At 37.6% G+C, this 40,882-nt stretch carries 35 protein-coding genes, 1 tRNA gene and 6 pseudogenes; 14 read left to right on the top strand and 28 right to left on the bottom strand.

Going from position 1 to position 40,882, the window contains the following annotated elements; genetic code table 11:
* The first annotated feature begins 103 nt into the window (after positions 1–103).
* The 3 genes from CICURV3402_RS05950 to fumC all read left to right on the top strand — a co-directional run bounded on the left by CICURV3402_RS05950 (position 104) and on the right by fumC (position 4,440).
* Positions 104–176, top strand: a tRNA-Trp gene (locus tag CICURV3402_RS05950).
* A gap of 1,781 nt (positions 177–1,957) precedes the next feature.
* Positions 1,958–3,019 carry a quinolinate synthase NadA gene (gene nadA / locus CICURV3402_RS05955; protein ID WP_158380235.1) on the top strand — a complete coding sequence of 354 codons (1,062 nt, stop codon included), beginning with the start codon at positions 1,958–1,960 and terminating at the stop codon, positions 3,017–3,019.
* A 23-nt stretch (positions 3,020–3,042) separates the two neighbouring features.
* On the top strand, positions 3,043–4,440 hold the full coding sequence (fumC, locus tag CICURV3402_RS05960; RefSeq protein WP_158380236.1) for a class II fumarate hydratase: 1,398 nt from the start codon (positions 3,043–3,045) through the stop codon (positions 4,438–4,440).
* 86 nt (positions 4,441–4,526) lie between these two features.
* Here the strand turns inward: fumC and CICURV3402_RS05965 are convergent, their stop codons facing one another.
* Positions 4,527–5,318 (bottom strand): inositol monophosphatase family protein, encoded by a 792-nt coding sequence (locus CICURV3402_RS05965; protein ID WP_158380237.1) that lies wholly within the window; start codon positions 5,316–5,318, stop codon positions 4,527–4,529.
* A 163-nt stretch (positions 5,319–5,481) separates the two neighbouring features.
* Between CICURV3402_RS05965 and trmJ the strand changes: the two genes are divergently transcribed.
* Positions 5,482–6,213 carry a tRNA (cytosine(32)/uridine(32)-2'-O)-methyltransferase TrmJ gene (gene trmJ, locus CICURV3402_RS05970; protein ID WP_187306996.1) on the top strand — a complete coding sequence of 244 codons (732 nt, stop codon included), beginning with the start codon at positions 5,482–5,484 and terminating at the stop codon, positions 6,211–6,213.
* A gap of 154 nt (positions 6,214–6,367) precedes the next feature.
* On the opposite strand, the gene gyrB is transcribed toward trmJ, so the two are convergent.
* The 4 genes from gyrB to dnaA form a co-directional block, all read right to left on the bottom strand.
* Complete coding sequence (gene gyrB / locus CICURV3402_RS05975) at positions 6,368–8,782, bottom strand: DNA topoisomerase (ATP-hydrolyzing) subunit B (RefSeq protein WP_158380239.1); 2,415 nt, start codon at positions 8,780–8,782, stop codon at positions 6,368–6,370.
* A gap of 18 nt (positions 8,783–8,800) precedes the next feature.
* Complete coding sequence (locus tag CICURV3402_RS07280; RefSeq protein ID WP_268904322.1) at positions 8,801–8,929, bottom strand: hypothetical protein; 129 nt, start codon at positions 8,927–8,929, stop codon at positions 8,801–8,803.
* A 950-nt stretch (positions 8,930–9,879) separates the two neighbouring features.
* Complete coding sequence (gene dnaN / locus CICURV3402_RS05980; protein ID WP_158380240.1) at positions 9,880–10,986, bottom strand: DNA polymerase III subunit beta; 1,107 nt, start codon at positions 10,984–10,986, stop codon at positions 9,880–9,882.
* Positions 10,987–11,002: 16 nt separating this feature from the next.
* Entirely contained in the window at positions 11,003–12,355 is a 1,353-nt protein-coding gene (gene dnaA / locus CICURV3402_RS05985) for a chromosomal replication initiator protein DnaA (RefSeq protein ID WP_158380261.1), read from the bottom strand.
* A 308-nt stretch (positions 12,356–12,663) separates the two neighbouring features.
* Between dnaA and coaA the strand changes: the two genes are divergently transcribed.
* Positions 12,664–13,614: a type I pantothenate kinase gene (coaA, locus tag CICURV3402_RS05990; RefSeq protein ID WP_158380241.1), complete on the top strand. Its 951-nt coding sequence runs from the start codon at positions 12,664–12,666 to the stop codon at positions 13,612–13,614.
* A 7-nt stretch (positions 13,615–13,621) separates the two neighbouring features.
* On the opposite strand, the pseudogene tatC reads toward coaA, so the two are convergent.
* From tatC to def, 19 genes and pseudogenes are all read right to left on the bottom strand, one after another.
* Positions 13,622–14,157: pseudogene (tatC, locus tag CICURV3402_RS07015) on the bottom strand (twin-arginine translocase subunit TatC); the annotation flags it as partial.
* A gap of 4 nt (positions 14,158–14,161) precedes the next feature.
* A pseudogene (locus tag CICURV3402_RS07400) lies at positions 14,162–14,251 on the bottom strand (twin-arginine translocase TatA/TatE family subunit); the annotation flags it as partial.
* Positions 14,252–14,274: 23 nt separating this feature from the next.
* Positions 14,275–15,906, bottom strand: a complete 1,632-nt coding sequence (gene ubiB, locus CICURV3402_RS05995; RefSeq protein ID WP_158380242.1) for a ubiquinone biosynthesis regulatory protein kinase UbiB — start codon at positions 15,904–15,906, stop codon at positions 14,275–14,277.
* Positions 15,903–16,511: a ubiquinone biosynthesis accessory factor UbiJ gene (locus CICURV3402_RS06000; protein ID WP_158380243.1), complete on the bottom strand. Its 609-nt coding sequence runs from the start codon at positions 16,509–16,511 to the stop codon at positions 15,903–15,905. Before CICURV3402_RS06000 ends, ubiB begins: the two co-directional genes overlap by 4 nt.
* A 52-nt stretch (positions 16,512–16,563) precedes the next feature.
* Positions 16,564–17,325: a bifunctional demethylmenaquinone methyltransferase/2-methoxy-6-polyprenyl-1,4-benzoquinol methylase UbiE gene (ubiE, locus tag CICURV3402_RS06005; protein WP_158380244.1), complete on the bottom strand. Its 762-nt coding sequence runs from the start codon at positions 17,323–17,325 to the stop codon at positions 16,564–16,566.
* A 15-nt stretch (positions 17,326–17,340) separates the two neighbouring features.
* On the bottom strand, positions 17,341–17,856 hold the full coding sequence (locus tag CICURV3402_RS06010; RefSeq protein ID WP_158380245.1) for a DedA family protein: 516 nt from the start codon (positions 17,854–17,856) through the stop codon (positions 17,341–17,343).
* 101 nt (positions 17,857–17,957) lie between these two features.
* Positions 17,958–19,403, bottom strand: coding sequence for a metalloprotease TldD (gene tldD, locus CICURV3402_RS06015; RefSeq protein ID WP_158380246.1), 1,446 nt, complete (start codon positions 19,401–19,403; stop codon positions 17,958–17,960).
* An 85-nt stretch (positions 19,404–19,488) separates the two neighbouring features.
* The gene (gene rng / locus CICURV3402_RS06020) at positions 19,489–20,976 is read right to left on the bottom strand and encodes a ribonuclease G (protein ID WP_158380247.1); all 1,488 of its coding nucleotides are present in this window, start codon (positions 20,974–20,976) and stop codon (positions 19,489–19,491) included.
* A gap of 33 nt (positions 20,977–21,009) precedes the next feature.
* Entirely contained in the window at positions 21,010–21,498 is a 489-nt protein-coding gene (gene mreD, locus CICURV3402_RS06025) for a rod shape-determining protein MreD (RefSeq protein WP_158380248.1), read from the bottom strand.
* A 124-nt stretch (positions 21,499–21,622) separates the two neighbouring features.
* On the bottom strand, positions 21,623–22,489 hold the full coding sequence (gene mreC / locus CICURV3402_RS06030; protein WP_158380249.1) for a rod shape-determining protein MreC: 867 nt from the start codon (positions 22,487–22,489) through the stop codon (positions 21,623–21,625).
* Positions 22,490–22,498: 9 nt separating this feature from the next.
* Complete coding sequence (locus CICURV3402_RS06035; protein ID WP_158380250.1) at positions 22,499–23,542, bottom strand: rod shape-determining protein; 1,044 nt, start codon at positions 23,540–23,542, stop codon at positions 22,499–22,501.
* 346 nt (positions 23,543–23,888) lie between these two features.
* Positions 23,889–25,088 (bottom strand): annotated as a pseudogene (locus CICURV3402_RS06040) (glutamate-1-semialdehyde 2,1-aminomutase).
* A gap of 133 nt (positions 25,089–25,221) precedes the next feature.
* A pseudogene (locus tag CICURV3402_RS06045) lies at positions 25,222–26,488 on the bottom strand (helix-hairpin-helix domain-containing protein); the annotation flags it as partial.
* A 67-nt stretch (positions 26,489–26,555) separates the two neighbouring features.
* Positions 26,556–26,714: pseudogene (locus tag CICURV3402_RS07850) on the bottom strand (hypothetical protein).
* Between the two features lie 267 nt (positions 26,715–26,981).
* A complete protein-coding gene (locus CICURV3402_RS07775) occupies positions 26,982–27,152 on the bottom strand; it encodes a hypothetical protein (RefSeq protein WP_407079087.1) in 171 nt (56 codons plus the stop codon).
* Positions 27,153–27,218: 66 nt separating this feature from the next.
* The gene (trkA, locus tag CICURV3402_RS06050; protein WP_158380251.1) at positions 27,219–28,595 is read right to left on the bottom strand and encodes a Trk system potassium transporter TrkA; all 1,377 of its coding nucleotides are present in this window, start codon (positions 28,593–28,595) and stop codon (positions 27,219–27,221) included.
* A 17-nt stretch (positions 28,596–28,612) separates the two neighbouring features.
* Entirely contained in the window at positions 28,613–29,902 is a 1,290-nt protein-coding gene (rsmB, locus tag CICURV3402_RS06055) for a 16S rRNA (cytosine(967)-C(5))-methyltransferase RsmB (RefSeq protein ID WP_158380252.1), read from the bottom strand.
* Entirely contained in the window at positions 29,902–30,861 is a 960-nt protein-coding gene (gene fmt / locus CICURV3402_RS06060) for a methionyl-tRNA formyltransferase (RefSeq protein ID WP_158380253.1), read from the bottom strand. The genes rsmB and fmt overlap by 1 nt, the downstream gene beginning before the upstream one ends.
* Positions 30,862–30,870: 9 nt before the next feature.
* Positions 30,871–31,449, bottom strand: a complete 579-nt coding sequence (def, locus tag CICURV3402_RS06065; protein WP_235667713.1) for a peptide deformylase — start codon at positions 31,447–31,449, stop codon at positions 30,871–30,873.
* 536 nt (positions 31,450–31,985) lie between these two features.
* Here def and CICURV3402_RS07285 point away from each other — a divergent pair.
* From CICURV3402_RS07285 to tsaC, 4 genes are all read left to right on the top strand, one after another.
* Complete coding sequence (locus CICURV3402_RS07285; protein WP_268904323.1) at positions 31,986–32,207, top strand: DNA-processing protein DprA; 222 nt, start codon at positions 31,986–31,988, stop codon at positions 32,205–32,207.
* 68 nt (positions 32,208–32,275) lie between these two features.
* Complete coding sequence (locus CICURV3402_RS07290; RefSeq protein WP_268904324.1) at positions 32,276–32,365, top strand: hypothetical protein; 90 nt, start codon at positions 32,276–32,278, stop codon at positions 32,363–32,365.
* 64 nt (positions 32,366–32,429) lie between these two features.
* A complete protein-coding gene (locus CICURV3402_RS07025; protein ID WP_235667714.1) occupies positions 32,430–32,600 on the top strand; it encodes a hypothetical protein in 171 nt (56 codons plus the stop codon).
* Positions 32,601–32,679: 79 nt separating this feature from the next.
* Complete coding sequence (gene tsaC / locus CICURV3402_RS06075) at positions 32,680–33,252, top strand: L-threonylcarbamoyladenylate synthase type 1 TsaC (protein ID WP_158380254.1); 573 nt, start codon at positions 32,680–32,682, stop codon at positions 33,250–33,252.
* A 10-nt stretch (positions 33,253–33,262) separates the two neighbouring features.
* On the opposite strand, the gene queD is transcribed toward tsaC, so the two are convergent.
* On the bottom strand, positions 33,263–33,643 hold the full coding sequence (gene queD, locus CICURV3402_RS06080) for a 6-carboxytetrahydropterin synthase QueD (protein WP_158380255.1): 381 nt from the start codon (positions 33,641–33,643) through the stop codon (positions 33,263–33,265).
* Between the two features lie 127 nt (positions 33,644–33,770).
* On the opposite strand from queD, the gene ftsB reads away from it, so the two are divergent.
* The 5 genes and pseudogenes from ftsB to rpoS all read left to right on the top strand — a co-directional run bounded on the left by ftsB (position 33,771) and on the right by rpoS (position 37,240).
* Positions 33,771–34,079: a cell division protein FtsB gene (gene ftsB, locus CICURV3402_RS06085; RefSeq protein WP_158380256.1), complete on the top strand. Its 309-nt coding sequence runs from the start codon at positions 33,771–33,773 to the stop codon at positions 34,077–34,079.
* A gap of 8 nt (positions 34,080–34,087) precedes the next feature.
* A complete protein-coding gene (gene ispD, locus CICURV3402_RS06090; protein WP_158380257.1) occupies positions 34,088–34,813 on the top strand; it encodes a 2-C-methyl-D-erythritol 4-phosphate cytidylyltransferase in 726 nt (241 codons plus the stop codon).
* Positions 34,814–34,833: 20 nt separating this feature from the next.
* Entirely contained in the window at positions 34,834–35,313 is a 480-nt protein-coding gene (ispF, locus tag CICURV3402_RS06095; protein ID WP_187306997.1) for a 2-C-methyl-D-erythritol 2,4-cyclodiphosphate synthase, read from the top strand.
* A gap of 4 nt (positions 35,314–35,317) precedes the next feature.
* Positions 35,318–36,277: a murein hydrolase activator NlpD gene (gene nlpD, locus CICURV3402_RS06100; protein WP_158380259.1), complete on the top strand. Its 960-nt coding sequence runs from the start codon at positions 35,318–35,320 to the stop codon at positions 36,275–36,277.
* Positions 36,278–37,240: pseudogene (gene rpoS / locus CICURV3402_RS06105) on the top strand (RNA polymerase sigma factor RpoS). It abuts the gene before it with no gap.
* A 914-nt stretch (positions 37,241–38,154) separates the two neighbouring features.
* Here rpoS and CICURV3402_RS06110 read toward each other — a convergent pair.
* The 3 genes from CICURV3402_RS06110 to CICURV3402_RS06115 form a co-directional block, all read right to left on the bottom strand.
* Positions 38,155–38,370 carry a hypothetical protein gene (locus CICURV3402_RS06110; RefSeq protein ID WP_158380260.1) on the bottom strand — a complete coding sequence of 72 codons (216 nt, stop codon included), beginning with the start codon at positions 38,368–38,370 and terminating at the stop codon, positions 38,155–38,157.
* Positions 38,371–38,791: 421 nt separating this feature from the next.
* Positions 38,792–38,917 (bottom strand): hypothetical protein, encoded by a 126-nt coding sequence (locus CICURV3402_RS07295; protein ID WP_268904325.1) that lies wholly within the window; start codon positions 38,915–38,917, stop codon positions 38,792–38,794.
* 1,817 nt (positions 38,918–40,734) lie between these two features.
* Positions 40,735–40,872: a phage baseplate assembly protein domain-containing protein gene (locus tag CICURV3402_RS06115; protein ID WP_407079089.1), complete on the bottom strand. Its 138-nt coding sequence runs from the start codon at positions 40,870–40,872 to the stop codon at positions 40,735–40,737.
* Positions 40,873–40,882: the final 10 nt, after the last annotated feature.

Consider the following 40,882-nt stretch of genomic DNA (forward strand, 5'->3'; position numbering starts at 1 on the left):
TCCCCATGTGAGACTAGGACACCGCCAGGCTCCTTATATAAGCATCTAAAATGTTTAGATGCAAGCCCTTCTGTTGAGGATATACTTACCGAAAAGATATTTTAGGGGTGTAGTTCAATTGGTAGAGTACCGGTCTCCAAAACCGGGAGTTGGGAGTTCGAATCTCCCCATCACTGCTATCATTAATACAAAATTTTAAATTTCATCTCATATCTTCAACTATTTACAACAGTGTTGACCCATGATTACGATGGGTGCTCCTTTTAAGATAATTAAAATCATTCAAAAATCGTTGAAATATCTTCGGACTTCGTCTTCTGACTTCAATAACATTGAGCACACATATACCCACGATAAAGCTTGACGTATTAATATGTTCAAGTGCTTCCTGTATAAAAGAAACTGAATCTGAAAGCACTATGATTCAAGGAAATAGAAAGAGAGGGTATTTCAAAAATAAATTTATGAAATCTGATGAATAATCAAACTAACTGCATGCTTTTATAAAATAGAAACTTTCGAGTATTTTAAAAATAGAAAATGATTTTCATAACATTATTTATCGTAAGTTTTCGCGCGGTTGGCTCTTAAACCACTAGGTAGAGGAAAACACTTCATCATCAAGGTTTTCTTGCGAAAATCAGGGCTAAGGTTAAACATTCTTTTTGGGTATTACAGTGCCTCTCATGCGCCCTTGATACTAAAAATGCGCTAGAGGGCACTATACCGTTAAAAGAAAACGTATTAATCTACTTTATTATTAGATTGTTTTTAGGTTTTCAATGATTCTATAAACGTTATAAATAAAAATAATTTTCTTTTTTTACATTTTATATTTTTCAGCATATTTTATATCAAAAAAATTATTTTTATTAATTAAATAATATATTTTTCTATGCTCTCTTGAAAAATTTTATAGGAACAGATTAATTTTGATCATCTTATAGATGAAAGACCGCGTTTTTTGTAAAAATTTATTAAATACTTCAATTAAAATATTCAAATATAATTTATATATTTTAATTGAGTGGTTATGCATATAAAAATTCTGTTTTTCTACAAATAGAAAATATGTTTTTGAGATACCATCAAAAAAATACTTTTTAAATAAGGTGAAAAATTATTTCAAAAAAATAAAAAATTTAAATAACAATATTCAATTAAATAATTTTTTAAATTTTAAAAATAGATGTACGTCCTCAAGGAGAAATTTTTCTAAATTATTCAAGAAAATCAAATGCATAAATTTTAAAACAGTGATCCAGTATCGAAATAAATACAATGCGCTTTAAAATGGGCGCATACAAATAAAAAAGAAAAAGTAACTGGAATAGCGATAGCCTTCGTTTTATTTGAAAATATTAAATCTGAATTAGATAATTTTCTAGGAATTTCAAAAATCAAAAATATATGTGAAGAGAATGGGAAAGATCATGGTTTTAATAATAAAATTCTACAGATGATTTGCTAAAACAGATTTTAAGGTCTTGTAGATCAAGCTGCTTTTTACATACTTCAACAGGAACTTTTCGGAAAAACTAATTTGACATATGTTAATATAGCAAGTATTTGTAAAAACAATAATTACAAGATAGATCGATATTATCATTATTTATTTAAATGACATGGTCTTTCAACATATAACGATTAAGAGATCAAAAGTTTTTTAAACTCATTAAAAGCAGATAAAAAACTGCATGCCTGAGTCGTTAGAGAAATTTTATAATAAGATTTTTTAGTCAAACATGAAATTTGTTGATTGGTCTTTAAAGATAAGATTCGCATTCATAAATATTCGAATTACTTTGTCATACATTCCTCTTTAAAAACATTGACTTTGCACAACAATCAATAAATTGAATACATGAGTACCTTTTGATTATTGAAAATTTGATTCAACAAGTGCAATCTGTATGGCATTTAATGCAAAAATTGAACGATGTATAAGCGATGACCTATGTTAGATCTAAATTCAACTGATTATCTGTTCCCTACTGCTCCCGTTTCATTAAGCCATGATGAAACCGTATTTTATCGTGAAAAAATCACAGGATTGTTAAAAAAATGGAAGGCAGTATTGATCGCGCACTATTACACCAGCCCAGATATTCAATCTTTGGCAGAAGAAACAGGGGGCTGTGTTGCCGACTCATTAGAAATGGCGCGTTTTGGTTTCCATCATCCTACATCGACTTTACTGGTTGCCGGCGTTCGGTTTATGGGGGAAACAGCTAAAATTTTGAGCCCAGAAAAAACGGTATTGATGCCGACGTTAAAAGCGGAATGCTCTTTGGATTTAGGTTGCCCTGCCGATGCATTTAGCGCTTTTTGTGATGCTTATTCTGATCGTACCGTGGTAGTCTACGCTAACACCTCGGCTGCAGTCAAAGCAAGAGCAGATTGGGTTGTCACCTCGAGTATTGCGGTGGAATTGATAGAACATCTGGACGATTTAGGGAAAAAAATCATTTGGGCGCCAGATAAACATTTAGGACATTATATTCAAAAAAAAACGGGAGCTGATATCCTTTGTTGGCAAGGGGCTTGTATTGTTCATGATGAATTTAAAACACAGGCCTTATTTCAAATGAAGGCACTGTATCCTGACGCGGCGGTGTTAGTGCACCCAGAATCTCCTCAAACGGTAATCGAGTTGGCAGATGCCGTAGGATCAACCAGCCAACTGATCCAAGCAGCCAAAAGCTTACCTAATCAAACATTAATCCTTGCAACAGACCGAGGCATTTTTTATAAAATGCAGCAAATATGTCCTGATAAAACGCTACTGGCCGCCCCTACAGCCGGTGAAGGCGCAACATGTAAAAGTTGTGCTCATTGCCCTTGGATGGCAATGAATGATTTACAAGCCATGGCCGAGGCACTAGAAGTACAGGGCCGCCCTTATGAAATTTTTGTTGAAAAAGGATTGATTGAAAAAGCATTGATTCCTTTAAATCGCATGTTAGAATTTACCAATTCATTAAAATCCTCTTTTAAGAGCCCCTTAAAAAGGATTTAATCCTAATATCAACCGGAGTCTTTATGCTCATAAAACGTATTGAAAAAGATGCCATGGGTTCTATAGAAGTACCGGATAGACAATTATGGGGGGCTCAAACTCAGCGTTCATTGCAGCATTTTTCTATTTCTACTGAAAAAATACCAGTTTTATTAATTGAAGCGCTCGCTATCGTAAAATATGCCACCGCTAAAGTGAATATCGATTTGGGATGTTTAGAAAAAACAAAGGGCGAGGCCATTATGAAAGCCGCTCAAGAAATTATAGAAAAAAAACATATTGACGAATTCCCTCTATCTGTTTGGCAAACAGGATCTGGCACACAAACCAATATGAATATCAATGAAGTTCTCGCCAATAGAGCCAGTGAACTTTTAGGCGGGAAAAGAGGCATGGCGTGTTTGGTCCATCCTAATGACGATGTGAATAAAAGCCAAAGTTCTAATGATGTTTTTCCAACTGCCATGCACATATCTGTGGTGTGTGCGCTTAAGAAAAATTTATTATTGCAATTAAAAATATTACAAAAAACTTTTCAAGAACAATCAGCTGAGTTCAATTCTATTGTGAAAATCGGCCGTACGCATTTGCAAGATGCCACGCCGCTCAGTTTAGGCCAAGAAATATCAGGTTGGGCCGCGATGTTATCTCATAGCATCGATCATATCCAAGACACTTTACCGCATCTTTATGAGATAGCATTAGGCGGGACAGCCGTAGGCACTGGGTTAAATACACATCCAGAATATGCTGAACGTGTCGCGCAAAAAATCGCAGAGATGACAAAAGAGCCCTTTGTCAGTGCGACAAATAAATTTGAAGCGTTGGCGACCTGTGATGCATTAGTGCATGGACATGGTGCCATAAAAGGTCTGTCCGCGTCATTAATGAAAATTGCCAATGATATCAGATGGCTTGCATCTGGCCCTCGTTCGGGGATTGGCGAAATCATCATTCCTGAAAATGAGCCTGGCAGCTCGATCATGCCAGGTAAAGTCAATCCTACCCAATGTGAAGCCATGACCATGTTATGTGCCCAGGTGATGGGAAATGATGTCGCGATTAACATTGGAGGTGCTTCAGGTAATTTTGAATTGAATGTATTCCGCCCCATGATTATTTATAATTATCTGCAATCTATAGCATTATTATCAGATGGCATACATGGGTTTAACCAATATTGTGCAAAAGATATTCAACCTAACAGAACACGTATCACACAGTTATTAAATAATTCACTGATGTTAGTGACGGCGCTAAATACGCATATTGGTTATGACAAAGCGGCGGATATTGCGACGTTAGCACATAAAAAAGGTCTTACGCTTAAAGCGTCGGCGTTAACATTAGGCTATCTGACGGAGGAACAGTTTGAAAAGTGGGTGTGTCCAGAAGATATGGTCGGAAACAAAAAAATATAGTTTTTATTAGATTTGATAGGGCCCCTCCTTGTTTTTTATATAGGGGGCGCTAAAATAGTTTAAAAAAGACATACAGTTTTATTTTTCTATTCTTTGTCCATTTTTATTTCAGCTATAGCTTTCAGTAACGCTTTGATCATTATGGGGTGAGCCGCAATGATATTTTCAGAGATCTCATAATCATGGCCCCCTGCAAGGTCGGTGACAAGCCCACCTGCCTCACTCACCAACATTTCCCCTCCCCAAAAATCTTGTTTTTTAATGGAGATAGCAAAAAAACTATCCAAACGGCCTGCGGCGACATAGGCAAAATCGAGGGCAGATGAGCCAGAACAATGAAAATTTATTTTTTTGTTGATAAGCAACATGATCAATTGGCTCAGCTCATGTGGTGCGTGCTTTTTTTGCTCGATAGAGAAAAGAGTACTGATTGTACTGCCTGTGAGATCCTTCTTTTTATTATTAATGCGGAGACGATAACCATTAAGTTGAGCACCTTGTCCTCGAGTGGTAGTAAATAATTCATTACGAATAGGATCATACACGATGGCTATTTCTGTCCGTCTTTTGACACGTAAAGCAATAGAAATAGAAAAATGAGGGAGGCGTTTCAGGAAATTATTTATACCGTTTATTGGATCCACTATCCAATGAATATCAGACTCTTTCTCTGGTACCGCATCGTTATATTTTATAGTCACAATGTGAGTAGGATAGGATTGATGAATTGTTTCAATAATCCTCTGCGCTGCTTTTTGTTGCACAAAAGAGACAAACTCATTATTTTCTTCATTATAAGAGGGAGTTTCATAACATTTAGCAATAAAATTCCCTGCTTTTCGGGTCGCGCGTATGGCGATATTGAGTATCGGGTGCATTGATTGGTATCCATAAACAGATGTTAAAGAGCAAGAGGTCTATAAATCAAGAACCCATAGCCAAAAGCGGGCGAGTATACACATTTTAATAAAATCATGAAAGAGGGGCAAACTTCATCATGCGATAAGATTTGCTTTTTAACTGAGTATTTTTATGGTTCGTATATTGCATAATATTCGTATTGTTTTGGTTGAAACCTCTCACCCCGGCAATATAGGCTCTGTCGCAAGAGCAATGAAAACCATGGGATTGAGTAATCTCTATTTAGTTAATCTATCTAAAAAACCGGACGCAAAAACCATAGCATTAGCGGCCGGGGCCGCTGATTTGATCGAGCGGGCTACTCTGGTAGCCAATCTGGATACTGCCTTGGCTGAATGTAATCTGGTGATAGGTGCCAGCGCACGTTCACGAACTTTATCTTGGCCGGAAATAGATCCTAAACAATGCGCACTATATAGTCTTCATCAGGCTGAGAGTGGCCCTGTTGCATTAGTGTTTGGTTGTGAGCGGACAGGTTTGAGCAATCTCGAATTGCAAAAATGCCACTATCATGTGTTCATCCCAACTAACCCAGAATACAGCTCGCTGAATTTAGCAATGGCAGTCCAAATTTTGTGTTATGAAATTAGACGTGCTTATTTAAAAAGCGCCTCTGAATCTCAGATATCAAAAATACCCAATTACCCTTTAGTCAAAGGGTTAGAATGTTTTTATCAACATTTAGAAGAAGTTTTGCTGCACGTTGGTTTTATTCATCCGGCTCGTCCAAGACAAATAATGCATCAGTTACGACGATTATTTACACGTGCTCGACTAGAGAATAAGGAGCTCAATATTCTACGCGGTATATTAACCTGTATTAAAAAATCTCAAATAAATTCAAAAAAATAATGTATTTTATCAACAAGACGCACATTTAGCTTAAAATATTAATCGACTATGTCGATTATATGCGATTTGGTATGCCGGCGTTGTGCCATCTATCTATTTTTTCCATTCATTCATTCGAATACGCTCGTACTATTAGGGAAGCCTGAAATTAACTTTAAATATCAATATTAGTTGCTTTTAAAGCGTTCTCTTCGATAAAATTTCGTCTAGGTTCTACCGCATCTCCCATTAATGTTGTAAACAATTGATCTGCGGCGATCGCATCGTTTATCCTGACCTGTAGCATACGGCGCGTTTTGGGATCCATGGTGGTTTCCCAGAGCTGGCTCGGATTCATTTCTCCCAATCCTTTGTAGCGCTGAATGGCTAAGCCACGACGAGATTCTTTCATCAGCAAATCTATGGCCTCTTCAAAACTGTTGATACAGATCTTTTTTTCTCCTCGTTGAAGGAAAGCACCAGGTTCTAACAGATCTCGTAATTGATCGCCCCAGTAACAAATTTTTTGATATTCGCCACTTTGAATAAAATGCAGATCGAGCAGATAGTCCGTATCAACACCATGGGTACGAATCCTCAATACAGGGTCATATATTTTCTTCTCTATATTTTTATTTAACACAAAAATATAATGACTGCATTGCGTTTCTTTTTCGTTTAATTTATCCACTAGAAGCGTCATCCAAGCTTGAAGTTTTTCAGGATCTTTGAGATCGTTTTCATGTAAGGTTGGTTGATAGATCATCTGATTTAAAAGCGCCCGAGGATATCGACGTTCCATTCGATTAAGCGTTTTTTGCACACTATAGTGTTGATGCAAAAATTTTTCGAGCGAGGAACTAGAAAACGCAGGTGCCTGTGGATGAGTATGAAATTCGACGCCTTCCAAAGCTAAAGACATCTGGTAGTTTTCCATGGCATCATCATCTTTGATGTATTTTTCTTGCTTGCCTTTTTTTACTTTGTATAAAGGAGGTTGTGCAATAAAAATATGTCCTCGTTCAATCAATTCAGGCATTTGTCGGTAAAAAAAAGTCAACAATAAAGTACGGATATGTGAGCCATCGATATCCGCATCCGTCATAATAATAATGCTGTGGTAACGTAATTTGTCTGGATTATATTCGTCTCTGCCTATCCCACAACCTAAGGCCGTGATGAGCGTAGCGACTTCTTCAGAAGCTAGCATTTTGTCAAAACGCGCTTTCTCTACGTTCAAGATTTTTCCCTTTAAAGGCAAAATGGCTTGATTTTTACGGTTTCGGCCCTGTTTTGCAGATCCGCCTGCTGAGTCGCCTTCTACCAGATAAATTTCAGATAAAGCCGGATTACGCTCTTGGCAATCCGCCAATTTCCCAGGCAAACCGGCGAGGTCTAAGGTACCTTTCCGTCTTGTCATTTCACGAGCTTTACGAGCCGCTTCACGGGCACGCGCCGCATCGATAATTTTATTGACAATTGTTTTTGCATCAGAGGGATTTTCAAGAAGATACTCGACCAGTTTTTCATTCATCAAGGTTTCAACCGCTGTTTTGACCTCAGAAGATACCAGCTTGTCTTTTGTTTGAGAGGAAAATTTGGGATCCGGCACTTTGACTGAAATGACTGCGATTAAACCTTCACGCGCATCGTCTCCAGTCGCATTGATTTTTGATTTTTTGCTGAAACCTTCTTTTTCAATATAACTGTTCATAGTGCGGGTCATCGCGGCTCGGAAACCGACCAAATGGGTTCCGCCATCTCTCTGTGGGATGTTATTGGTAAAGCAGTAAATGTTTTCCTGAAAGCCATCATTCCACTGCAGAGCGACTTCTACACCAATGTCATCTTTAACCGTCGAAAAATAAAATACCTTTGGGTGAATGGGGGTTTTATTTTTGTTTAAATATGTCACAAAAGCTTGAATACCACCGTCATAGTGAAAATGCTTTTCTTGATCGTTACGTTTGTCTTGAAGGCAAATGAAAACACCAGAATTGAGAAAAGACAGCTCACGTAGACGTTTTGCCAAAATATCGTATTGAAATTCCGTTTGGTTGGTAAAGGTTTTCATGCTCGGCCAAAAACGGACCTTAGTTCCTGTTAATTCCGTTTTACCCATCACTTTTAAAGGCGATTTCGGCTCACCCATGACATAAGTTTGTTGGTGTATCGAGCCTTCACGAGAAATAGTTAGCTCTAATTTTTCAGATAAGGCGTTCACCACTGAAACCCCTACACCATGCAATCCGCCTGACACTTTATAGGAGTTGTCATCAAATTTACCGCCAGCATGTAAGACAGTCATGATAACCTCGGCTGCCGAAACTCCTTCTTCCTCGTGCATACCGGTCGGAATGCCTCGACCATCATCTTCTACTGACACAGAATTATCATCATGAATAAGGACCGTGATTTTTTTACAATATCCAGCAAGGGATTCGTCGATCGCATTATCCACAACCTCAAACACCATATGGTGTAAACCAGTTCCATCATCTGTATCACCAATATACATCCCTGGACGTTTACGAACGGCATCCAGCCCTTTTAATACCTTGATATTTGATGAATCATAAGTATTTGACATTCAGTTTCTCTCTTAATTTTAACTGTATGATTGAAGCGCTATTTTGCCGTCTTCGACAAGAAATATTTTTGCGGTGTCATTGACCATGTCAACGATAGCTTCGTTGTTGATGGTATTGATAAAAAATTGCGCTTGAGTTGATTTCAAACATTCGATTCATAATTGTCCTCTAGTCGCATCTAATTCAGAAGGAAAATCATCAAACAAATAAAAAATTTAGCCCAGGTTGCTGGGTCAATAATTTTCCCTATGTTAATCTAAGTGCGCAGATCAATAATTTTATCTGGCCTCTTAATAATACATTTTATACCGTTTTGCCCTCTGTTCTGACACGAAAATCTGTTTTATGAGAGCCATAGCTTGCTGTAAGCTAGTATTTTATTGCGTTCAAACTGCTTTTTTAATAACTCGTCATATGCCAGATTCAGATCCCATCCCCGTTGCAAAGAGAAGTTCCGTGACAGCTTCAGCAGTAATATCGGGTACAAGCATTTCAATGTATTTTTTCGCCATTCTCTGACATCTGTAGATAGAGGAATCAGTTCTTTATCCCAAAGATAGATATGATCATAACAGTTTATGCTCTGTAATAAGGTGTTACGTTGTCTGAGTGATTTTTGAAAATTTGCCTATATATTAAAAAACTCGGATTTATGATGGAAATAGTCTAAATCCAGAAAAGCTTGCCGAAACTTAGGGCCGCTAAAGAGTAAAGAAAAACCTTCAGGTGTCATGAATTATATCGGAAGCATTGTCGCTAAATTATCGCACGTATGTCTGCTCGATTCATCGATACGTACTTGTGTTTCGCCTTGACGATTTTTGCTTAACCTGATGACCGCGGTTGCATGAGCTTTTTAGCCTCGCATGCGGCATAAAATCATGAGTATCATGACGAATAAGATATCCCGTTGGTGAAGTGCGCAATATATTACCATGATACAAAGTATAAATAGCTTCTAGTAAGTTGGTTTTACCTGAGTCATTCCTGCCGATAAAAAATTAAATTTTATTCCCAAAAATAGGCCTGCGTAAGCGATTTTACGAAAAATACGAATTAGTAATCGTGTTCATGTCATTGAATACTCATATCAACATTAAAGCCGCATCGGCATGAGAATATAGCTCACCATCTGACTTACATGATCTTCAATTTGCAGGCTACTGGCCGCATTAATCAACAGAAAACGGACTTTGTCACATTTCAAAATGTTGAGAATATCGAGTATATAACTTACGTTTAAACCAATTTCGAGTGCTTCTCCCTCGTATTCAATATCTACAATTTCTTCTGCTTCTTCTTGTTCCGGATTATTAGCCGTTATTTTTAGTTGATTATGGCTTAGATAAAGTCGTACACCCCGAAATTTTTCGTTCGATAAAATAGCCACTCTGGAAAAAGCTTGCTTGAGAAGGTCACATTTTGCTTCAAGTATTTTATTCGGATTTTTTGGAAGAACCCGACGATAATCAGGGAAACGCGCATCGATTAATTTACAGGTGAAGGTCAAATTATCCAGATGAGCTCGAATGTTATGCTCACCGATATGCAACTTTATAGGATGAACGCTAGTCTCTAATAAACGTCCTAATTCTATCACTCCTTTACGAGGAACTATGACTGAATAGGAAGGTAAAGTCTCATTTATAGACATAGAACACACTGCCAAACGATGTCCGTCCGTTGCAACGGTACGTAACTCTTTATTTTCTGTTTCGAAGAACATTCCGTTGAGATAATAACGGACATCTTGATGTGCCATAGAAAACTGAGTGAGATCAATTAATTTTTTTAATGTTTCTTGGGGTAACGAAAATGCGACCTGAGTTTTCCAATCCCCTAAATTAGGGAAACCAGATGAGGGTAAAGTAGAAAGCGAAAATCGACTTCGCCCTGAATAGACAAGTAAGCGATCACCATCTAAGGTTACGGTGATGGTCGATCCTTCTAACAATCCTCTCCAAATATCAAAAAACTTGCGAGCGGGAACGGTGGTAGAACCTGACTCATGCAAATCAGAATGAGATAAAACCACTCGAACGACCATCTCCATTTGTAGATCAGTAGCTGTCAAAAACAACATATTCTCATTGACCTGTAATAGTAAGTTTCCAAGAATAGGCATCGCTGGACGCGCGGATAAAGGGCTGATAACCTGTTGTAATGGTTTTAATAGATGTTCACGCTCAATAATAAATTTCATGTCATCGTTTTATATACTAGGAGGATAATGTTCGAATTAGATTAGAAAAATCTTCTTTCATGTTATGACTTTCTTCACACAATTGTTCTATTTTTCGGCAAGCGTGCAGTACAGTGGTGTGATCGCGTCCCCCAAACGCATTGCCAATTTCAGGAAGACTATGATTGGTGAGTTCTTTAGCTAAAGCCATCGCCATTTGACGTGGTCGGGCGATGAAACGTGAACGCCTTTTGGAAAGTAAATCAGCGACCTTAATTTTATAATACGCGGCAACTGTTCTTTGAACATTATCAATGGTGACCAACTTTTCCTGCAGGGCTAATAAATCCCGTAAAGCGTCTCGTACAAAATCGATAGTAATCGCCTTGCCTGTGAAATTTGCGTTCGCCATCACCCTGTTCAAAGCACCTTCAAGTTCACGTACATTAGATCGTAAACGTTTAGCGATGAAAAAAGATACTTCTCCTGGTAACCGAATATTATTTTCATCCGCCTTTTTCATTAAAATCTCTACGCGTGTTTCAAGTTCTGGGGGGGCAATTGCCACGGTTAATCCCCAACCAAAACGAGATTTAAGCCGATCTTCGACTCCATTAATCTCTTTAGGATAACGATCAGACGTCAAAATAATTTGCTGCTTGCCTTCTAATAAGGCATTAAAAGTGTGAAAGAACTCTTCTTGAGAACGTGCTTTATTGGCAAAAAATTGAATGTCATCTATTAACAAGGCATCGACAGAACGATAATAGCGTTTAAATTCTTCGATCGCATTATTTTGTAACGCTTTAACCATGTCTTGCACAAAGCGTTCAGAGTGCATATATACTACTTTTGCTTTAGTTTTATGCGCAATAATGCCATTGCCTACAGCGTGCAATAAATGTGTTTTTCCAAGACCTGTGTCGCCATATAAAAAAAGAGGATTATAAGCACCTCCTGGGTTACCAGAGACCTGTATTGCGGCAGCTCGAGCTAACTGATTGGATTTACCCTCTACGAAAGTATCAAAGGTGTTTTTAAGATTGACATTAGATCGATAAACATACCCAGATTTAATAGGGGAAGGCTCCCAACTTGATTTTAAAGAAGTTGGTCGGTTCGTTGCAGAGTCGATTGGGGGGGATGATTTATTCCCTACTTCAAAGCGAAGAGACGGCATTTCATGAGGAGAAAAATCATTTAATAAATGATAAATATGATGAATATATTTATCCCGAACCCAATCCAAAACAAAACGATTAGGTGCATAAAACGTTAAAGTATTGTCGATCAATTCCACCTGTATAGGGCGTATCCACATACTAAATTCTGTGGCAGGTAATTCGTCTTGTAATCTGGCAAGACATTGCTGCCAAAGCGAAAGTGACACGGCAAACTCCATTCAAACAAAACTCATTAAAAGATTTTCTGTCATTGTACCACATTGATCACAGGCTACCTTGACGATGCTCTTCTGCTACAGTGCGACAAACACTTTGAGCTTCATGCCGAGGGATATAGAATATAGCGTTTTATACAAGACAAGATCATACCTGAAACTCAAAAATAGATCTTCTTCCATGAAGATAAAACAGATGGCTAAAATTTTTTATTAAGGTATAGATTTCTTCGTAATAGGATTGATGAGATGTACTATAGATGTCATTTAGAAATCCTGACAATGAGTAAAGTCAATTGATGAATCCAAAAAACGCCCATTTGGCAACGCATTACTTACAGTTTGATCGAGCTCAATGGGCTTCATTGCGTGATTCTGTTCCATTAATATTCACAGAAGAAGAAATTATCAGGTTAAGGGGGATTAATGAAAATCTTTCGTTAGAAGAAGTGGCTGCTATTTATTTACCTCTGTCCAGATTATTAAATTTTTATATTAGTTCAAATTTACGGCAGAAGGAGATTCTAGAAGAATTTTTAGGTACTCACAAGCAAAACGTGCCCTACGTTATTGGTATTGCCGGCAGTGTTGCTGTTGGTAAAAGTACAACAGCACGTTTATTACAGGCTTTACTCAGTTGTTGGCCAGAACATCGACGTGTTGAGTTGGTGACAACCGATGGTTTTTTGCATTCAAATAAAGTTTTAACCGAACGAGGGTTAATGAAAAAAAAGGGATTCCCAGAGTCGTACGATATGAAAAATTTGGTTAAGTTTATTTCTAAGATCAAATCTGGCACACCGAAAGTAGAGGCACCTGTTTATTCTCATCTGAGATACGACATTATTCCTCATCAAAAAAAAATAGTTCAACAGCCGGATATTTTGATCTTAGAGGGGTTAAATGTATTACAAAGTGGGATGGATTATCCGCATGATCCTCATCATGTTTTTGTGTCTGATTTTGTAGACTTTTCTATTTATGTCGATGCTTCTTATGATTTATTAGCGCATTGGTATATTAACCGATTTCTTCAATTTCGTCGTGGGGCTTTCTCTAATCCCAATTCTTACTTTCATCATTATGCTCAAATTTGTGAAAAGGAAGCGATAACTGTCGCTCGTCAATTATGGACAGAAATTAATGGATTAAATTTAAATGAAAATATTTTACCGACACGTGAACGAGCCAGTTTGATTATGACTAAGGGCGATAATCATGAGGTAAAAAGCGTGTGGCTTAAAAAATAAACGCTTTTTATGACTGCTGAGGCAAATAGAATTTCGTACTCGACACCCAGATTTCAAACAATAAATAGATCGGAATGACAAGCAAAGTTTGTGAAAATACATCCGTGTTAGAAGCATACCAATGATAAATGCGCCTACGAACACATAAGGGCGGTTTTTCAATTGATCTGGAGTCATCGTTCCCATCTAACAGAATAAAATAATAGCAACTGACACTTTAAAAGAAACACTAAACGCCATAAATAACGTCATGATAAAATCTAGATAGTGATTGATATTTGTAGCGATTAATACCCCCTTTATGGGGTGATTTTACAAAAAAATCAAATGCACGTGGGAATACAATAAAGTAAGCAAATGCTAGCCCACATAAAAAAGCCAGGTTCTTGAAATCACTAATGTCAGCATAAGGCGTCGTTCATTTTTATAAAATACCGGGGTATAAAACCACAGACTTCATAAAGAATGAAAGGCACTGAAATAAATATGGATAGAATTAGAGTCAGTTTAAGAGGCAGCATAAAAAGGAGAAGCAACACCAGTCGTGTGAATATAAGTTTCTCAGCTTATTAGTGCCAAATAATAAAAGTACAATAAGAGCAATAACAAGTACTTACCAGATACTGACTCCTCCCATATTCTATTCCTATGCTTGTAAAATTAATTTAAATATTTCCAACCTTTTAACCACAGAATCCCACCTAAAATATAAAATATCAAGAAAAGAAGCCCATCTTCCATCCACTCTAAGAATACGCCTGCAGTGACTAATATGGCCCCAATGTAAAACAAATAACGGGATTTGCGAGACTGTTTTTTTTCTTTTTGAAATCCAGATATAAATTGATTAACATTACATTGCCATCTTTTATGCTGCTGCAAACTGTCATACAACAAATCAGGAAGCTCAGGCAATTTTTTTGTCCATGATGGGATCTTTTCTTTGAATTGCGATAATGCAGACCGTATTCCTACTTGACTTTTTAACCAATTCTCTAAAAAAGGTTTTGCCGTTGTCCATAAATTAAGCTCAGGATAAAGTTGACGACCTAGTCCTTCGACATAGAACAGAGTTTTTTGCAATAAAATCAATTGAGGCTGTATCTTCATATTAAAACGACTGGCGGTATTAAAAAGATTCACTAAAAAATGACCAAAAGAAATTTCAGCTAAAGGTTTTTTAAAAATAGGTTCGCAAACTGTACGAATAGCGAATTCAAAATCCTCAACATCTGTGTCAACAGGAATCCACCCTGAATCAATATATAATTGCGCCACCCGACGATAATCACGATTAAAAAAAGCCATAAAGTTTTCTGCAAGGTAATGTTTATCTTGTTTATTTAAAGATCCTACAATACCAAAATCAACCGCAATATATTGTGGGTTTTCTGGATTTTCAACATTAACAAAAATATTACCGGGATGCATATCTGCATGAAAAAAACTGTCTCGAAAGACTTGAGTGAAAAAGACTTGAACTCCTCGTTCAGCGAGCAGCTCCATATTGGTGCCCTGATTTTGTAGAGTCGTAATATCTGAAACAGGAATGCCAGAAATACGTTCCATAACCAGCAGATTTTCACGACAATAATCGAAATAAATTTCAGGAATATAAAGCATCTCATTATGTTCAAAATTACGGCGAAATTGCATGGCATTCGCTGCTTCTCGCAAGAGATTCAATTCATTTAATAACGTTTTTTCATATTCTTTGACGAGCTCTTTGGGGCGTAATTGATACCCAAAAGAAAGTAATTTAGGAAGCCATCCGGCTAAACAATACATTAAACTGATGTCGGCTAAGATTACGGCGTGAATATCGGGCCGAATCATTTTAAGCACCACTTCTTTTCCATTTTTCTTTAAGCGGGCAGTGTATACTTGAGCAATCGAAGCCGAAGCGAGTGGATTAAGATCAAAATGTTCAAACCAGGTTTCTAATGTGCCACCTAAAGTAGATTCTATTTGTTGGCGACTAATCAAATCATCAAACGGCTCAACTTGATCTTGTAACAGGGCGAGCTCGTCAATAATATCAGAAGGAAAAATGTCCCGACGAGTGGATATCATTTGCCCAAATTTAATCCAAACAGGCCCTAATCTTTGGAGAGCTAAACGCAAACGTTCACCGAGCGGCTTATCTTTAGCAAGCGATAGGATCCAAAAAAATAATTTACAAACCCCTCGTATTGGAAGGGTAAAACGCGTCCGTGGAATGAGTTCATTTAATTCATAATTAAGAAATACTTTAATAATGAAATATAAACGCCCAATATCTTTTAGCGTCATTGATTTTTTTTCAATCGAGATATCCTGGCGTTCAGCGCCTCGAAATCGAGGCTAATGACACAGACCTCTTTTTTAAAAGACTCAACAGCAAGAGAAGGAGGGATGAGTTTCCATTCTTCTGTGATAGCCTCTGATAAATGACGTTTTTTTCGCTTTAAATGAGAAACTACAAAATCATGGCCTTTACAAAAAAACTGTTTCATTGTTTCTGCGACTAAATCGCCGAAATAAGGAGATAAGCATTCCGCGATATCCCATTCTACAATATCGAGTAACGTGACAGAGTGTTGAATAATATGAATATCGCCTTCTACTATGATCTTCCCTTCACGTATTAATAAAGATAATGTTTCGGGATTTTTCATCAGTTTGAGCAGAGTATCAAAGCGGGTGATAATCGTACAACCAGCTGCATCAGACCAATTAGTAAAAACATCAATGTGATGTTCAGTAAATAAAAATGATAAAGAGAAACTTAATTCACCTAACTGCAGGTTTAATACTTTCCCTGAGAGACGTGAACGAACTACATTGATATATTTGTCATGTAATGATGAGCTATTTAAAGCTCTCTCAAGAAAAGAAGAAAAAAATATTGTCATCATTTTTGGTTCTGTCTTTTTTTCTTTCTCTAATAACAGCACGAAATAAGCCCTCTCAAAATTTAAAACCGCGGTGTAAAGCTACAATACCACCCGTTAAATTCGAATAAGTAACTTGCTCAAATCCTGCATTAATCATCATTAATTTAAGTGTTTCTTGATCAGGATGCATTCGGATAGATTCCGCGAGATAACGATAACTTTGTTCATCTTGAGCAATAATTTTTCCCATTTTAGGTAAGACATGGAATGAATAAACATCATAAATTTTTCTTAACCAAGGAAATACAGGCGCTGAAAATTCAAGCACAAGAAGGCGCCCTCCTGGTTTTAATACCCTCAATATTGAAGACAATGCTTTTTCTTTTGCAGTCACATTTCGTAGACCAAAAGCAAACGTAATACAATCAAAGTAATTATCACAAAAGGGTAATGATTCTGCATTCGCTTGAACGTAATGAATATTATTAATCTTACCCTGATTTCTTATTTTTTCACGGCCTATCATTAACATGGAGGAATTTATATCTGCCAAAATGACTTCACCTTTTTCACCCACCATTCTAGAAAATTTTGCTGTCAAATCTCCGGTGCCACCTGCAAGATCTAATATTTTTTGGCTATGACGTACCGCACTAGATTCAATAGTAAATCTTTTCCAAAGACGATGAATACCAAATGACATCAGATCGTTCATAAGATCATATTTAGCCGCGACAGAATCAAATATATCTGCAACCATATCTGATTTTTTATTTTTATGTACAGTACGAAATCCAAAATGAGTCGTATTATTTTCTTTGTGCCGATCAGTCATTTTTAAAACTCTAGATTAAGCTATCCAATTAGCGAGCCATTGTATACCGAAAGCACCAGGGGCTAATACACCAAATGACCAAATGAGTGCAGAGGTTATATTAGCTAACTGAAAGTAGTATTGAGACATACCACAAATACCGGCTACCAATGGAATAACAGCACGTAAAGGCCCAAAAAAGCGGCCAAGAAAAGCGCCAAAAATACCCCAACGCTCAAAAAATACATGGACACGTTTTAATAAATACGAGTAACGAGACAGAGGCCAAATTGTTGCTATTTTGTCGTTATAACGAGCACCAATCCAGTAAGAAAGCCAGTCTCCTAAAAAAGCGCCCATCACAGCTGAAAGATATATTGGAAAAAAAGGAATGGCACTTTGACCTATTAATGCACCAAAACCAAGTAAAATAAGAGTCGCGGGGAGTAATAAGGAGACAAACGCGAGTGATTCACCAAAAGAGAGAAGAAAAATGATGGGGATCATCCAAATTTGATGCTCAGAAACAAAGTCAGTAATAAATTTTATCATATGATTTAGGTTTTATATTCTTATTGAACTTGAACTGTAAAGAGGTAATAGGCTGCAGCCATTACAAATCTATGCCATACGTTTATATAGATCTTTATAGCCTAGATTGTTCCGCCGACTGTTATTGCCTCTAATTTTAATGTTGGCTGTCCAACTCCGACAGCAACATTTTGTCCATTTTTTCCACAGACACCGACGCCTTTGTCTAAAGTTAAATCATTCCCTACCATAGAAATTTGTTGCATAGCTTCAATGCCAGATCCGATCAAAGTGGCTCCTTTTACAGCATGTGTTATAGATCCGTTTTCAATCAAATAAGCTTCTGAAGTAGAAAATACAAAATCACCAGAAGTAATATTGACTTGCCCACCTAAAAAATTTATCGCGTAAAGACCATATTCGACGCTGCTAATGATCTCTTCTGGCGTTGATTTCCCTGATAACATATAAGTATTTGTCATACGGGGCATCGGCAAATGGGCATAAGATTGACGGCGACCATTACCCGTGGGGGCCACTCCCATCAAAAGGGCATTTAATTTATCTTGCATATAGTTTTTTAAAACCCCATTTTCAATCAACACATTGTATCCCCCTGGGACACCTTCATCATCAATAGCAAGTGAGCCCCTTCGCGCATTTAAGGTGCCATCGTCGACCACAGTGCAGAGCTCAGATGCTACCATTTGGCCTATTTTTCCGCTAAATACAGAGGTTCCCCTACGATTAAAATCACTTTCTAACCCGTGCCCCACTGCTTCATGAAGTAAAACTCCTGGCCACCCGTGACCCAATACGACTGGCATACTCCCTGCGGGAGCAGGGAGCGCTGAAAGATTCACTAAAGCTATTCTGACCGCTTCTTTAGCGAACACCTCTGCTCTGATTTCTCCATTTTCTATCCCTAAAAAATAATCATATCCAAAACGGCCGCCGCCTCCACTGCTCCCTTGTTCACGCTTTCCTTCAGATTCAACGAGCACGTTGACCGATAAACGCACCAATGGTCGTATATCGGCCGCAAGTGTTTCATCTGTTGCGGCCACCAAAATGAGCTCATAAGTGCCAGTTAAACTGGCCGTCACTTGCTGAACCCCTGGATAGGCCGCTCGAGCAACTTTATCCACCTGGTGTAGGATCGCTATTTTTTCTTCTTGGGGGAGACTTTGTAAGGGATCTAAAGCAGGATAAATAATAGGATGCGGATATTTTTTAAATGATATAGATGTTACTTGATGAGGTTGATTTTCTATGTTTCTGGCGGAGCAGGCACTTTTCTGTAATGTGTTCAATGTAATTTGATCTGCATAAGAAAAACCTGTTTTTTCGCCACTGATAGCCCGTACTCCGACCCCCTGATCTATATTATAGATACCTTCTTTAATAATACTATCTTCAATAATCCAAGCTTCATGATAAGTGGATTGAAAATAAAGATCTGCGTAGCTCAACTTCTTTTCTGATAGTTGGCCTAATACCTGATATAAATGTTGATCATTTAATTTATTAGCAGCAAGTAGCTGCTCGCTGACAAAGTTAAGAGGCATATGTATCACTCATTATTTTTATTGTTAAAAAATTATAATACCTATTCACACAATGTGATCCTGTGTGACAGGACAGCCATATCTATTAAACAGATGGGGGTGAGATTATTAAAATATCAAACTGATTTTGAGTATAAAGCGGGTCTGTTTTTATTTGAATTTTTTTACCTAACAGGCATTGTATTTTAGCTAATGTCTCCGATTTCTGTTGCAGAAGAAAATCACTAACACGATTTGACACGTACACTAATATTTGCTGTGAATCAGAAGCATGATGTAGCTGTATCATTTTTCTGAAAATTTCATGACAGATGGTCTCAGGTGATTTAAACCAACCTCTGCCTTTGCAAGTTTGACAGCGATCACAAAGTATCTTTTCAATACTTTCAGTGGTACGTTTGCGAGTGATCTCTATTAATCCTAAGGGTGAAAATTCACCGACCGTTGTTTTGACGCGATCTTGATTTAATGCTTTCTTCAACGCAGATAATACGTTTTTTTTATGCTCCTCATTTTGCATATCAATAAAATCAATAATGATAATACCCCCTAAATTTCGTAGACGTAGCTGACGTGCAATCACCAGTGTTGCTTCAAGATTGGTATCAAAGATAGTCTCTTCAAGGTTTTTATAACCGACGAAACCCGCGGTATTAATATCGATGGTTGTCATTGCTTCTGTCTGTTCAATGATCAGGCAACCCCCAGATTTCAATAGCACTTTCTGATTCAACAAAGATTGAATTTCTTTTTCAACATGATAAAAACTAAAGAGAGGCTGATTATTTTTTTTTTCAATAGGATAATGTTCTAATTTAGGGAGCATTTCAGGAATATATTTCTCACTGAATGCTTTTAACGAATTATAGGTTTGTTGATCGTCTATCCTAACGCGATCAAGACTAGACACTACTGTAAAATCACGTAATATCCGTTTTTTCAAAGGGAGCTCAGTATACAAACTATTTTTGATGCCGTTTTGTGTTTTTCCTGCAATGATATTTGCCCAAAGCGATTTAAGAAAGTCGGCATCAGACGCCAATGATTTTTCATCTATTCCTTCAGCGGCAGTGCGAATAATAAAGCCATTTTTTTTATCGCAATAAGACAAAACGATATTTTTTAAACGCTCTATTTCTTGTTCATTTTCAAGCCGCTGAGAAATTCCTACTGCTGGTGTCATGGTTAAAACCAGATAACGCGAAGCTAAAGTAATATGAGTAGTTAGACGAGCACCTTTGGATCCTAATGGATCTTTTATTACCTGAACCATGATATTTTGCCCCAGTTGAATCAGTTCAGCGATGTCTTGTTTTTGATCCTCATTTTCTGGAGGCTTTAATGAAAGAATATCTGAAGCATGAAGAAAAGCCGCCTTTTCGAGCTGAATATCAATAAAGGCTGCTTGCATTCCTGGTAAGATCCTAGTAACACGGCCCTGATAGATATTTCCAACTAAGCCTGTCTTATTTTCATTTTCACGTTCAATGTAAATTTCTTGCAAAATATTGTCATCGATATACGCTACTCTGGTTTCAAAAGGGGTGACATTGATTAATAATTCAGAAGTCACTGTTATTTCTCTTAAATTGTAATATAATTGTTATTATTGGACCGAAAATTTTCGGTGAGTTTTTCGCATCAATAAAAATAGCCAAGGCCAAACAATACCATTGATGAGGGCATTTGAAAAAATTCCAGTATTAAATGAGACATGAATAATCAAAAACTCGGTCAAAAATACCGTGATGGTCATAATTGTAGATAGCAATATAACAAATAAAGTTTGTTGCCATAATGCTATATTTCGGAATATCTGAAATTTAATGGTAACCAAATAAGCAATAATACTCATTCCCAATGAGTGAATGCCCAGAGTAGAGCCCAATAAAAGATCTGTAATTAACCCTAACATAAAACCAGTGCCCAGGTTAACTCGATGAGGTAAAGCTATCACCCAATAAATAAAAATTAAAAGAAGCCACGAGGGTTGAAAAATATCAATTTGCGAGGGCCAAGGCATGATTTGCAGTATGATGCCAATCAAAAATGACAAATAAATAACCCAGCGCCCCCGGCTTTTATAATAGCTCATTGATATTACCTTTTCTGAGAAAAGGTCGCGGCTGACTTTGCAGAAGGCACTATTCTGGAATAAGAGGAAATATACCTTTTTTTGATAACATCACTTAATATCATTTTTTGGAAACCTATATCCATCACCTAGTTGACTGCATTTGGGGATCGAACGGCATATTCGCATGATAATTTTTATCCCATATCAGTAATAAATACCTGAGATTTTTTAAATTTGCAGTCGGTCTAGCCGTAATAATGCTGTCTGCTCTCTGAGAGTCGACTTGCACTGAAGAAACGACAGCAACAGGATACCCTTCAGGAAAACGTCCGCCCAAACCTGAGGTCAACAAAATATCACCATTATGAATATCTACGTCATTATTGAGATAGTCTAGTAGTAGATCGTATTGACATCCTCTACCCACTGCTACAGCTCTAATATCATTACGTAAAACCTGTACAGGTATAGCGTGTGATGTATCACAAATTAAGAGCACTCGGCTAGTCACTTGACTGACACTTATAACCTGGCCGACGATGCCTTTGTCGTTGATCACAGGCTGCCCCTCATAAACACCATGAATGCTTCCCTTATTGATTACAATTTGATCACTGTAAGGATTACGACTTATCGAAAGTACCTCTGTTATCATTTTGTTTTCTATTTGAACTAAAGGTGAGGCCATCAACGCTCGTAGTTGGCTATTTTCTTTTTTTAATTGTTTTAATTTTTCTAAATCAATATTTTTAAGGAAGAGATCTAGACGCAAAGTTTGATTTTCTAGTTCATACTGCTGATGCGTTTTCAGCATTCTAGAGACGCGATCTAATATTTTTCCAGGAGAATTTGTTAAAAAATACAAGGGTGTGACTACGTTATCAAGATAATGGCGTATTTTAACCAAAGCACCAAATCGAGCATCTAAAATAACGAGGAATATAGCCAGAAAAATAGCACAAAAAAATCGCAATTCACGTGACGAATCATGACTAAAAAGACGCCTCATAATGGATGCTTATTCTTCACTAAATAAGTCACCGCCGTGCATATCGATCATTTCCAAGGCTTTTCCCCCTCCACGAGCAACACAGGTCAGAGGATCGTCAGAGACCTCCACAGGGATACCTATTTCTTCTATTAATAAGCGTTCAAAATTACGTAATAAAGCTCCCCCGCCTGTTAACACCATCCCACGTTCTGAAATATCAGACGCTAATTCTGGAGGACATTGTTCTAAAGCAACCATGATAGCACTCAGAATACCCGTTAGTGGCTCTTGTAACGCTTCAAGAATTTCATTTGAATTCAAAGTAAAACCACGTGGTACTCCTTCCGCTAAATTACGGCCTCGAACTTCCATTTCTAAGATTTCATCACAAGGATAAGCAGATCCGATACCGTGTTTAATTCGTTCCGCTGTCGCTTCACCAATCAAGGAGCCGTAATTGCGGCGCACGTAATTAATGATCGCTTCATCAAAACGATCACCACCAATACGAACAGAAGAAGAGTAAACGACACCATTTAATGAAATGACAGCGACTTCAGTAGTACCTCCTCCAATATCAACTACCATGGAGCCTGTTGCTTCAGAAACGGGTAGACCTGCGCCAATAGCAGCTGCCATGGGTTCCTCAATAAGAAATACCTGACGGGCACCGGCTCCTTGAGCTGATTCTCGTATTGCACGACGTTCCACTTGTGTTGCACCGACAGGCACACACACTAATACACGTGGGCTTGGGCGCATGAAACTATTGCTATGAACCTGCTTAATAAAGTACTGGAGCATTTTTTCGGTGACAAAAAAATCGGCAATGACGCCATCTTTCATAGGACGAATAGCCGCGATATTACCCGGAGTGCGTCCTAACATCTGTTTGGCATCAATACCTACAGCAGCGACTCTTTTAGAGGAGCCGCCTCTATCTTGACGAATAGCAACTACTGAAGGTTCATTCAGTACGATTCCTTCTCCTTTAACATAAATCAGGGTATTGGCGGTACCCAAGTCAATGGATAAATCACTAGAAAACATGCCACGAAATTTCTTAAACATAATGGAGGAAGAGTCCTAAAAATGAAGAGGTCACTAAATTCACTTACTGTATCAGTCAGAAGAGATGCCAACAAGGCCAGAGATGTTAATTAGAGTGAGAATTTAAATGTAATGTTAGGTGATTTTTAAAATACAGTTCAAAATAAATAAAAATAATCCGTAACAGGTAAAAATTGATGACATCTCTCAGAAGTTTTAAAAGAAGCTTAGACATGCAAAATTCATTGGTTAAAATTCAAAAAAGTTGCGATTGCTAGAAAATGCTAAATTTTTGCGTTTATCAAATACGGCTCATCGCATCAGAATCGACTTTAGCAAAGCAGCGTCTTTCAGAATTGATTGGTTTTTAAATTTCTTCAACACCGTGTGCTAATGACATAAAACCTGACTCAAACGCAGAGGGCGCGAAATCAATCCTTTCTTTAAGCATAAAACGAAAAATGTTTGAAACGTTCAATATTGCATTTTGTACATCTTTATAATCAATGACTGCTATCGCATCAGTAAAAACCAAATATCCCACAGAGATGATTAATGATCAAAGGAATATTGTGTGCTTAAGCAGCCTTGTTAGGCTCAGAACTAATCATGTTCTCAATTCATTTAGTTTTTATGCAAACCAATCCTAGCCAATTCTGTTAAGCAGGAAAAACACGCCACTATTCTGAGCGGATGGCCTGATAACGTCTATGACTGATACACTGGATCTAAAGGCGCTAATATTGATATCACCTCCTTGCAATATCCAAAAGCAGCGCCAGGCAGGCCATGCACGATAATTTTTCCTAAAAAGGTAAGATCAGGTTTGATATTGTAATACTCTTGAGCGCCTCTTAAAGCCACGAGAAAACCCGTCATCACTTCATCCATAATGAGTAATCCTTTAAATTCATTACATAATTGACGAAATCCAGGCAAGAAATTTTCTGATGGAAGGATGTAGTGCATATTTTCAGAAACGGGCTCTACGATAATAGCCGCTACTTCTTTTAAATAATCCTCTAAGTTTTTTCGGACTAAGCTCAGATCGTTATAAGTATAGATTACAGTATGTTGAGCAAAATCTTTTGGAACTCCTAGCAAATTAGATTGCCCTAATGTTAAACCCCCCGAGCTGGCTTTGACGAGTAAACAATCTGAATGACCGTGATAGCAGTTTTCAAAATTAATAATTTGATCTCATTTTGCGAATTCTCTTGCCAAGCGAATGACATGCATGGTCGCTTCTGTTCCTGAATTTACTATTCTCATCATATCTATACTGGGCACTAATTGGGTCAATATTAACGCCATTTTCACTTCTAGTTCAGTGAATGCTCCCAAATAATCCCATTTTCAATCGCTTTAGTCAGTGCATTACATATCACCTGCCTCTAAGATCCGACAGAATCAATGTAAGCTCCACTGTATACATCATATACATAGGCGCCACCTGCCCTTTCTACAAAGAAAGGGTTACTATCCACTTCTTTGCCTGTACTAGAGAATTCACCTCTTCTGGAATAAAATACTGAGCAATGTCCAATAGCTTATTGGAATCATTCATTTACCAAGCTCCTAATGACTATGAATGTTTATTTTTATCGCAGAAGCAAACGCATCGCTAAGTGCAGAATTCTTAAAATGACTGATTGGGGCATTTTTAAGAGGTCTTTTTTTGTCAGTCTCTTTTCTTTTTATTCATTTTCAGAGGCTGTTTTATCTTTTTTATCAGCGATCGTTTCGTCCAATCGCATGCTCAAAGCAACATGCTTTCCTTCCATGTCAATAGAAAGTACCTTAACGTGTACAATGTCGTCCGTTTTAATCAGCTCATGAGGAGCTGTCACAAATTGATTAGTCATGAAAGAGATATGTACTAGGCCGTTTTGATGTAAACCTGTATAAATAAACGCGACAAAATGAGTGATGTTAGTGACAGAGCCCTGTAAAATCATTTTTGTAATCAGATCCTTGATGGTTTCTATTTCATCCGAAAAGAATCAGCGTTTTAAAATCAGGTCATGGGCCTTCTCTGGTTTTTCAAGCTCTTTCAAAATATTGCGTACTGTGGGGATACCAAATCGGTTATTCACAAAATTCCTGGATTGAATGATTGTAAAATGGAGATGTTACCCATTACTTGAGAGAAGTGTTGTTTCGTCGATTTCAAAATATTTTCCACTACTGGATAGGATTCCTGATGAAGAGTGGAAGTATCTAAAGGATTATCTCCATTATTGATGCGAAAAAGCCACGCGCTTTGTTCAGACGCTTTTAGGCCAAATTGGTTATTGCTACCGATGAATAAAACGGCCGTTAAGATCACGCCAATTCACGATATTTTTTGCCATGCTTGTGCTTAAGCCAGCCACTCGAGTCAGTAATGGAACGGAGTCGGTATTGAGATCGACGCCTACTGAATTGACACAATCTTCCCCCACGGCCATTAATTTTTAGCCAACTGCGTTGGGCCAATATCATGCTGATATTAGCCCACCCCAATCGATTTTAGATAGATTTTGGATCGATTTTCACTAATTGAACCAGAGGATCCTATATCCGTCGATCAATAGAGACAGCACCACGAATATACACATCTAAATCAGGAAACTCTTCTGTTGCCAGTTCAGAAGCGGAATACACGGAAGCTTCTGCTTCACTGACAATCACTGTTTGACTGTTGACTGACGGATACTGCTTTTGAACTTCTACATAAAATCGTTCTGTTTCCTGGGATGCCGTTCCGTTCCAAATCCAAACCCATTCTACCTGATGTTCAAGACACAAATGCGCCACTCGAATAACCGTATTGGCTACTTGACCTGTGTGGGGATATACCGTATCGGTCGCGAGCAATTTTCCTGTGGCATGGACTAACGCAATTCTCACCCCGGTTCTTAACACAGGATCCATTCCCATCGTGGGCTACATCCCTGCAGAGGCTGCCATTAGAAAATCTTTCATATTGATTTCAAAGACTTCAATGGCTTGTTTTCTGAACATTTTTCTTACATTTCAAATCAACTCTGTTTTAAGATGGGGGGAGTATTTTCACACGCCATGCCCATTGCAACACCGTTTTGCGCCAATGATCAGAAGGAGCATTATTAAGCCGAATGTTAAAATGTTCTACTAGAATTGCTTCGCTGTGATCTTAGTCTGAAAGCACCTTTAAAACCAATTGCAGCACACTTTCACTACGCCCGCGAAATAGCGTAAGCGCACGATGTGAGGGAATTTTTGCAATAGGCTACTGATACTTAAAATAATCACGAAACTTAGCGCCAATTTCTTCTTTTTCAGGTACAACCTGAAAAACGAAACTCGCATTTTTTCAAAGATATTGACGCACTTTTAAGAGCAATGCCGCGTCTTCTGCAAAACGTGCTCCATGAAAATATAACGGGCGCCTTCTAGATCAGATTTTATGTCTGTGATGTTTTTCAGCATTGATATATTATTGCGCTAAGATCTTAAGATCTTTATGCGGATCCTGCCATAACCTTTCAGCAAGAGACTTAAGACCTGCTTCGATTACAATATAACCTTTGGTACGAAGCTTCGGTCTATCAGGCAAATTAGGATCGGCTTGAATTTCTTCTGCAAAAAGATGGTTTAATGAAGTCATTATGATTTTTATCATCAACGTAATGAGGCAAAAAAGGAGACTATTTTTATTTATTTTTATAGTTAGTTACAAAAAAAAGGGGCTAGGTTGAAATAATCGCTCAACATCAGGCACAAATTTTTTATGCGTAATAAACATCACAATATGATCCCCTTGTTGAATGATAGCGTTGTTATTGGCAATAATCACTTCATCACCGCGTGCAATAGCCCCAATAACCGTACCTGAAGGAAGCTTAATATCTTTAATTTTACGACCGACGACTTTAGATGTGCTTTCATCACCATGAGCTATTGCTTCAATGGCTTCAGCAACACCACGTCGAAGTGAAAAAACACTCACAATATCTGCTTTGCGCACATGACCCAATAACGCTGAAATAGTGACTTGTTGCGGTGAAATCACAATGTCTATGACGCCACCCTGCACTAAATCAACGTACGCACTACGTTGAATCAGCACCATAGCTTTTTTAGCGCCCATCTTTTTTGCTAACATGGCTGACATAATATTGTCTTCATCATCATTGGTCACAGCGATAAAAACATCGACTTGCTCTACTTGCTCTTGAGCCAGTAATTCATGATCAGAGGCATTACCATAATAAATAATTGTATTATTTAGTATTTCTGTTAATTCGGTTGCTCTATTTTTGTTACGCTCAATTAATTTAACATAGTAATGTTTTTCTAATTTTAGTGCTAAACCAGCCCCTATATTACCGCCTCCGACTATCATAATCCGTTTGTAAGGTTTTTCTAAACGCTGTAATTCACTTATCACAGCGCGAATGTGTTGTGAAGCAGCCACAAAAAACACTTCATCATTTGCTTCAATAATAGTAGACCCTTGTGGCCGAATCGGTCTATCTTGCCGAAAAATAGCCGCAACCCTTGTGTTGATATGAGGCATACGTTCAGGTAAAGAAGAAAGTGCATTACCGACAAGAGGACCGCCATAATACGCATTGACTGCAACAATATTTATTTTTTTATCAGCAAAATTAATCACTTGAAAAGCACCAGGATACTCTATGAGCTGATCAATATAATCAATCACTAATTGCTCTGGTGAAATCAGATAGTCAACAGGTATGACTTCGGGTTGGAAAAGCTTCGCCGTTTCAAAAATATATTCAGTAGAACGAATACGAGCGATACGATTGGGTGTGTTAAACAATGAGTAAGCCACCTGGCAAGCCATCATATTGATTTCATCAGAATTAGTGACTGCAATTAACATATCTGCATTTTGAGCACCTGCTTCTCTTAATATACGAGGATAAGATCCCTGCCCTTGTATCACACGTAGATCTAACCTGTCCTGTAGCTCACGTAAGCGATTGACATCAATATCAACAACAGTGATATCATTATTTTCGCTCGCTAGGTTTTCTGCCAGTGTTACACCTACCTGACCTGCTCCAAGAATAATGATTCTCATAATTTTTTATACCCTTGTCACGAGCGCTTGGTGATTTTTGCATAAAAGAAACCATCACCTTCATCAGTTTGTGGCAAGTTTTGTAGACCTATTATTGCTGCATCTTGAATTGTTATGCTTTCTGCATCGAGTTGCTGTTTCAAAAATCCGGTGATTTGTTGTTGATTTTCTTCAGGTAAAATAGAACAAGTGCTGTAAAGCAGCATCCCTCCCTGTCTGAGCGTTGGCCAGACAGCTTTGATGAGCTTAGATTGTAATTGAGCCAGTGTTGCGATATCACTATCACGCCTGAGCCATTTTATATCAGGATGACGACGAATAATACCTGTGGCGGAACAAGGCACATCCAGTAAAATTTTATCGAACATTTTTCCTTCATACCATTGCTCAGGTACAAGAGCGTTAGCCACTTTTAGCCTGGCTGATAAATGTAAGCGTTGTAAATTTTCTTTGATGCGCTCTAAACGCTTTGCATCGATATCGATCGCTAATACATTAGCACTAGGAGCCCTCTCAAGAATATGAGTTGTTTTAACACCTGGGGCCGCACATAAATCAAGAATATAGTCATCGTTTTGAGGGTCGAGTAAATCAATACATCTTTGAGCTGCCACATCCTGGACTGTTGCCCAACCCAAATCAAAACCAGGGAGTTTTTTAACTGAACATGGGGGTAAAATTTGTACTGCGTCAAGGCAAATAGAGTGCGCTTTTGCTTTGATTCCTGATTTTTCTAATTCAGTCATATATTTTTCTCTAGAATTATGAAGCACATTAACCCTTATCCACATTGGAGGTCTTTCGTTATTCGCCCTCAAAATAGATGGCCATTGTTCAGGATAAGCGGTTTTTATTCGTTGTAATAACCATTGTGGATGTAAATAAGGATCTTGAGCCTTTACTTTTTGAAGTAAGTTTTCTTTTCTCCGCTCAAATTCACGCAGTATCGCGTTTATCAATCCTTTGACTTGTGGATATTTCAAAACGGCTGCCGCTTTCACTGTTTCAGATAAAATGGCATGTGGTGGAATACGGGTATAAATGAGCTGATATAAGCCAACCATCAGCAAGAAATGCAAAAGACGTTTTTTGGCATTTAACGGGCGTGTCATTAAATGCTTCAGACAATGCTCCAACCTTGGCAGCACCCTCAAGGTGCCAAAACACAGTTCTTGGAGCAATGCCTTATCTTTATCAGGGACATGATTCTGTACTTCAGGCAAAACAACACTGAGTGAACGCCCTTTATCTAATACTTGACTGATAATTTGCGCAGCAATAGCTCGAAGCTGATATGTATTTTTCATCAGGATAAAAGTTGTTTCCCTATTTGAAACCATTCATTTCTTGAATTAAGAACATCTCGGGCTGAGATAATTTTTTTACCAGGTAATTGGAATTTCGTCATGTTTAACACACCATCGGAAGTAAGAATTTGGATTCCGTTTTTATCCGATTTTAGGACGGTGCCTGGTTGGAGATGAGAAACTTGCTGCGAATCAAGCATAGATTGAGCTTCCCAGACCTTTATAATTTGTTCATTCATGATGAAATAACTGACAGGCCAGGGGTTGAATGCTCGAACACAGCGTTCTAAATGAGCAGCAGGCAGAGACCAATCAAGTTTAGCTTCTTTTTTAGTTAATTTGTGAGCGTAAGTTGTATGTGCTTCGTTTTGCGTTTCTCCATGAATATGACCGCGGGCCATTTTTTTTAATGTGAGCAATAAATCTTGAGATCCTAATGAGGCTAACTTAGCCTGCAAACTCGCACTGGTATCATCGGGTTGTATTGGATGAACGGTTTTATACAACATGTTCCCTGTGTCTAAGCCTGAATCCATTTGCATAATAGTAACGCCCGTTTCTTTATCTCCTGCCCAAATCGCCCGCTGAATAGGAGCCGCTCCCCGCCATCGAGGAAGAAGAGAAGGATGGACATTAATGCATCCCAAACGAGGCATGTTCAATACCGCTTTAGGAAGGAGTAAACCATAGGCAACCACAACCATAACATCCGCATCTAAATCAAGGATACTTTGTTGTTCTTCTTTTAAACCGAGTGAATGAGGTTGATAAACTGGAATATGATGTTGAGTGGCTAACATTTTTACCGGGCTAAAAGCCAGTTTTTTCCCTCTTCCAGCAGGAAGATCGGGTCGTGTAAAAACGCTGAGAATGTTTTGTTTATGAGATAATAAATGTTGAAGGTGACAGGCTGATAAATCAGGCGTCCCTGCAAAAATAATTTTTAAAGATTCGGACACTGAGCTTCCTTAAATTGATATGAGACGTTTTTCAAAACCAATAGAAAGGGGTAAGTTATTTTGTGCTATTGGTTCATTTATCTTTTTTTTCATTAATTTTTTCATTTTTTCCATCTTTTTTTGGACACGCTGACGCTTAAAGGGTGAAATGTAATCGACAAAAAGCTTCCCAATAAGATGATCCATTTCGTGTTGAATGCAAATCGCCAATAAGTCATCTGCATACAACCTAAAAGATCTCCCATCACGATTTAATGCTTCAATGGTAATCTCTTTTGCTCTTGGTATTAATGCTTTTTCAACAGGAATAGAAAGACAACCTTCTTCAATGCCAGTTTCTCCGCTTTTTTCTAATAATTCCGGATTAATTAATATGAGAGGCTGATGACGATCTTCTGAAATGTCAATAACAATAATCCGTTGATGAATATTGACCTGCGTTGCCGCTAAACCAATGCCTTCCGCCTGATACATAGTTTCTAGCATATCATCAGTTATTTGCCGAATTTGAGCATCCATTTTTTTAACTGGACTTGCAATTTTGCGAAGCCGATCGTCTGGAAAATGTAATATTTGTAATATTGACATAAATTATTCGATATCTATTGAAGTAATAAAAAATACTGAATACTCATTTTAATCATTTTTGTTATTGATGAACAGCATCATATTAATCCTGTTTCATAGCAGGCTTTGTAAAGAGAGAGATTATATTAAATAAGGAAATATGGTTACAAATGAGTATGATTAAATGTTTTAATACAGCTCAAAGGATGAAAGTAGGGGAGTATGTACAAGTTTATTATAACATTCATGTCGGATATACTTATACCCGAAGGTTTAAAACAAAAACAATGCCAATAATTTACTTTGTCTTTAAATGCAAAATACATTAACGCTATCTTAAGTTGGTTAGGAAAAGATGATTATCATATGTTGTTATATGGTCACTCAGAATATCTAAAACAACTTACTTATATCTCTTTTGTGCCTCTTTTATTATTTGCGACAGGAGATACCTTCACTCTTTCTTAAGAACAAATTGCCATGGTTAGGAGCCGAAATTCTAGTCACTATAGTGAGCGTTTGGTAAAGTATTTTACTAAATAGCTTTCTAGGCCGGATTGATTCTTACCAGTAGATTAGCGATTGGAATCGATAGCATTTGCTATCAATCTGCTTTGAATTTAACAGGTAAAACCATTGCTGTACTAGGTAGTGGTTTAGAAAATATTTATCATCGACGCCATTGTGATTTAGCCAGACGTATTAGAGAAGAAGGGGGCACTATTGTATCTGAGTTTTTAACTACTACTCTGCCTTTGTCACAAATTTCACAAGAATAAACCGCATTATTAGTGGACTCATCGCCACAGTTGTCATGGTATAATTCTCTTTGAGAAGCGGTTCTCTTATGACTGCTTATTATACACTTGAACAAGGTCGAGACGTATTTTATTTACCTGGTCCTTTAGGAAGGCCTACCAGCGAAGGGAGTCATTGATTAATTCAACAAAGTGCTTATTTGGTTAATAAATCTTACAGATATTATTGAGCAAATAAGAAGTTTGCTAAAATGGTTAGCCATGTCTCATTTTGCAAGCGTGGCTTTTACACAACCAGAGTTGTTATTAGATCCGACATTTCCTGCTTTATTAAGTAGCATAGAGTATGAAGCCACTCCTGTTGATATGATTGCCAAACGCACACATCAGCCAGTATCAGAAATACTCATCTAATTACTTGAATTGGAACTTTCAGGATGGCTTTCTTCCGTTAATTGTGGGTATATTCGCCTTAAATAAGAGGTATAATGACATGAATATAAAAAATAACCCTACGTTCTTTTCAGTCCTAAAAGCATTAAAAAATGAGGAGGTAATAGCTTATCCAACAGAATCTGTTTTTGGCTTAGGCTGTGATCCAGATAGTCAAAAGGCGGTGAATAATTTATTGCGTTTAAAACAGCGACCTCAAAAAAAGGGATTAATTTTGATAGCAGCCAGTTATCAGCAATTACAACCCTATATTAATGATGAGCAGGTCAGTACTGAACAACGTAAAAAAATTTTTACAAGCTGGCCAGGGCACTTCACTTGGGTGTTCCCAATCTCTATTATCCAAACACCATCTTGGTTAAGTGGGGAATTTAATTCGTTAGCAGTCAGAGTATCTGCTCATCCTTTGGTCAGACAGTTATGTTCTTGCTTTGGTAAGCCTTTGGTGTCAAGCAGTGCTAACATCACAAGCCAAACACCTTGCCGTACATCCAGAGAAGTGGTTTTACAGTTTGGCCATCAGTTGTCTGTGTTATCAGGCAATGTAGGAAGGCATCTAAAACCCTCTGAAATCAGAGATACATTGACGGATAGATTAATTCGCGCAGGATAAGTATGAGGATCTATTGCTCTAAATGGGTCTCAGAGCCTCTATAAATACAACTTGCTGAACAGGTTTCTTTGATAGTGATTGAACTTAATTGAGGTAAGTGAGGCTTCAGTCGATCCCAAAGCCAAATGGCCAATAACTCACTGGTTAAATTTTCTAATCCTGCGATATCATTTAAATATTGATGATCTAATTTATTCCAAATAGGTTGAAATGCTGATTTCAAATCAGCAAAATCTATAATCCAACCACTTTTAGCATCAATTTTACCAATAATTTCTAATCGAACGACAGATGAATGACCATGTAAACGCCGATATTTATGTTCTTCAGGAATGTAAGGAAGACGATGGGCTGCCTCAAATTGAAATTCTTTAAACAAACTACTGTTCATAATATAAAATTGCTTCTTTTAAAGATATTTTTATAGACCGTTATTAGCTTATAAGAATCTTAAAAATCTTATGGACTAAAGTACACTGAAAATTAACAGAATGATGAGGCCGTTTTTAAGAGGTTATATGAAAATATTTATACTGCTGCTGTTATTATTAGCAATTGGATTACAATATTCTCTTTGGTTAGGGAAAAATGGGATTCGTGACTTTGTCCGAATTAAAAATAATGTTGCAGAACAAAAAATAAAAAATAATGAATTAAAAATGAGAAACGCCCAACTTTTTGCTGAAATTAACGATTTAGAAGAGGGAAAAGAAGCACTGGAGGAGCGTGTTCGAAATGATTTAGGGATGATCAAGCAAGACGAAAAATTTTATCGTTTTATTCCTGCACCCTCAAAAACCAATATCGGTTCCCCTGCTAAGCAATGAAGATAAAAATGAACACATATACTTCTCGTTCTCTTCAGGTAATGGCTATTGTGCCTGCTGCAGGTATCGGATCTAGAATGAAAACAGATTGCCCAAAACAATATTTCTCAATCAGAGGTAAAACAATACTTGAATACGCGGTTAAACCTTTATTATCTCATCCTTGTATTGAACAGATTATAATTGTGATTCACCCTAAAGATCATTTTTTTCAATCAACACCTCTTGCTCGACACCCGAAAATTCGGGTAGCTTTCGGTGGAAAAGAACGTGCGAATTCTGTTTTGGCGGGGTTAAAATATTTTGGTTACATTAACGTTCATTCTAAATGGATCTTAGTTCACGATGCTGTTCGCCCCTGTATCAGTGATGAAGATATAGAGCATTTACTTTCTATTGCTCAACATACTGAAGTAGGAGGTATATTAGCCACGCCTGTTCGAGATACAATAAAAATAGCTCAGGCTGATATGACTATTTCATTTACCCCTGAGAGAGCCAAACTTTGGCATGCCCTGACACCCCAGCTATTCCCTTTTGTATTGTTAAAAGATTGTTTATCATGCGCCTTAGCAGAAAAAAAACTCGTCACAGATGAAGCCTCTGTACTTGAATGCTATGGTTATCATCCATTATTAATCCAAGGGAGATCTGACAATATCAAGATCACTTATCCAGAAGATTTAAAGTTAGCTGAATTTTATTTAAACGAAAAAGATGATGAATCATCATGAACGTGAATATGTTAAATCTAATACGCATAGGAAAAGGTTTTGATGTCCACAAATTTGGAGGGGCTTCTCGCCTGATCATTGGGGGAGTTTATATCCCTGAAAAACAGGGTGTGATAGCCCATTCAGATGGGGATGTGGTCTTACATGCAGTGATTGACGCATTGCTCGGTGCTGCAGCTTTAGGTGATATTGGAATACTTTTTCCTGATACCTCCCCAGATTTCAAAAATGCCGATAGTCGCACCTTATTGCGCAAAAGCTATGAGAAAATTCTGGGGGAAAAATATCAATTAGGGAATATAGACATTACTATTATTGCACAAGAACCTAAAATAGCACCTTACATTTCAGAAATGAGAGAAAATATGTCAAAAGACCTTCAGTGTAACATAGATCATATTAATATCAAAGCCACTACAACAGAAAAATTGGGTTTTATTGGTCGTGGTGAAGGTATTGCATCTGAAGCAGTGGTTTTATTAATCAAAAAGTGCAGATAATATAATGAAAAAAAATACCCGTCGTATTTTATATCAATCTCTATTTATGATTGCCAACTGCTCTCTTTTGTCCTGTAGCAATAAAGACTCAAAACTAGCGCCTATTAGTGTTGCCAGAAAATATTTTATTAAACAAGAACATGAGAGAACACATACAATTATCTATAACCGTAGTTATGATAATACTCTTAAAGGCAGTTATAACGGCCATACCTATCGAGTGAAACGAGGTGACACCTTATTTTATATTGCTTGGCTTACAGGAAATGATTATCGTGATTTAGCAAAAAAAAATAATATTCCTGAACCTTATACACTCAAAATTCATCAGTTAATTCAGTTAGATAAAAACTTTACACAGATGATAAAACAAAACGACGTGACTTCTATTGGCTTACCTCTGCGCCCATCTCACCAGGAAATTCACACAACAATGATTGATTCTCAATTAACTAATGCGTATTCTCAACATTTAGGTAACCAAAATGTTAGCGAAATATTGCAAAAATCAGCTATTGTTGCAAAATCAACACCCGAGGTTAATTTTCTTCGTAATCCGATTAACACCCCAAAAAATCATGGTACAGCTCACAAGATTCAATGGAAATGGCCGACTACCGGAAAAATTATCGAGCAATTTTCTGCTTCCAATGGGGGTAATAAAGGGATTGATATCAGTGGTTCCAGAAGACAACCTATTTTTTCAACAGCAGATGGGAAAGTGGTGTATGCAGGGAATGCATTACGAGGTTATGGTAATTTAATCATTATTAAGCACAGTGATGATTACCTGAGTGCCTATGCTCATAATGATAAGATACTGGTCCGGGAACAACAAAAAGTCAAAGCTGGGCAAAACATAGCGACTATGGGTAGCTCCGGAGCCAGTTCAGTAAAGTTACATTTTGAAATTCGTTATAAAGGGCAATCCGTCAACCCGCTGCAGTACCTTTCGCAGGGATAAATTAAGAAAAATACGCTGAAATTTAACGAGTTAGATGAAGATATTAATTTTACTCAGGACAGCGAAAAATTTTTACTAGTCGATGAATCTACTGAAAGTGAGTTAGATAAAGATGAAGAGGATGAATGATTAGTAGAAAATGTTATACAGCGAGTACTAGATGTAACTCCGCTTTATCTTAGTGAAATTGGCTATTTTCCCTTATTAACAGCAGCAGAAGAAATTTATTTTTCTCGCAGTATATCATACGGCAAAGAATCTTCACGTCGAAGACGTAATAGAAAGTAATTTACGTTTAGTCGTAAAAATTTCTCGTCGTTATATCAATCGTGGCCTACTATTATTAGACTTAGTTGAAGAAGGTAATTAAGGTATTCTTGATGCTGTTAAAAATTTGATTTTAAGCGCGGTTTTCGTTTTTCAACTTGTGCCACATGGTGGTGTGTTATTATGAACAAAATGCGAACCATTCGTTTACCTATTCATATCGTCAAAGAGTTAAATGTATATTTACGTGCTGAAAGAGAACTTTCCCATAAATTTGATCATGATCCCAGTAAAAAAGAAATTGCAGAGCAACTGAATAAACCTATTAATTATGTCAGCCGTATGTTACGGCTTAATGAATGTATCAGCTCTATTGATATTGCTTTTGGAAATGCAGCAGAAAAAGGATTTTTAGATGTGTTATCTGATAAAACTGACAATACTCCTGAGAGTAGAATCCAAAATGACGAGATGAAAAAGTGTCGTTAAATGGCTATTTGAATTGAGTACTAAGCAACGAGAATTCTTAGCAAGACGATTTTGATTATTAAGTTATGAGCCCTCGATACTTGAACATGTGGGATGTGAAATTGATTTCACGCGTGAACGTGTTTGATAAATTCAGGTTGCAGGCTTGCTCCGTTTGAAAGAAATGCTGCAAAACAAGGTTTAAACATAGAAGCATTATTTCGATGATAAATAATTGAATATTCGATACATGTATGTAGTCGCTTAAACTTTGTCACATCAGAATACATATAGTTTTTTTGCAATAGTTGAAATGTAAATTCGTCCCCTGTATTCATAAGGGACGATCAACCAGATAGTTATAAAGAGTGAGAAGGCGGCTTTAAGATGAGATAACTGGTATCATTTTTGTCTGTAAAGTCTGCAAAAATTGGATGCGAGGCACATTGAAGACTTGCTCTAACTCTAAAAATCTAGAGGTGATTTGTCTTAACTGGCTTAAAATATGCTGGCCGTTGCTCGCGTTAATATCCAGGATCAATTGATCTAAAATCAGATCTAGTGCATGGTTGGAATTGAGTCTCACTGTGTGTATTTGCCCTGCTTTATTAATGATGGAAAGATCTCTATAGCTTTCCTTTTTCATAAAACTCATCAAACAAATAGTGACATGTTCTGTGAACGAATCAAGATGACTCAAAATTACATGCTTTTCCTGTCTTATCTCAATATCATCCAGTAAGAAGGTAGCAGTAAAATGTCTCGCCAGGGTTCGCCCGCTTCAGGTGAAACATAATTATTGATGTTCACTTCTGTTCCCATGGGTCTGTATTCGATGATGTAGGAATTTCTTTTGCCTTTGCCTTCTATAATATCTGGACCTTTTTTACTGTGTAAGGTGTTTTTGTGCTCATCTCCCTGTTAATGATTATTACACCATTTCAGGAGGGAGGCCCGTAAAAATCACGCTATATTGGGTATAAAAATATATTGCTTAATTAATCTTCTAGTTTGCTCATCAACGGAAGAAACATAGAAATCATATAAATTTCAGGTGGTGATGCTTTGATTGTCATTACGTAATTGAATGAACATCCGCTGTTTCAGCTTTTTAATATCGATGATTTGGGTTACTGAGTATTCTAAAAAATAGGGCTTAATGATTCTGGGGCATTTTTTTCTTTGATGATAAGTGTTGTCGGATTAAAATAGATTTTTTGTAAAAAACGATAACAATCTATGCCATTTCTTCCATACAGCTCGTCGTCTTGCATCACTAAAATATCCTTGCCATCAAACCATTTGAGTATATCGTATCCCCCCTTGCCAGTGAGTATGTTGGCTTGCTTGGTTTCCAAAATTACATCGTCTATTTCTGCATATGTCTCTACATAATCGATGTTTTTTAATATAGCTATTTTTTGAAAATCGGTAAAAGAAAAAGTGCCTTCTTCCAGATTGAAACGATATCCGCCTTGTGATGGCTTTTGTTTGATACTAAATAATTAACCCAGTTCATACCATCGAATACGCTGGGTTGAGCGGAAGTCAAAGTGCTATTAAAGACAAATATATTCGGCTGATTGCCTCTTTTAAAGTTTTTGACACTGCTACAAAAGTCAAAAATATTTCTTTTTTGTGAGTAACAGACCGCTTCATCGCCTCTGTCTCCCTAAAAAAATAAATGTACTCCAAGTTTGTAGAATTTGTGGTATTGAATTTGATATCAGAAGATGAAAGGCTTGAAGGCGCGGCTAGTCTGTTAAAATATAAAATCTTTTATGCATGCGCTTCAGTGACAAGAGATATTGTGTCATCGGTAGGTGAAAGTGATTTAATGTCGTAAAATTTATAATCACTGTCTTCTAAAGTCAGATCAATATAATGAGGCAAATCGTTCTGCACTTTTTTTCTCTATACTTTCATAAAATTGTCCCGGTTTAGGAGGGCAATATTTTATCTTTAATGTCTTAGAGTAAATATCGCCTCCCTAAACGAATTAACATAGTCCATTTTTACCTGTCATTCTTTGATAGGGCTGTCCGTTCAATATGATGTTTCCTGTGATGTAATACACCGTCTCTATTTCTGTATCGGAATCTAAATTGATTTACTTTACAGACGACCATTACAGAAAAATATTAATGGTAACTGGATGAATGTGAGTATCATATAATGCAAAATATTAAAACTTTTAGAAGTTGTAACCCCTGGTATGAATGCCAGAAAACCTTTCAACTAGAAACGATAAAAATTGAGTATGAAGCCAACGGTGTAATACGTTCACTGGACTAGCATATCAGTGGATTTTATTCTGAAGAGTTTTCAAGTGTTTCAGAAATATCTGAATGACCTTAAGAGGTGGCAGCCAATCGAAAATGGGGCATTATGAATTGTTAGGCTGTCCCCCCCGCGCGTCTACACGGCAGATGAACGGAGGGAGCAAGAAATCCACTGAGAAAAGGGGGTATTTGAATAGAAGGCAAAAATTATTGCACCGTGTTCTGCTGAACTATCTGGATATCAGCGCTGCTCTGGATATTGAGTAGCCGAGACCGCCTAATAAAGACGCATAAAGTAAATAATTATGCCGACCTCACGATATAGTTAAACGCGATGTTGTGGGGTCCGTTTTCATTTTCAGTCGGTACGACACAAAATAAGAGACCGAACCCTAATCATCACTTTCTCCAAACTTTACACTTGCGTCAAAAGTTTAGTTTTGTCTAACAGTACCATCGGCCAAAACAGGCGTGGCACCATATCCTAGCCTCATATACTCAATACGTCTGGTAATATTTCGAACAGCATCACTTTGTGATGCTTAATACTTTTCTTCCTGTATTCGCTTTTCTTCATTTCTAGTTGCTTTTTAAAGAATGCTTCGCTTATACCGCCAACCATATTCACCTTGGCATCAAGAACTGGCTTCCGTTCTTCTATCGTCTGATTGCTATTTGCTAGGCATTTATCCAGAAATTCACATCATTTCTCGTAGCAGTTAATGAATTCCAAATTGAGCCGGATTAATTGCAAGCATTAGGATATCAAAATGTTGATTGGCTTGTACCAGTGAAGAGGATAGATCTTTAATGATCGGATCTTCTTCATCTTATGTGTGGCCAAGCGGCAATAACGTTCTCAACAATTATGTATATTCGTCGTCCAGACTTGTCATGATGCCCACTCCTTATATTTTGCCCACGTGACCTCTCCCAATACCGGCACTTCCGTCTGGGTTAATTTAATATCTCCTGTTAGCGCAATAAAACGATGGGCGATTTCACCTGCTGAAAGACTGATGGATTTAGAGAATCTTAACAGAACAAGCTTGCTGCCTGGTTCGCCTTCTCGCTGTCAGAAGGCTTTTATTATCTGCGATAACAGCAGCTCAAATTTTGGATGTATCTGTTGATAAGGAAAGAGGGAAGGGGACTCTTTTTTCTGTTACCGCAAAAGTCGTTAGCCACTTCCGGCAAATGGGGCAATAGGTCATCCTCTCTGACTTGGGTGACTATTTCCTATATTGGGGTAGGATGCTCTACATCATCACTAGCCACCATGAGACCCCAACTGTGCCTATACCGTTCTTATGTCAATGTGTGCATGTCCCGGCTTATTCTCATGACTTTTTTACTCAGCGAACATAATCACTATCCGTACCTACTTGCGGCGTATCGTACCGACGTGCCATGATGCGCTGTCGCCAGCTATCCAAATCTTCAATATCGTTTCCTGTCATTGGTCAGAGCGATATTAATCACCACGTCGTGCGAGCGGGCACCACTCAGGAAAAGCGCAACATCTTCCGCGCCAGAGTACGCCGTCGAGGTAAATCCGTAATACTCTATATATTCTATTCCGTATCCA

Source organism: Candidatus Williamhamiltonella defendens (assembly GCF_900699045.1).
Taxonomy (GTDB): domain Bacteria; phylum Pseudomonadota; class Gammaproteobacteria; order Enterobacterales; family Enterobacteriaceae; genus Hamiltonella; species Hamiltonella defensa_A.

What these genes read in the sequence shown, in the direction of transcription:
- nadA (WP_158380235.1), top strand. Translation starts at nt 1,958, where the DNA reads ATGTTAGATCTAAATTCAACTGATTATCTGTTCCCTACTGCTCCCGTT.
- fumC (WP_158380236.1), top strand. Translation starts at nt 3,043, where the DNA reads ATGCTCATAAAACGTATTGAAAAAGATGCCATGGGTTCTATAGAAGTA.
- CICURV3402_RS05965 (WP_158380237.1), bottom strand. Translation starts at nt 5,318, where the DNA reads ATGCACCCGATACTCAATATCGCCATACGCGCGACCCGAAAAGCAGGG.
- gyrB (WP_158380239.1), bottom strand. Translation starts at nt 8,782, where the DNA reads ATGTCAAATACTTATGATTCATCAAATATCAAGGTATTAAAAGGGCTG.
- dnaN (WP_158380240.1), bottom strand. Translation starts at nt 10,986, where the DNA reads ATGAAATTTATTATTGAGCGTGAACATCTATTAAAACCATTACAACAG.
- coaA (WP_158380241.1), top strand. Translation starts at nt 12,664, where the DNA reads ATGAATCCAAAAAACGCCCATTTGGCAACGCATTACTTACAGTTTGAT.
- ubiB (WP_158380242.1), bottom strand. Translation starts at nt 15,906, where the DNA reads ATGACGCTAAAAGATATTGGGCGTTTATATTTCATTATTAAAGTATTT.
- CICURV3402_RS06000 (WP_158380243.1), bottom strand. Translation starts at nt 16,511, where the DNA reads ATGATGACAATATTTTTTTCTTCTTTTCTTGAGAGAGCTTTAAATAGC.
- ubiE (WP_158380244.1), bottom strand. Translation starts at nt 17,325, where the DNA reads ATGACTGATCGGCACAAAGAAAATAATACGACTCATTTTGGATTTCGT.
- CICURV3402_RS06010 (WP_158380245.1), bottom strand. Translation starts at nt 17,856, where the DNA reads ATGATAAAATTTATTACTGACTTTGTTTCTGAGCATCAAATTTGGATG.
- tldD (WP_158380246.1), bottom strand. Translation starts at nt 19,403, where the DNA reads ATGCCTCTTAACTTTGTCAGCGAGCAGCTACTTGCTGCTAATAAATTA.
- mreD (WP_158380248.1), bottom strand. Translation starts at nt 21,498, where the DNA reads ATGAGCTATTATAAAAGCCGGGGGCGCTGGGTTATTTATTTGTCATTT.
- mreC (WP_158380249.1), bottom strand. Translation starts at nt 22,489, where the DNA reads ATGAGGCGTCTTTTTAGTCATGATTCGTCACGTGAATTGCGATTTTTT.
- CICURV3402_RS06035 (WP_158380250.1), bottom strand. Translation starts at nt 23,542, where the DNA reads ATGTTTAAGAAATTTCGTGGCATGTTTTCTAGTGATTTATCCATTGAC.
- CICURV3402_RS07775 (WP_407079087.1), bottom strand. Translation starts at nt 27,152, where the DNA reads ATGACTTCATTAAACCATCTTTTTGCAGAAGAAATTCAAGCCGATCCT.
- trkA (WP_158380251.1), bottom strand. Translation starts at nt 28,595, where the DNA reads ATGAGAATCATTATTCTTGGAGCAGGTCAGGTAGGTGTAACACTGGCA.
- rsmB (WP_158380252.1), bottom strand. Translation starts at nt 29,902, where the DNA reads ATGAAAAATACATATCAGCTTCGAGCTATTGCTGCGCAAATTATCAGT.
- def (WP_235667713.1), bottom strand. Translation starts at nt 31,449, where the DNA reads ATGTCAATATTACAAATATTACATTTTCCAGACGATCGGCTTCGCAAA.
- CICURV3402_RS07290 (WP_268904324.1), top strand. Translation starts at nt 32,276, where the DNA reads ATGACTGCTTATTATACACTTGAACAAGGTCGAGACGTATTTTATTTA.
- tsaC (WP_158380254.1), top strand. Translation starts at nt 32,680, where the DNA reads ATGAATATAAAAAATAACCCTACGTTCTTTTCAGTCCTAAAAGCATTA.
- queD (WP_158380255.1), bottom strand. Translation starts at nt 33,643, where the DNA reads ATGAACAGTAGTTTGTTTAAAGAATTTCAATTTGAGGCAGCCCATCGT.
- ftsB (WP_158380256.1), top strand. Translation starts at nt 33,771, where the DNA reads ATGAAAATATTTATACTGCTGCTGTTATTATTAGCAATTGGATTACAA.
- ispD (WP_158380257.1), top strand. Translation starts at nt 34,088, where the DNA reads ATGAACACATATACTTCTCGTTCTCTTCAGGTAATGGCTATTGTGCCT.
- nlpD (WP_158380259.1), top strand. Translation starts at nt 35,318, where the DNA reads ATGAAAAAAAATACCCGTCGTATTTTATATCAATCTCTATTTATGATT.